General features: G+C 64.9%; 54 protein-coding genes, 1 tRNA gene and 1 pseudogene (2 of these 56 only partly in view). 29 read left to right on the top strand and 27 right to left on the bottom strand.

Annotation, left to right across the window (positions count from 1 at the left end; all coding sequences use genetic code 11):
- The 3 genes from BLT08_RS17100 to BLT08_RS17090 all read right to left on the bottom strand — a co-directional run.
- On the bottom strand, positions 1-884 hold the 5' portion of the coding sequence (locus BLT08_RS17100) for a (S)-8-amino-7-oxononanoate synthase BioU (protein ID WP_090310361.1). It extends 181 nt beyond the left edge of the window; 884 of the gene's 1,065 nt are visible here — the first part of the coding sequence; its start codon is at positions 882-884; its stop codon lies beyond the left edge, outside the window.
- Positions 885-911: 27 nt separating this feature from the next.
- The gene (bioB, locus tag BLT08_RS17095) at positions 912-2,018 is read right to left on the bottom strand and encodes a biotin synthase BioB (RefSeq protein WP_090310359.1); all 1,107 of its coding nucleotides are present in this window, start codon (positions 2,016-2,018) and stop codon (positions 912-914) included.
- A gap of 240 nt (positions 2,019-2,258) precedes the next feature.
- Complete coding sequence (locus tag BLT08_RS17090) at positions 2,259-3,776, bottom strand: hypothetical protein (protein WP_090310357.1); 1,518 nt, start codon at positions 3,774-3,776, stop codon at positions 2,259-2,261.
- A gap of 687 nt (positions 3,777-4,463) precedes the next feature.
- On the opposite strand from BLT08_RS17090, the gene BLT08_RS17080 reads away from it, so the two are divergent.
- On the top strand, positions 4,464-5,219 hold the full coding sequence (locus BLT08_RS17080; protein ID WP_090310355.1) for a hypothetical protein: 756 nt from the start codon (positions 4,464-4,466) through the stop codon (positions 5,217-5,219).
- 69 nt (positions 5,220-5,288) lie between these two features.
- Here BLT08_RS17080 and BLT08_RS17075 read toward each other — a convergent pair whose 3' ends face one another.
- The 4 genes from BLT08_RS17075 to sucC all read right to left on the bottom strand — a co-directional run bounded on the left by BLT08_RS17075 (position 5,289) and on the right by sucC (position 8,150).
- A complete protein-coding gene (locus tag BLT08_RS17075; protein ID WP_139171323.1) occupies positions 5,289-5,468 on the bottom strand; it encodes a hypothetical protein in 180 nt (59 codons plus the stop codon).
- 42 nt (positions 5,469-5,510) lie between these two features.
- On the bottom strand, positions 5,511-5,987 hold the full coding sequence (locus tag BLT08_RS17070) for a hypothetical protein (RefSeq protein ID WP_090310351.1): 477 nt from the start codon (positions 5,985-5,987) through the stop codon (positions 5,511-5,513).
- Between the two features lie 139 nt (positions 5,988-6,126).
- Positions 6,127-6,999, bottom strand: a complete 873-nt coding sequence (gene sucD, locus BLT08_RS17065; protein WP_090310349.1) for a succinate--CoA ligase subunit alpha — start codon at positions 6,997-6,999, stop codon at positions 6,127-6,129.
- Positions 6,996-8,150, bottom strand: a complete 1,155-nt coding sequence (sucC, locus tag BLT08_RS17060) for an ADP-forming succinate--CoA ligase subunit beta (protein WP_090310347.1) — start codon at positions 8,148-8,150, stop codon at positions 6,996-6,998. Before sucC ends, sucD begins: the two co-directional genes overlap by 4 nt.
- Before the next feature lie 418 nt (positions 8,151-8,568).
- Between sucC and BLT08_RS17055 the strand changes: the two genes are divergently transcribed.
- On the top strand, positions 8,569-9,444 hold the full coding sequence (locus tag BLT08_RS17055; RefSeq protein ID WP_090310345.1) for a UbiA family prenyltransferase: 876 nt from the start codon (positions 8,569-8,571) through the stop codon (positions 9,442-9,444).
- Positions 9,445-9,611: 167 nt separating this feature from the next.
- Here the strand turns inward: BLT08_RS17055 and BLT08_RS17050 are convergent, their stop codons facing one another.
- Both BLT08_RS17050 and BLT08_RS17045 read right to left on the bottom strand, forming a co-directional pair.
- Positions 9,612-9,956: a DUF6176 family protein gene (locus tag BLT08_RS17050; protein WP_090310343.1), complete on the bottom strand. Its 345-nt coding sequence runs from the start codon at positions 9,954-9,956 to the stop codon at positions 9,612-9,614.
- A 48-nt stretch (positions 9,957-10,004) separates the two neighbouring features.
- Complete coding sequence (locus BLT08_RS17045; protein WP_090310341.1) at positions 10,005-10,232, bottom strand: DUF5795 family protein; 228 nt, start codon at positions 10,230-10,232, stop codon at positions 10,005-10,007.
- 130 nt (positions 10,233-10,362) lie between these two features.
- Here BLT08_RS17045 and BLT08_RS17040 point away from each other — a divergent pair.
- Together BLT08_RS17040 and BLT08_RS17035 are read left to right on the top strand one after the other, a co-directional pair.
- Positions 10,363-10,445: transfer RNA gene (locus BLT08_RS17040), tRNA-Leu, on the top strand.
- A 350-nt stretch (positions 10,446-10,795) separates the two neighbouring features.
- Complete coding sequence (locus BLT08_RS17035) at positions 10,796-11,824, top strand: universal stress protein (protein WP_245724262.1); 1,029 nt, start codon at positions 10,796-10,798, stop codon at positions 11,822-11,824.
- 16 nt (positions 11,825-11,840) lie between these two features.
- On the opposite strand, the gene BLT08_RS17030 is transcribed toward BLT08_RS17035, so the two are convergent.
- Positions 11,841-13,196: an MFS transporter gene (locus tag BLT08_RS17030; protein ID WP_090310337.1), complete on the bottom strand. Its 1,356-nt coding sequence runs from the start codon at positions 13,194-13,196 to the stop codon at positions 11,841-11,843.
- Positions 13,197-13,372: 176 nt separating this feature from the next.
- Between BLT08_RS17030 and BLT08_RS17025 the strand changes: the two genes are divergently transcribed.
- From BLT08_RS17025 to BLT08_RS17010, 4 genes are all read left to right on the top strand, one after another.
- Positions 13,373-14,185 (top strand): inositol monophosphatase family protein, encoded by an 813-nt coding sequence (locus BLT08_RS17025; protein ID WP_090310335.1) that lies wholly within the window; start codon positions 13,373-13,375, stop codon positions 14,183-14,185.
- A gap of 75 nt (positions 14,186-14,260) precedes the next feature.
- Positions 14,261-15,382, top strand: a complete 1,122-nt coding sequence (locus BLT08_RS17020; protein WP_090310332.1) for a DUF63 family protein — start codon at positions 14,261-14,263, stop codon at positions 15,380-15,382.
- 279 nt (positions 15,383-15,661) lie between these two features.
- Positions 15,662-17,962 (top strand): amino acid permease, encoded by a 2,301-nt coding sequence (locus BLT08_RS17015; RefSeq protein ID WP_090310330.1) that lies wholly within the window; start codon positions 15,662-15,664, stop codon positions 17,960-17,962.
- A gap of 194 nt (positions 17,963-18,156) precedes the next feature.
- Positions 18,157-20,514 (top strand): amino acid permease, encoded by a 2,358-nt coding sequence (locus BLT08_RS17010; RefSeq protein ID WP_090310328.1) that lies wholly within the window; start codon positions 18,157-18,159, stop codon positions 20,512-20,514.
- Between the two features lie 98 nt (positions 20,515-20,612).
- Here the strand turns inward: BLT08_RS17010 and BLT08_RS17005 are convergent, their stop codons facing one another.
- Both BLT08_RS17005 and trkA read right to left on the bottom strand, forming a co-directional pair.
- On the bottom strand, positions 20,613-21,362 hold the full coding sequence (locus tag BLT08_RS17005; protein WP_090310326.1) for an Lrp/AsnC family transcriptional regulator: 750 nt from the start codon (positions 21,360-21,362) through the stop codon (positions 20,613-20,615).
- A gap of 112 nt (positions 21,363-21,474) precedes the next feature.
- On the bottom strand, positions 21,475-22,809 hold the full coding sequence (gene trkA / locus BLT08_RS17000; RefSeq protein WP_090310324.1) for a Trk system potassium transporter TrkA: 1,335 nt from the start codon (positions 22,807-22,809) through the stop codon (positions 21,475-21,477).
- Positions 22,810-23,278: 469 nt separating this feature from the next.
- Here trkA and BLT08_RS16990 point away from each other — a divergent pair, with 469 nt between their 5' ends.
- The 3 genes from BLT08_RS16990 (at position 23,279) to BLT08_RS16980 (ending at position 25,301) form a co-directional block, all read left to right on the top strand.
- Complete coding sequence (locus BLT08_RS16990; protein WP_090310320.1) at positions 23,279-23,881, top strand: metal-dependent hydrolase; 603 nt, start codon at positions 23,279-23,281, stop codon at positions 23,879-23,881.
- Between the two features lie 125 nt (positions 23,882-24,006).
- Positions 24,007-24,675 carry a hypothetical protein gene (locus BLT08_RS16985; RefSeq protein ID WP_090310318.1) on the top strand — a complete coding sequence of 223 codons (669 nt, stop codon included), beginning with the start codon at positions 24,007-24,009 and terminating at the stop codon, positions 24,673-24,675.
- Entirely contained in the window at positions 24,672-25,301 is a 630-nt protein-coding gene (locus BLT08_RS16980; protein ID WP_175529361.1) for a DUF2238 domain-containing protein, read from the top strand. Before BLT08_RS16985 ends, BLT08_RS16980 begins: the two co-directional genes overlap by 4 nt.
- Positions 25,302-25,348: 47 nt before the next feature.
- On the opposite strand, the pseudogene BLT08_RS16975 reads toward BLT08_RS16980, so the two are convergent.
- Positions 25,349-25,934 (bottom strand): annotated as a pseudogene (locus tag BLT08_RS16975) (zinc ribbon domain-containing protein); the annotation flags it as partial.
- Here BLT08_RS16975 and BLT08_RS16970 point away from each other — a divergent pair.
- From BLT08_RS16970 to BLT08_RS22630, 6 genes are all read left to right on the top strand, one after another.
- Positions 25,901-26,728: a mechanosensitive ion channel family protein gene (locus tag BLT08_RS16970; RefSeq protein ID WP_090310316.1), complete on the top strand. Its 828-nt coding sequence runs from the start codon at positions 25,901-25,903 to the stop codon at positions 26,726-26,728. The pseudogene BLT08_RS16975 and the gene BLT08_RS16970 sit on opposite strands and share 34 nt — an antisense overlap.
- Before the next feature lie 120 nt (positions 26,729-26,848).
- A complete protein-coding gene (locus tag BLT08_RS16965; RefSeq protein ID WP_090310769.1) occupies positions 26,849-27,715 on the top strand; it encodes an SDR family NAD(P)-dependent oxidoreductase in 867 nt (288 codons plus the stop codon).
- Positions 27,716-27,858: 143 nt separating this feature from the next.
- Positions 27,859-28,761, top strand: a complete 903-nt coding sequence (locus BLT08_RS16960; RefSeq protein ID WP_090310314.1) for an NOP5/NOP56 family protein — start codon at positions 27,859-27,861, stop codon at positions 28,759-28,761.
- The gene (locus BLT08_RS16955) at positions 28,754-29,386 is read left to right on the top strand and encodes a fibrillarin-like rRNA/tRNA 2'-O-methyltransferase (RefSeq protein ID WP_175529360.1); all 633 of its coding nucleotides are present in this window, start codon (positions 28,754-28,756) and stop codon (positions 29,384-29,386) included. Before BLT08_RS16960 ends, BLT08_RS16955 begins: the two co-directional genes overlap by 8 nt.
- A gap of 79 nt (positions 29,387-29,465) precedes the next feature.
- Positions 29,466-31,049 (top strand): long-chain-fatty-acid--CoA ligase, encoded by a 1,584-nt coding sequence (locus BLT08_RS16950; protein WP_090310311.1) that lies wholly within the window; start codon positions 29,466-29,468, stop codon positions 31,047-31,049.
- Positions 31,050-31,078: 29 nt separating this feature from the next.
- Complete coding sequence (locus BLT08_RS22630; RefSeq protein ID WP_394328201.1) at positions 31,079-31,246, top strand: hypothetical protein; 168 nt, start codon at positions 31,079-31,081, stop codon at positions 31,244-31,246.
- A gap of 20 nt (positions 31,247-31,266) precedes the next feature.
- Here BLT08_RS22630 and BLT08_RS16945 read toward each other — a convergent pair whose 3' ends face one another.
- On the bottom strand, positions 31,267-31,800 hold the full coding sequence (locus BLT08_RS16945) for a DUF8215 family protein (protein WP_090310309.1): 534 nt from the start codon (positions 31,798-31,800) through the stop codon (positions 31,267-31,269).
- A gap of 117 nt (positions 31,801-31,917) precedes the next feature.
- Between BLT08_RS16945 and hcp the strand changes: the two genes are divergently transcribed.
- From hcp to BLT08_RS16930, 3 genes are all read left to right on the top strand, one after another.
- A complete protein-coding gene (gene hcp, locus BLT08_RS16940) occupies positions 31,918-33,255 on the top strand; it encodes a hydroxylamine reductase (RefSeq protein ID WP_090310307.1) in 1,338 nt (445 codons plus the stop codon).
- A 192-nt stretch (positions 33,256-33,447) separates the two neighbouring features.
- The gene (locus BLT08_RS16935; protein ID WP_090310304.1) at positions 33,448-34,536 is read left to right on the top strand and encodes a glutamate--cysteine ligase; all 1,089 of its coding nucleotides are present in this window, start codon (positions 33,448-33,450) and stop codon (positions 34,534-34,536) included.
- Positions 34,537-34,600: 64 nt separating this feature from the next.
- Positions 34,601-35,275: a helix-turn-helix domain-containing protein gene (locus BLT08_RS16930; protein WP_090310302.1), complete on the top strand. Its 675-nt coding sequence runs from the start codon at positions 34,601-34,603 to the stop codon at positions 35,273-35,275.
- A gap of 104 nt (positions 35,276-35,379) precedes the next feature.
- Here the strand turns inward: BLT08_RS16930 and BLT08_RS16925 are convergent, their stop codons facing one another.
- Positions 35,380-36,480, bottom strand: coding sequence for a M24 family metallopeptidase (locus tag BLT08_RS16925; protein WP_090310300.1), 1,101 nt, complete (start codon positions 36,478-36,480; stop codon positions 35,380-35,382).
- Positions 36,481-36,661: 181 nt separating this feature from the next.
- Between BLT08_RS16925 and BLT08_RS16920 the strand changes: the two genes are divergently transcribed.
- Positions 36,662-37,537 (top strand): COX15/CtaA family protein, encoded by an 876-nt coding sequence (locus BLT08_RS16920; protein WP_090310298.1) that lies wholly within the window; start codon positions 36,662-36,664, stop codon positions 37,535-37,537.
- 48 nt (positions 37,538-37,585) lie between these two features.
- On the opposite strand, the gene BLT08_RS16915 is transcribed toward BLT08_RS16920, so the two are convergent.
- Positions 37,586-38,077, bottom strand: a complete 492-nt coding sequence (locus BLT08_RS16915) for a metal-dependent hydrolase (protein ID WP_090310296.1) — start codon at positions 38,075-38,077, stop codon at positions 37,586-37,588.
- 106 nt (positions 38,078-38,183) lie between these two features.
- Between BLT08_RS16915 and BLT08_RS16910 the strand changes: the two genes are divergently transcribed.
- The 3 genes from BLT08_RS16910 to BLT08_RS16900 all read left to right on the top strand — a co-directional run bounded on the left by BLT08_RS16910 (position 38,184) and on the right by BLT08_RS16900 (position 40,367).
- The gene (locus tag BLT08_RS16910) at positions 38,184-38,606 is read left to right on the top strand and encodes a CopG family ribbon-helix-helix protein (RefSeq protein WP_090310294.1); all 423 of its coding nucleotides are present in this window, start codon (positions 38,184-38,186) and stop codon (positions 38,604-38,606) included.
- Positions 38,607-38,920: 314 nt separating this feature from the next.
- Positions 38,921-39,637 (top strand): helix-turn-helix domain-containing protein, encoded by a 717-nt coding sequence (locus tag BLT08_RS16905; protein ID WP_090310292.1) that lies wholly within the window; start codon positions 38,921-38,923, stop codon positions 39,635-39,637.
- A 97-nt stretch (positions 39,638-39,734) separates the two neighbouring features.
- Complete coding sequence (locus BLT08_RS16900) at positions 39,735-40,367, top strand: uracil-DNA glycosylase family protein (RefSeq protein WP_090310767.1); 633 nt, start codon at positions 39,735-39,737, stop codon at positions 40,365-40,367.
- Position 40,368: 1 nt separating this feature from the next.
- On the opposite strand, the gene BLT08_RS16895 is transcribed toward BLT08_RS16900, so the two are convergent.
- The 3 genes from BLT08_RS16895 to BLT08_RS16885 all read right to left on the bottom strand — a co-directional run bounded on the left by BLT08_RS16895 (position 40,369) and on the right by BLT08_RS16885 (position 43,663).
- A complete protein-coding gene (locus BLT08_RS16895; RefSeq protein ID WP_090310289.1) occupies positions 40,369-41,682 on the bottom strand; it encodes a DnaJ domain-containing protein in 1,314 nt (437 codons plus the stop codon).
- 138 nt (positions 41,683-41,820) lie between these two features.
- Positions 41,821-43,233 (bottom strand): DNA polymerase Y family protein, encoded by a 1,413-nt coding sequence (locus BLT08_RS16890; protein WP_090310287.1) that lies wholly within the window; start codon positions 43,231-43,233, stop codon positions 41,821-41,823.
- A 166-nt stretch (positions 43,234-43,399) separates the two neighbouring features.
- Positions 43,400-43,663 carry a HalOD1 output domain-containing protein gene (locus tag BLT08_RS16885; protein ID WP_090310285.1) on the bottom strand — a complete coding sequence of 88 codons (264 nt, stop codon included), beginning with the start codon at positions 43,661-43,663 and terminating at the stop codon, positions 43,400-43,402.
- 276 nt (positions 43,664-43,939) lie between these two features.
- Between BLT08_RS16885 and BLT08_RS16880 the strand changes: the two genes are divergently transcribed.
- A complete protein-coding gene (locus tag BLT08_RS16880; RefSeq protein WP_090310283.1) occupies positions 43,940-44,356 on the top strand; it encodes a DUF5518 domain-containing protein in 417 nt (138 codons plus the stop codon).
- A gap of 130 nt (positions 44,357-44,486) precedes the next feature.
- Here BLT08_RS16880 and BLT08_RS16875 read toward each other — a convergent pair whose 3' ends face one another.
- The 6 genes from BLT08_RS16875 to BLT08_RS16850 all read right to left on the bottom strand — a co-directional run bounded on the left by BLT08_RS16875 (position 44,487) and on the right by BLT08_RS16850 (position 49,352).
- Entirely contained in the window at positions 44,487-45,359 is an 873-nt protein-coding gene (locus tag BLT08_RS16875) for an alpha/beta fold hydrolase (RefSeq protein WP_090310281.1), read from the bottom strand.
- A gap of 126 nt (positions 45,360-45,485) precedes the next feature.
- Positions 45,486-45,809 carry a transcription factor S gene (locus BLT08_RS16870; protein ID WP_090310279.1) on the bottom strand — a complete coding sequence of 108 codons (324 nt, stop codon included), beginning with the start codon at positions 45,807-45,809 and terminating at the stop codon, positions 45,486-45,488.
- Between the two features lie 47 nt (positions 45,810-45,856).
- Positions 45,857-46,330, bottom strand: a complete 474-nt coding sequence (locus BLT08_RS16865; protein ID WP_090310277.1) for a DUF8135 domain-containing protein — start codon at positions 46,328-46,330, stop codon at positions 45,857-45,859.
- Positions 46,327-47,193 carry a hypothetical protein gene (locus tag BLT08_RS16860; protein ID WP_090310274.1) on the bottom strand — a complete coding sequence of 289 codons (867 nt, stop codon included), beginning with the start codon at positions 47,191-47,193 and terminating at the stop codon, positions 46,327-46,329. The genes BLT08_RS16865 and BLT08_RS16860 overlap by 4 nt, the downstream gene beginning before the upstream one ends.
- A 141-nt stretch (positions 47,194-47,334) precedes the next feature.
- Positions 47,335-48,171, bottom strand: coding sequence for an RAD55 family ATPase (locus tag BLT08_RS16855; RefSeq protein WP_090310272.1), 837 nt, complete (start codon positions 48,169-48,171; stop codon positions 47,335-47,337).
- 200 nt (positions 48,172-48,371) lie between these two features.
- Positions 48,372-49,352, bottom strand: a complete 981-nt coding sequence (locus BLT08_RS16850; protein ID WP_090310270.1) for a beta-ribofuranosylaminobenzene 5'-phosphate synthase family protein — start codon at positions 49,350-49,352, stop codon at positions 48,372-48,374.
- Positions 49,353-49,528: 176 nt separating this feature from the next.
- Here BLT08_RS16850 and BLT08_RS16845 point away from each other — a divergent pair, with 176 nt between their 5' ends.
- Positions 49,529-50,233 (top strand): glycosyltransferase family 2 protein, encoded by a 705-nt coding sequence (locus BLT08_RS16845; protein ID WP_090310268.1) that lies wholly within the window; start codon positions 49,529-49,531, stop codon positions 50,231-50,233.
- A 144-nt stretch (positions 50,234-50,377) separates the two neighbouring features.
- Positions 50,378-51,007, top strand: a complete 630-nt coding sequence (gene mobA, locus BLT08_RS16840) for a molybdenum cofactor guanylyltransferase (RefSeq protein ID WP_175529359.1) — start codon at positions 50,378-50,380, stop codon at positions 51,005-51,007.
- 53 nt (positions 51,008-51,060) lie between these two features.
- Here the strand turns inward: mobA and ilvD are convergent, their stop codons facing one another.
- Positions 51,061-52,797, bottom strand: coding sequence for a dihydroxy-acid dehydratase (gene ilvD, locus BLT08_RS16835; protein WP_090310264.1), 1,737 nt, complete (start codon positions 52,795-52,797; stop codon positions 51,061-51,063).
- Positions 52,798-53,104: 307 nt separating this feature from the next.
- Between ilvD and BLT08_RS23125 the strand changes: the two genes are divergently transcribed.
- Complete coding sequence (locus tag BLT08_RS23125) at positions 53,105-53,260, top strand: hypothetical protein (protein WP_175529358.1); 156 nt, start codon at positions 53,105-53,107, stop codon at positions 53,258-53,260.
- Positions 53,261-53,529: 269 nt separating this feature from the next.
- Here BLT08_RS23125 and BLT08_RS16830 read toward each other — a convergent pair whose 3' ends face one another.
- Positions 53,530-54,735 carry a YncE family protein gene (locus BLT08_RS16830; RefSeq protein WP_090310262.1) on the bottom strand — a complete coding sequence of 402 codons (1,206 nt, stop codon included), beginning with the start codon at positions 54,733-54,735 and terminating at the stop codon, positions 53,530-53,532.
- A gap of 339 nt (positions 54,736-55,074) precedes the next feature.
- On the opposite strand from BLT08_RS16830, the gene BLT08_RS16825 reads away from it, so the two are divergent.
- Positions 55,075-55,360, top strand: the beginning of a protein-coding gene (locus BLT08_RS16825; protein WP_090310260.1) for a DUF7350 domain-containing protein. It continues 989 nt past the right edge of the window; only the first 286 of its 1,275 coding nucleotides appear in the window; it begins with the start codon at positions 55,075-55,077; its stop codon lies off the right edge, out of view.

Raw genomic sequence — 55,360 nt, 5'->3', positions numbered from 1 at the left:
CTGACGGTGGTCGTCGTCGGTTTCTCGTCGCTGCGGACGTCCAAAACGCCGCCGACGGCCACGTCCTCGGAGTCGCAGACGCCTGCGCGCTCGAGGAGCACGTCGTCGGCGTGTTCCATGTCCTCGAACTCGATGACGCCGTCGTGGTCGTCGATAATGTCCTCGATTTCCGCGTCCGAGAGGTCTCGAGCCGTCTCGATATTGTACTCGGGAAGATGGGCGATGTCCTCGCGGACGGTGCCGCGGTTATCTTGGTAGCCGGACTTGAGACCGACACCCCACCAGATCTCGACGTCGGTGACCTCGACGAACGATTGGGCAGCGAGCGCCGCAGCGCCCGTCAGGAGACCCGGTGTCGCGCCGGCGCCACAGATGAACGTGATACCCGCGTCTTCGAACTCGTCGCCGCGCTCGTCGAGCATGTCGATTACGCGCGAGCGCTTGAGCACGTCGATCATGACGCCTGAGTAGCCGCCCTCGAGGAACCGGTCGGCGACCCGCGGGATGAAGTCGTGTTCGTAGTTCGGCAGCGCCAGCAGGACAGCGTCGATCTCGTCGCCGTGATCGATCACGTCCTGAATCGGATCCTCGCTGGGACGGGCCTGACTCGAGGCGACGACGCCCCTGTCCTCGCCGTGTTGTTTGACGCCGCCCTCACCGTCGGCTGGTGTGGCGCCCGTTCCGCCGTCTGTCGCGACTTCATTATCGATGTTGCCCTCGGTTGCGGCCAACAGCTCGTCCACGTCCAGCCCATCGAAATCGATCGCGGTGCCGTGGCGGTCACAGGCTACGGCGGGCGTCAGGTGTTCCTTATGTTGGCTCACTTCGAGTGCTCGTCGGCCGATTCCTCCCGTTCCGAGTACTGCAAACGTGATGTCGTCCATTGTCGTGTTTCGAGTGTCCGTTAGTCGTCAGTCGTCGCTCGGTTCCGCGCCCGTACTCGCCGTCGTCTCGGTCGACGACTCCGCGGCCTCTGCGCCGCGAGCCTTGACCGCTTCCGGATCGAACTCGTTGGCCTCCATGTTTGGCTCGAGACCGGCTCGTTCGATGATTTCGAGATCCTCGCCGGGGGACTGGCCCTCGGTCGTGAGATAGTCGCCCGTGAGCAGGCCGTCGGCACCCGCCTCGAGCGGCAGATGTTGCTCGTCGGGCGAGAGGTTGACCTCACGACCGCCCGTCAGCCGAACGCGGGACTCGGGGTGGAGCAGTTTGTACACCGCGACCGTTTTGACGATCTCTTCGGTGGTGATCTCGACGCCCTGCTCGGCCAGTGGTGTCCCCGCGACGGGATTAAGGACGTTCACCGGGAGCGAGGAGATGCCGATCTCCTGTAAGGCGATGGCGGCGTCGACGCGGTCGGTCGGCGTCTCGCCCATTCCGAGGATGACGCCCGCACAGAGGTCCATACCGGCCTCCTTGGCGACTTCGAGCGTTTTCACCCGATCCTCGAAGCTGTGCGTGCCGACGATTTCGGGGAAGTACCGCGGCGAGGTTTCGATGTTGTGATTGTAGTGGTTGATCCCCTCGTCGGCGAGGATCGCGGCCTCCTCTTCGGTGAGAATGCCGAGAGAGGCGTCGACCTCGAGATCACACTCGTCTCGAACGAGTCGGATGGACTCGAGGACCTCTTTCCACTCTTCGGGCCGGTTTTCCTTGGAGACGCCTTTCTCCGCGACGACGATGCCGAAGCGCTGGGCCCCGTCGCGTTCGGCGCGTTTGGCCGCCTCGAGGATCTTCTCGGGTCCGAGGAAGCCGTAGGTGTCGATGCCGGTGTCGAAGTGGACCGACTGCGCACAGAAGCCACAGTCCTCCGCGCAGTTGCCCGCCTTCGCGTTGACGATCGAGCACGCGTCGACCGTGCCGTCGCCGTACTGATCGCGCACGGCAGCGCCGGCTTCGGCGAGCGCCTCGACCGGCTGGGCCAGCAGCGCGAGCCCGTCGGTTCGATCGAGTCGCTCGCCGGCCAGCACGCGCTCGAGTGCGTCGTCGACCGTCTGGTTGTCCGTCTCGTAAACCACGAATCGATCATAGGTTAACGAGAATAAAGTGTTTGGGAAACGTCCTGTTATTGCGACGAACGGGATACCGGATCGACTCGAGAGCCGAATCGCCCCTCCCGGCCGCCGTACCGGATCGAAACGACCCGAAAACAGGGGCGCTCGACGGCGAATTCGAGCGGTTCGGGTCGGTTCCGTTGGGCGTTGCGTCACGAAACGCCTGCGAGCCGGAGCGGTTCCGGCTCCGTTCCGGGTGGCGCTTCAGAATCTCGTTATCGGTGTATCGCCGCCGTTGGCACCGTTGTTGGTCGCATCGTTGCCAGCGTCGCCGTTACCTCCACCGTTGCCGTTTGCGGCACCGTTGCCCGTGTCGCCGTTGCCGTTCCCGCCGTCGCCAACGTCGGTACCGTTTTCACCGCTTTCGCCATCTCCCTCGCCGTTCGCGCCGTCACCTGCTTCACCGTTGCCGTTTGCACCGTCTTCATCGCCGTTCACGTCGTCTCCGTCGCCGTTTCCATCAGCTTCGTCGCCGTTCTCACCGTTGCCAGTTTCATCGTCACCATCTTCGTCGCCGTTCTCGTCGTCACCGTCTTCGCCGTCGCCAGCTTCGTCGCCGTTCTCGTCGTAGCCTTCCTCTTCGGCGGTCGTCGTCGCCTCGTCGGACGCAGCCTCCTCGATTTCGTCTTCGCTCTCGAGTCCCTCCGACTCGACTCGTTCCATCGTGTTGGCCGCGGACTCCTCCGCGTACTGTTGAATCTGCGTGATACTGACGAGAGTGATTTGGACGATCACGACGCTGATCGCGGCGACCGCCTGCCTCGCCACGAGGAGAATCTGTATGATCGTCACCTGCACGAACGTGACGACGATACCGCGCGCCGCGCCGATGGCGAGCGCCTGGATCTGCGTCACGCTCGTGACCTGCGTCTGTATCGCCGCCCCTTGGGCACAACCGTAGGCAGCCGCCATCATCTGGTCGGCAGCAACATCCTGTCGCTGGGCTGCCCCGCGAGCAGCGCCTTCTGCGGCACCCTGTGCAGCGGCTTGTAACTGGGTAATCGAGACGCTCTGGTGCTGGGTTACTCCGCTGAGCGCGCCCGAGGCCCCGCCCCAGGCGGCCGCCTGAATCTGTGTCACCGACACTGACTGCGCCTGCACGAGCGACCCCGTCGCGCCGCCGAACGCGGCGATCTGGAGCTGCTCGACGGTCACGACCTGCGCCTGATACGCCGCGCCGCGGCACGCTCCCCTCGCCGCGTGCTGGATCTGGGTTGCGGTGACGCGCTGGTACTGTGCGAGCGCACCACTCATCCCGCCTCCCACGAGCGCCTGGACCTGTGAGGCGTCGATCTGCTGGGTCTGTGACTGCTGGAGCGCCAGCAACTCGAGTTCGTCGTCGTCCTCGTCTGGTACCTCGAACTCCTCTGGCTCCGTCTCCGGCTCTTCCTCCGGTTCCTCCTCGAGTGCTCCGAACACCGCGCCGCTCGCGGCTCCGAAGATTTGGTCGTCGTCCGCGTCCGGATGCTCATCAGCGGCGTCATTCGCCGCATCGACCGCCGCCGCTCGCTGTTCGTCCGTGACTTCGATGCCCTCGTCCTCGAGGCGTTCGATCCCCTCGTCGATACCCGCTTCGGCGGCTCCGTCCTCCTGTGCGAACGCCGTCGCCGGTAGCACTGCGCCGGTAGCGAGGACTGCGCCCGTCCCCGCTAGAAGCGTGCGACGCGACAGACCGATGTCGTACGCTTGGTCCTCGTGCGTTCGCTGATTGTTGTCTCTCATGGTCTCCTCACTGCCTCCGAAAATCGTCTCCAATGCGACTGTCGGACTGCACCAACTAATGGGCGGATTCCCGCATAAACGAGGTGGATCGTTCTTGACCGCTGCGCGTATTTCCACCGAACGGACGAACCCAACCTCGAATTGGATTTTCAGCTAACTCGGTAACGGAACGCCGACTGAGACGTTCGATACCTGACGAGTCGGTACTCGTCCGAGACGACGACCGTCCGCGTACTGCACCGTCGACGACCGGTAATCAGTCGTTCGTCTAACGAACCAGCCCGCGGTTCCGGCTCGTCGTCCAGTCGGTCGACGATTCCGTGTTCGAGGGCCGAACACCGATACCGTCGGGGGACGGGCGCGGTAATGGCGTCGTGATCACTCACTGTGTGAGACTGCGGCCACGTCTCCCGTCGCAATACGGCGATCACCGCATCTCGGTAACGGAATCGGTGATCGCAGGTAATCATCGGTGAACGGCGTGCGGGCGACTGCTTCACCTCGATAGCGACGACAAATTACACAAACATTCCTCGACGCCGAGAAAACTACGACATTGTCAACTATCGATCGCGAGACCGATCGAAAACGGCCGACACACTAATACACTATCAGTTCTGGCCGCTGGTGGTGAAAAAATTCCAAAAGTTAAAGTCGTGCTATTATGTATGTTCTCGGAAGAGGTTCATGGTAGATAGTACGACAAACACGAACTCGGGTGACGACGCGTTCGACGTGGGGGCGAGCGCCGACGAACTGTTCGGGGAGTTCGCGGACGAGTCGCTCGAGGGGGCGGGCGACGAGTCGACAGCGGAATCAACGACGGGGGGCGGGAACGACACCGGCGCCGACGGCGTCGAAGATCAGACGGCTGCAGACGTCTTCGGTCAACTTCGAGCCAACGCCGAGAACGACGCCGACGAAGTGCTCGCCGACGAGAGTCCGGAAGACATCATCGCGAGCGCGGACGAACCTGACCCGGAGCCCGAGATCGACGACGACCTCCGCGTCGACGACGACGAACTCGCGGAGCTGTTGCTCACCGGGCGGACGAAAGAGAAGGAGTTCCTCTGGGTGGAGTCCGGAGCGTCTTCCGAGACCGACGCTGATGGCGAGGGCGAGTCGACTGAAAACGAGTCCAACGCTGTTGCCGAACCCGAAGAAGAGACCGACACTATCTTCGAGGACGACACGGCCGACTCCGCCGCGGAGACGGAACCAGCAACCGACGAAGAGGGTGATTTCGATTCCTCGGATCCGGGAGTCGGCGATCTCGACCTCGAGGACGCCGACACGTCCGACGAAACCGTCGACGCGCCCGAGTCGGAAGAAACGGCGCTCGTCGCCAAAGACGAGGGCGACGTGCCGGCAACGGTGGAAGACGACGGCGGATCCGGCGGCGTCCTCGGCTGGCTGCGGTCGAAACTCGGCGGCCTGTTCTAACCCTGGGACGGCGGTTGGACGCTCGCTTTGCAGTCCCGTTTTGATTAGTTCAGTACGTCTCCCGAGCACTCACGGCTCGGGATGCCACTCGAGTCCGTCCCGACGAACCGAGAACGGTTTTTGGCCGCAGTTCGGACATCGCGTGCCGCCGCCCGGATCGTCTTCGCGTTCCGGAATCGTGTGCTCGAACCCGCAGGACGCACACTCGATGTGGACCATGTCGAACCCGACGGCTCGAGCGATTATCACCACGGTGCGGGCAATGGCTGGCCGATGAGCCTATAGACGACGTCAGCGACCCGATTCGAGGACGGTGAGATAACAGAAGTACGCCAGCGCGGCGACGATCAACGACACCGCCAGCACGGTGACCCCGGCGAAGCCCTCGAGCGCCGCTTCGGGAGTGTTCCAGAGGTAGAGACCGCCTTCGATCGCGAACGCGGTGAGCCCGCCGTAGAACAGTGCCAGGGCGATCGCTCGAACCACCGCCATCGCCCCACGCTCGCGGCTCTGAAACAACTCGAGGACGAATAAGAGCGCGAAGACGAGCAGATAGAACGGCTCGGGAACGGCCTGTCCGAGCGTCTGCGGGCCGGTCACCGCGATGTAGCCGTAGTACGCCAGCGCGAGCAACACGCCGCCGACCAGCGTAAGCGACAGTCCGTACCCGCTGGCGTCCTCGACGGTCGCCGGGACGAGCCCGTCGTTCGAATCGACGCCGTCGGAGGCTTCGGCTGTCGAAGCATCGTCGTCGTCGGTTTCGGACATACTCGACTAGTATCCCTACCGCATAACAAACGTTCGCACGATCGTCACGAACCGATAGATCCCGTTTTACACCTGAATCTTCGCACCGAAACCGACTCGACCGCCAAAAATGGAGAGCTGCGGATGTCCCGACTCGAGGCTATCCGAGGAAGCCTTCGATGTGGTCGGCGACCTCTTCGGGGGTGTCGCCAACGGGGACGCCGGCGTCGTTGAGCGCGTTGATCTTGCTCTCTGCGGTACCGGTGCCGGAACCGGAGACGATCGCACCGGCGTGGCCCATTCGCTTGCCCGGCGGCGCGGTACGGCCGGCGATGAAGCCGGCGACCGGCGTATCGACGTAGTCGTCGATGAACGCGGCGGCCTCCTCCTCGTCCTCGCCACCGATTTCACCGCACATGACGATGGCCTCGGTCTCGGGATCGTCCTCGAACAGTTCGAGGGCGTCGACGAAGTCCGTGCCGATGATCGGGTCGCCACCGATACCGATGGCGGTCGTCTGACCGATGCCGCGGTTGGTCAGGCTGTCGACGACCTGGTAGGTCAGCGTTCCCGAGCGGGAGACGAGACCGACGTTCCCCTCCGAGAAGATGTTTCCGGGGAGAATGCCGAGTTTGGCCTCGCCGGGCGTGATGAGACCGGGACAGTTCGGCCCGATGAGACGAGTGTCCGTCTCGGAGAGCCGCTTGTTGACTCGAGCCATGTCCTGGGTCGGGATACCTTCGGTAATCGCGACCGCGAGGTCGAGATCCGAGTCGAGCGATTCGAAGACGGCGTCGCCGGCGAACGCCGGCGGAACGAAAATGACCGAGGTGTCGGCGTTCTCCTCTTCGACGGCCTCGTGGACCGTGTCGTAGACGGGGACGCCGGCGGCCTCCTGACCGCCTTTGCCGGGGACTGCGCCGGCGACGACGTTCGTGCCGTACTCCATCATCTGTTCGGCGTGGAACTTGCCCTCCCCGCCGGTGATGCCCTGTACCACGACGCGCGTGTCCTCGTCGACTAGTACACTCATTGGTCGTTCACCTCCCCAGCGTACTCGACAGCACGTTGGACCGCGGACTCGAGGGTCTGTTCGACCGTCACGAGGTCCTCGTTCAGAATCTCCATGCCTTCCTCCCAGTTCGTCCCCGCGAGGCGGACGACGACCGGCTTGGGAATCTCGTCGAACTGCTCGAGCGCTTCGTTGATCCCCTTGGCGACCTCGTCGCCGCGGGTGATCCCGCCGAAGATGTTGAAGACGACGCTGTCGACGTTGTCGTCGGAGAACACCATGTCGAGCGCGTTCGCGATTCGCTCGGCTTTCGCGCCGCCACCGACGTCCAGGAAGTTCGCCGGCTCGCCGCCGTAGTGGTCGACGAGGTCGAGCGTGGTCATGACGAGCCCGGCACCGTTACCGATGATCCCGACGTTGCCATCGAGACGGACGTAGTCGAAGCCGTACTCGTCGGCCTTCTGCTCGAGTTCGTCGCCGGTGCTTGCGGCCTCCGCTTCCATCTCCGCCAACTCGGGCTGGCGGAAGAGCGCGTCTTCGTCGATGTTCATCACGGCGTCGGCCGCGATGACTTCGTCGTCCGCGGTGACCATCAGCGGGTTGATCTCGGCGTCGGCGCCGTCGCGATCGTCCCAGAGCTGGTAGAGCGTGGTGAGGACGCTCGAGACGTCGCGGGCGATCGCCTGATCGACGCCGGCGTCGTACACTGCCTTGCGGGCCTGGTAGGGGTGCATCCCGAAGGCGGGGTCGATGTGTTCGCGCGCGATGGCGTCGGGGTCGTCCTCGGCGACCTGCTCGATATCGACGCCGCCCTTCGTCGAGACCATCGCGACGGGTTTGCCCTCGCCGCGGTCCATCGTGATCCCCACGTAGAGTTCGTTGGTGAAGTCGACCGCCTCCTCGACGAGGACGCTGCCGACGTGGTAGCCCTTGAGATCCATCCCCAGAATCTCGTCCGCTGCCTCGCGGGCTTCCTCCTCGTCGTCGACGAGTTTGATCCCGCCGGCCTTCCCGCGGCCACCGACCTGTACCTGTGCTTTGATCGCGACTGGATACCCGATCTCCTCGGCCGCGGCAACAGCGCCGTCGACGTCGGAGGCGAGTTGAGACGCTGGCGTCGGAATCCCAGCGTCGGCGAAGACCTGCTTCGCCTGATACTCGTGTAGTTTCATAGCCATTCGAACGGCCGTTCCGACCTTGCTTAAATCCTGTTAGTTTCCACTCGCGACCGGAATCTATCGACGCCCATCAACTTCATCGTGACACTGCGCTTGCATCGTTCTCTCATCTCCGAACGTTATGTGTTTTTTCAACTATGGTGGGGTGAAATACGTTCGCACGTTCGAACTCGAGCCGTTTTCGACGCTATCAGTGTGGGATTGTCAACCTTCCCCGCCATCCCTCGTCTCGGGACTCGGTCGCGACGACCGCACTCGAGGCGACCGAAGCGTTTGTCTCCGGCCGACCACAACTGAACCCTACACGGACCGGTCGGGACGACCAGCCGCAGACGCGAACTGGTCGCGACCGGGAGGCGTTCACTCGAACCTATGTTCGTCACCGTCACCGCACGCTGGAGGCCGAACTGACGTGACCACCCCGATTGCGTCCCGCGGCGGACGGCGGTGGGTCGCGTCGCTCCAGCGGACACTCCGGCTGTTGGTCCACAGCAACCTCTTCATCTCGTTGGCCACGATGAGCGTCGTCGTCACCACGGTGCTCCTCGCCGACCTCCCGCTCGAGGCGTTGCCCCTCTTTATCGTCTTCGCTGCCACGCTGTTCGTCTACACCGTCAACCGATTCACGGACCTCGAGGAGGACGAAGCGAACGTTCCGGACCGCGCCTCGTTTACGAAACGCTACGGAACGCTCCTGCTCGCGCTCGGCGTCGGCTGTTACGTCGTCGCCATCGCAATCGCCGTGCTGGAGGGGCTTCCGGGGGCGATCTACCTGCTGCTTCCCCTCGTCGTCGCCCTCCTTTACTCGGTCGGCGGGATCAAGCGAGTTTTCCTCGTGAAGAACGTCTTCGTCGGATTCGCCTGGGGGCTGATCCCGCTCGGCGTCGGCTACTACTACGAACAGCTCTGGACGCTCGAGATCCTCGTCGTCGCGGGCTACGTGATCGCGATGATCACCATCGCGGCGGTGATCTTCGACGTCAAGGACATCCCGGGCGACCGGGAGGAAGGGATCGCGACCGTTCCGAACACGCTCGGAACGGCGGCGACGCGGCGCTACTCCCAGGCCGCAAACGTCGTCGTGGCCGCAGTCGTCGTCGCCCTCGTCTTCGGGACGGATCTCTCGCTCGAGTTTCTCACACTGCTCGCGATGAACGGCTACGTCGCGGGCTACATCCCGTTCGCCACGACCGAGCGCGGCCCGCTGTACTACGGCTTCGTCGTCGACGGCGAGCACGTGTTTCTGGCGATGGTCGTCGTGCTCGTCGAGTGGCTTGGCGTGCTCTGAGCCAGGTGAGTATCGCTACGCCGTTCGGCCCCATCTCACCAGTACGATCAGCCCAACCGAGGTGATGATGACATAGCCGACGGCTACCACGAGTGCGAGAACTGGAGGGCCTACGCCTGACCTCCAATCCTGGAAAAGAAAGACGGCCCCGTGTCGGTGTCGAGAGACTACGGCCGCTCGGGATTTGTCATCTGGTACAGCAGTTCGATATTCTGCTCCGGCTGGTCGTCCGCAAGCACTTCGTCCAGCACCTCCCGATGCTCTCGATCGAGTTCGTGGGTGGACGATTCATACGCCTCGAACGCGTGGTCGATATCTTCAACCTCTAGAAACGTCAGAAGATACGTTCCGTCCGCCCTGGACTCGATAAAGGTCGCCTCTGTGTACATCCCCTCGTTCTGGAGGGTTTCGACGGCTTCGTCTCGACGCGATCGAATCTCCGCCATCCATTCGCGGAGTTGATCTGTTTTCGCCGGTTCGACACGCTGTTTGAGCAGCACGACGTCGGCCATATATCGATACAACCCAGTCAACGATATAACAACTTTCGGGCGCGAGAATCAGTCCCGATCCGTCTCGCTCCAGTCGCAGTCCTGGCACTTCCAGCCGGTGATAAACTCCGTGACCGAGGGCATGTAGCCGACTTTCAGGACGTCCCCGCCGCAGTCGGGACACTCTCGATCGGCGTCCTCGATCGGTTCGGCCTCCATCACCGACCCGTCCTCGATCAGTTCCGCGAGTTTCTTGCCCGTGACCATCCGTCCCTGAACGACGCGATTTTCGCTCACACTCGAGCGTTCGGGTGCGGCCCCCTAAGCGTTTACAGGTCGGCTCGGCCGGTTCGTCGACTCGAGCGAGCAGCGACCCGAGCACGAATCGGACGATTTAACCGCGTGAGGGCGAAACCTGATACTGCGTGCGAGGGTAGCCAAGCGGCCAACGGCGGCGGACTCAAGATCCGCTCCCGTAGGGGTTCGTGGGTTCGATTCCCTCCCCTCGCACTACAAAATAGTGCGGCAAGACGGAGCGTCTTGCCCTCGCAAACTTCTGTGAACGGTGTGGGTCTCGAGGAGCACCGTCGCTAATCAGTCGCAATCAATTCAAATGACCGTATGTATTCGATTATTCTAAATAAGAATTTGAGTATGGAGACTATTGGAGATCGATTCCCAGAGCGTTCTTTTCGAGAGTCGAGAGTTGTGTGTGAATATAGTTATAGTCTTCTAGCAGACAGTGTCGAACAGGTGTTATCGATCAGTGAGAGGCTCACGAGTCTCGGACGCGTCGGTCCACGGTGGCGTACAGCGACCCGATACTGCGACCCGCCGTCACCAGCGTCGGGTGTGGTGAGATGACGACCTTCGCCCTGACCGTCGTCTCGAGCGTGCTCGTGGCCGGACTACTCCTGGTGCTGGCTGGAGTCGGAATCAAGCGACGTCGGTCGACGACGTCGACGGACGAGACTCGAGAGGGGGGATTCAGCCCGCCGTCTCCCCAGTTACCGCTCTTCGATACCGAGGACGTCGATGACGCCAGAGCGATCGATCCCCGAATTCTCCTTCCGGTCATCGCCGATCAGGCGAACCCGGATCGACTGTTCGACCTCGCGTGTTCGATCAAACATCGGTACGGCGACGAGCCGATCCACCTCTTTACCGTTCGCTCCGATACGCGCGACGATCCGAACGGTGACACTGCTGCCGACGAGATCGCCGCGTTTCACGACGAACTCGCCGAAGTGGGTCGCGACAGAACGACCGCCGTGCAGACCGGGACGAGTCGAGACGACGACGTCGCCGAATCGATCGTTCGGATGGCCCGCGAAACCGACGCCGATCTGCTCGTAATGGGCTGGGACGGGACCCGTCCCGTCCTCGACGCGTCGGATGGACGGACGATCGATCGAGTTCTCTCCCGGACGCCCCTCCCGGTTTACCTGGCACGGATCGGCGATCCACTGTCCGCGATAGACCGATTGCACGTCGTGGTCCCGCGCCAGACGGACCATCACGAAGGGTTCTACGAGGCAATCTACAACGTGAAACAGCTGGCGGACGTTCTCGATGCGGGAATCTCCGTCTCCGTCTTCGAGCAGAACGTTCAGCAGTACCGGACGCTCTTCGACCTCGTCAAGATCGATATCCCCGCCGAGTTCGCCTCGGTCGCGTCGTGGCGAGACCTCCAGTCGTCGCTCGAAACCGAGACCGAACCCGAAGAGCTGATCGTGACGCTCGCGGTTCGAGAGGGCGAGATCGGCTGGGACGACGAACTTCGAACGGTTCCGGATCGGTTCGCCGACGCGCCGGCCCGATCGCTCGCGCTCTTTTTCCTCAGGGAGGACGAACCCGATCACGACGATCGGTTCCTCCGGACGGAGTAGTGCCTTCTCCGCGGTCTCACCACTCGAGCAGCGCCCGCCGGCCGTGGGCCCAGACGAGAATCACGAGGAACGTCGCGACGCCGGTCAGCGCGAACGCGCCGCCGACGTAGAACACGGACGCCATGCTCACCTCGTACATGAGCCAGCCGCCAAGGAGGGGCGCGATGACGCTGCCCGGCCGCCAGACGAGTTCTCGGATGCCGAAACTCGAGGCGACGCCGCCCTCGTCGGTGCCCTCGTCCGCGAACAACGCCATGCTCGCGGGTTCGCGGAAGCTGTCGGCGATGCCCAACAGACCGGCGATGGCGACCAGCGGCAGAAACGCCGCGGAAACGTCGCTGAACAGCGTGAGCTGAGCGGGGATCGTCTCGAGCGGCAGGAATGCGGGAAGCGTCGCGCCGGCGAGGATCGCCGGAACGCCGACGGCTATCTCGGAGGATAATCCGAGCGCCGAACCGATCGCCGGCGAGAAGGGGACGAGCAGCGCGACCAGCCCGTACGCCGCGCCGCCGGCGAAGACGAACATCGCTCGGCCGTAGCCGTCCGAGAGCCGTCCGGTAAAGGGCTGACAGCACATGTTGGTGAACTTCTCGGCGACGACGGTGAGCGAGACGGCGAGCCCGCCGTAGGCCAGCCCGCCCTGTGCGGCCGCGACGCCGGCGTAGATCGGAATCCACGTTCGAACGAGGGTGACCGAAAACGCGTACTGGACCCGGAACGTCGAGAGCGTGATGAGCTTCCGGTTGAGCGCGAGGTCGGTGAACGGAAAGCCGTGAACGCGGGTCTCGTCCGTCTCGAGGTACCGAAACGTGCCGAGCCACGCGACGAACATGATACAGACGATAATCGCGAAGATGGGTCCGAACCCGAACGCCTCGTAGAGCGCCCCCGCGCTGAGGCTGCCGACGATCGACGCGGCGAAACTCGCGGCGTTGGCCTTCCCGATGTAGTTCGCCCGGGTGCCGCCGTCCGCGAGTTGGCCGACGAGCGAGAGCGTCATCAGCCCGGCGCCGGTGACGGCGACTCCCTGTAGCGCCCGAATCGCGATGAACGACGCGCTCGAGTCGACGATCGGAAACAGGCCGTAGACGAAGATACCGATCCCGAGAACGACCAGCAGGACGAGGCGTTTGTCGAACCGGTCGCCGGCCCAGGCGAGGGGGACGATGGCGACCGTCTGGGCGAAGGTGAAGCCGGTCGTGTACAGTCCGACGATGAGCCCCGCGCTGATCGTTAGCCCGAGGACCGTCGTGCCGGACGGATCGAGCGCGTTGATATAGTACGGCAGCAGCGTGATCAGCGTAATGAAGCCGAACCCTTCCGAGAATCGGGTGAGGTAGAGCGACCAGAACTGTACGCGATCCTCGTTCACGGCGGACGTTTCGGAAGCCGTGAAAAGACTGTTTCGAAACGAAAGTGACGGAGCCTCCCACTCAGTTATCACCCCATTCCGCGGCGACAGACGCCTGATGTCTGCTGACACTGCTCGTCGGTACTCGGCGTGTCACATTGCGACCTCTTTTTACTCCGCTCGAGAGATAGGTTACAATGAGCGAACGCGAACAGGACGCTCGTCGAGCGAGCGTCGCACACCGCGCGGCTGCCGCCGGCGCAGACGTCGCCGCGGCGTCGTTTCGGACCGATCTCGAGATCGAACGCAAGGACGGGAAGACCGACGTCGTCACGCAGGTCGACCGAGACGCCCAGCAGCGGGTGATCGAGGTTCTCGAAGAGGAGTTTCCGACCGATCCAGTCGTCGGCGAGGAGGAAGACGCGCTGAAAGCGGTCCCCGAAGACGGCCCGGCCTGGATCGTCGACCCCATCGACGGGACGAACAACTACGTCAACGAGAACCGGGCGTTCGCGACGGCCGTCGCCGCCGTCCGCGACGGCGAACCGGTCGGTGCCGCAGTCGTCTGTCCCGCGCTGTCCGATACGTACCGGTCCGGTCCCGACGAGGCGGTTCGCAACGACGAGCCGCTCTCGGTCAGCGACGTGAGCGATCCCGAGGCGGCGACCGCTTGTCCGACCTTCTGGTGGGACTACGACCAACGCGACCAGTACGCTGCAGCGACACGCGCGATCGTCGAGCGATTCGGGGACATGCGCCGGTTCGGCTGCGCCCAGCTCGAGCTCGCGATGGTCGCCTCGGGGTCGCTCGATGGGACCGTGACCAACCTGCGAGCCAACTCGTGGGATACCGTCGCCGGGGTTCACCTGGTTCGCGAGGCCGGGGGAACCGTCACCGACCTCGAAGGCAATCGCTGGCGACACGACAGCCACGGGCTGGTGGCTTCGAACGGGGAGATTCACGACGAACTCCGCGCTTCGGCGCTCGAGATCGACGGTGAGACGACGTGACGGTCACCGAGGATCGACTGTCAGAACCTGCAGGAAATCGGAAGCGGTAAGCGCTCGCCCCCACGGGTATCGATTATGGACGAGTACATCGAACGGTACGGGGCCGAGAAAGTCTGGGCCGCGACCGTCGTCCTCCTCTTCGGCGGTATCGCCATCGCTGCCCTCCTCTTTCCCCAGCGGGTGTACGTCGATTTCATCTGGCAGTACTACTGGGGACCAGTGGTGGCCGACGCCTACGGCTGGGGCGAGGTCGCCTGGGCCGGCGGCGAACAGATCAACGCGAACGACGCCGGTCCCGACGACGGGCCGTTCGCCTCGCCCGGCTACACCGCCGTCTCCTACGCCGGCTACATTCCGACGCTGATCCTGATGGCGATCGGAATCCTGTTCGCGATTCGGCGTCTCGATATCGACCGTTACCGGGCGGGCTTTTTCGCGCTGTTCCCGTTCATGCTGTTCGGCGGCGCGCTGCGAACCGTCGAGGACGCGAACGTCGCCGCCTACCGCGATACGGGCGAACTCGCGATCCAACTTCCGTGGTCGGGCTTCCTGATCAGCCCGCTGATCTACTTCACGGTGGCCCTCATCGCGTTCATCGCCGTGGTCGCCTCCGTCTGGCTCGAGCGAAACGACTACGTCTCGGGCTACGAGTACCCGCTGTTCGGCGTCGGAGCGGTTGTGCTCGCCGTGACACTCGGTTGGCTCGGCTATCTCGCCGCAACGCAGCCGTACTCGACGTTCTACCCGTCGATCGCGGCGATCGTGCTCACGGCGGCGACCGTCTCGACTGCGCTCGTCTGGTGGGGAATTCAGCGCTTCGCACCCGGATTGAATGCGGGGACCGGAACGATGGGAATCGTGATCATCTGGGCCCACGCGGTCGACGGCTTCGCCAACCAGTTGATGCTCGACTGGTCGCACGTCTGGGGGCTCGGCTACAGCCCGAAACATCCGGTCAACGACGCGATCGTTACCTACACCGGATCGGTCGTCCCCGCGGGCATCACCGAAGTCATCGGTGAGGCCTGGCCGTTCGCACTCCTGAAACTCGCCGCGCCGGTCTTCATCATCTGGATCTTCAACGAGGAAATCTTCGAGGAGAGCCCGCGGTTTGCCATCCTGATGATGATCACCGTCGTCGCCGTCGGCCTCGGACCCGGCACCCGTGACATGCTCCGGGCGACGTTCGGGGTCTGATCGACGCCGTTGAGTTCTCCTGTGCGCTCGAGAGGGACGGAAAATCGACGACAGCCGATTTCGGCCGGCAAACGAACCTATTAAGGGCAAAGTCCTTCTTCGGTCACTATATCCGGGATGCTCTCCATTCAGACGGGGCTCTCGATTCGAGAGCGTCCCCACCGAACTCGAATATCGTCTCGGGGTGGCTATTCGGCGTACCGATTCCGGCGGTCGTAACCACAGCATGATACACCACACACTGTCGATTTCCGACGGACTGGCGACGAGGAGGAAACGATGAGCGGAGGCGACGAAGAACTCGCCAAAGACCTCGGTCCGCTCGCAGCGCTAACGATCGGCGTCGGGACCATGATCGGTGCGGGTATTTTCGTCCTTCCCGGACCGGCGGTCGCAGAACTCGGGCCGCTGGCGGCGCTGGCGTTCGTCATCGGCGGCGGAATCGCGTTGTTGACGGCACTCTCGGCGTCCGAACTCGGAACGGCGATGCCCGTTTCCGGCGGTGCGTACTACTACGTGAATCAGGGGCTCGGGCCACTGTTCGGCTCGATCGCCGGCTGGGGCAACTGGATGGGGCTCGCGTTCGCTTCGGCGTTCTACATGTACGGTTTCGGTGAGTACGTCCATCAGTTCGTGAGCATCTCGTCAGTGTCGCTCGGCCCCGTCGGTCTCGAGCCCGCCCAGTTGATCGGACTGGTCGGTGGGGCGTTCTTCATCGGGGTCAACTACGTCGGCGCGAAGGAGACGGGGAAGCTACAGAACGTCATTGTCATCACTCTCATGGGGATTCTGGCAGTGTTCACCCTGTTCGGGCTGCTCAACGCAAATCTGGAGACGCTTCGACCGATCGATCCCTTCGGCTGGGCGCCCCTGCTTCCGGTGACGGGGCTGGTGTTCGTCTCCTACCTCGGCTTCGTTCAGATTACGTCCGTCGCCGAAGAGATTCAGGAGCCGGGAAAGAACCTTCCCCGGGCCGTGATCGGCAGCGTCGTGATTGTCACCGTGATGTACGCGCTAATTCTCCTGGCGGTGCTCGCGGCCGTCGAAACCGACGTGGTCGCCAACAACGAAACCGCCGTCGTCGACGTCGCCGAGATGTTGATCGGTCCCGTCGGTGCAATAGCGCTGTTGCTCGGCGGACTGCTCGCGACCGCCTCGTCGGCGAATGCGTCGATCCTCGCATCCTCTCGGATCAACTTCGCGATGGGACGGGACAAACTGATCTCGCCGAAGATCAACGAGATCCATCCGCGTTATGCGACACCGTACCGGGCGATCGGGATTACCGGCGCGTTCATCCTCATCTTTATCGCGTTCGGAAACCTCGAGCTGCTCGCGAGCGCGGGAAGCGTTCTCCACCTCATCGTTTACGGACTGTTGAACCTCGCGTTGATCGTTTTCCGCGAGGCCGAACCGGAGGGGTATGATCCCGATTTTACCGTTCCACTTTATCCCATCACCCCGATCCTCGGTGCGGTATTCTCGTTCGCCCTGATCGCGTTCATCGAGCCGATCGTCATCCTGCTCTCGCTCGGATTCGTCATCTTCGGCGTCGTCTGGTATCTCGGCTACGCCCGTTCGGAGATCGAATCGCCGGGCGTTCTGGCCGACTACGTCCTCGAGCGCTCGGAAGAGCTTCCGAACGCGGCGATATCCGCAACCACGACCGTAAAGCCCGAGGGTGGTGACTACCGAGTGATGGTCCCGCTCGCGAACCCCGCTCACGAAAAGCATCTCATCACGCTCGGTTCGGCCATCGCCGCCCAGAACGACGGGACGGTCGTCGCTGTCAACATCGAGCAGGTGCCCGACCAGACGTCGCTACGTGCCGCCCGCAAACAGAAGGACCACGAAGCGGCCTCGCACCTGCTCGAGCAGGCGCGAGCCAACGCCGAGACGTACGGCGTCGACGTGGAAACACACGTAGTGCTCTCCCACCGGGGCATCGAGGAGGTGTTCGACGCCGCGAAACGGTACGGTGTCGACAGCTGCGTGATGGGCTGGGGGCCGGATTCACACGGTTCGCCGGGTCGCGTCGAAACCAGATTCGACGAACTCGCGCGGTCGCTGCCGTGTGACTTCCTCGTCTTCCGCGACCGCGGTTTCGATCCGTCCCGGATCCTGCTTCCGACCGCCGGCGGTCCCGACTCGGATCTCGCAGCCGCCATCGCGCGTGCACTGCAAGACCAGTTCGACGCGAGCGTCACGCTGTTGCACGTCGCCGACGACCGCGAACGAGGCCGTCAGTTCCTCGAAGAATGGGCCGCTGAGCGCGGGCTCGAAGACGCGAGGTGTACGGTCGAGACTGGGGATGTCCAGACGCGGATCGCCGAGGCTGCATCGGACGCATCCCTACTGATTATCGGTGCGACGGAGAAGGGCGTCCTCTCGCGACTCGCCCGTGGCTCGCTCATCCTCGACGTCCTCGAGGACGTCGACTGCTCGGTGTTGCTCGCCGAGAAACGTCACAAACGGACGACTCGAGAGCGAATTTTCGGCACCCGGCGCGACGAGACGACGGACGAAACCGGTGTCACGCCGGAGCCGGCGACGCCGGATCCCACCGACAGAACCGAGTGAGTGGGATCCGGATCCGATAATAGTAACGATCTATATTCGGGTTTCGCCACTATTTCACCTCTGGAATCCGGAAAGCGAAATACTAAGGGCCGACGATTCATCGGTCAGTATACCAGGAGTAGCGATCACGCTCCGAACCTACCTATGTCACTTGTACTGGTATTCGACAGTCGCTCGAGACGGAGGCACCGACGATGAGCGGTGGCGACGAGGAACTCGCGAAGGACCTCGGCCTGATCTCTGCGCTCGCGATCGGAATCGGAACGATGGTCGGTGCGGGAATCTTCGTCCTGCCCGGTATCGCCGCACAGGAAGCCGGCCCGGCGGTCGTCATCTCGTTTATTATCGGTGGGATGATCGCCATGATAAACGCGTTCTCGGTGAGCGAACTCGGGACCGCGATGCCGAAAGCCGGCGGCGCGTACTACTACATCAATCGGGCGCTCGGACCGCTGTTCGGCTCGATCTCGGGGATGGGTGACTGGATCGGTCTCGCCTTCGCGAGCGCGTTCTACTGTATCGGCTTCGGCGGCTATCTCGCCGATCTGCTCGATGGGGTCGTCGTCCCGATCCCCGGTGTCGGGGAACTCGCTCTCCTCCCGACAATTGTGCTCGGACCGCTCGTCCTCAGCGACATTCAGATCGGCGCGGTACTCGCCGGAATCGTGTTCGTCGGGGTCAACTACATGGGCGCAAAGGAGACCGGCGGCATCCAGACCGCCATCGTCACGCTCCTGCTCGGCCTGCTGACGATCTTCGCTATCGTCGGTTTCTTCTCGTTCGACTGGGGGACCGTCACCGCCGACGGGAGCTACACGCCCGAGGGAGCGGGAGCGATCCTCCCCGGTGCGGCGCTCGTGTTCGTTTCCTATCTGGGCTACGCGAAGATCGCGACGATCGGCGAGGAACTGAAGAACCCGGGGCGAAACCTCCCGATCGCGATCATCGGCAGCGTCGGGATCGTGATGGTCATCTACACGATCCTCGTCGGCCTTCTGATGGGACTGATTCCACACGAGGAGTTCTTCCTCGAGACCGTCGAGAACGCGCCGATGACCTACGCCGCCGAGATCGTCTTCGACTACCAGTTCGCGGTCGTCGGCTTCGACATTCCGATTCTCGGCGCCGGCGTGACGTCGATCACGCTCGCGGCGCTGCTCGCGACTGCCTCGAGTGCGAACGCCTCGATCCTCGCCTCGGCCCGAATCAACTTCGCGATGGGCCGGGACAAGATCGTCACCCCGAAGCTCAACGAGATCCACCCCAAATACGCGACGCCGTATCGGTCGATCGCCGTCACCGGCGGGATGATCATCGTCTTTATCGTCGCTCTCGGGGAGACCGTCGCGATCCTCTCGAGTGCGGCGAGCGTCCTCCATCTGGTCGTCTACGCGCTGATCAACGCCTCGCTGATCGTCTTCCGCGAGACGAATCCGCCGGAGTACGATCCCGACTTCGAGGTCCCGTTCTACCCGTTGACGCCGATCGCCGGCTTCGTCCTCTCGCTCGCGTTGATCTACTTCATGGATCCGCTCGCAACCGCGATCAGCGTGGTCTTCGTCGTCTTTGCGATCGCGTGGTACTTCACGTACGCCCGAACGAAGACCGACCGGGAAGGGATCCTGAGCGACTACGTTCTCTCGCGGTCCGACGAGATGCCGGACGCCGCCGTCACCGCTGTGGAAGCCGCCAAGCCGGCGAAGAACGACGACTACACCGTCGTCGTCCCGGTCTCGAACCCCCGTACTGAGTCCCAACTGCTCTCGCTGGCGAGCGTGGTTGCAAAGGCCAACGACGGACGGGTAAAGGCGGTTCACATCGTCGAAGTGCCCGACCAGACGCCGCTACGGGAAGGCTCCGAACACATTCGTCGTATCGACGAAGAATCCGAGCGGCTGATGACCCAGGTTCGCGAGAGTACGGAAACGCTCGACGTTCCCGTCGACATCCGGACGGTCGTCTCCCACCGCTCATTCGAAGAGGTGTTCAACGTGGCTCGCCGCGAGAACGCCGATACCGTCGTCATGGGCTGGGGTCCCGGTCGTCCGTGGACCGCCGGCCGCGCGGAACGGCCGCTCGACGAACTCACGCACAATCTGCCGTGTGACTTCCTCGTCCTGAACGACCGAGGGCTCGAGACCGACCGCGTGCTCGTGCCGACCGCCGGCGGTCCGGACTCCGATCTCAGCGCCGAGATGGCCCGCTACATGCGCGATCAGCTCGGCTCCGAGATCACGCTGTTGAACGTCGTCGACGAGGGCGAGAAGGACGACGGGGAAGCGTTCCTGACCGAGTGGGCGGCAGACCGCGGCCTCGAGGACGCGACGATCCGTATCGATACCAGCGGCGACGTCGAGGACGCGATCGCCACGGCGGCTCGCGATCACACGATGGTCATCATCGGCGCGACCGAGCGCGGACTGCTCTCGCGGCTCATCGGCGGTTCGCTGGCGTACAGCGTCGTCAACGAGGTCGAGTGTTCGGTCCTGCTGGCCGAGCGTCCGACGAAACGGTCGCTGTGGGACCGACTGTTCGGTCGACGGGACAACTGAGATCCACCCGCACTCCCACTCGGCGCGCGTTCGAACGGCTGGCGGCTCAGCCGTGTAATTTTAACCTGACGACGCTCGAGTCGGTCGCTCTCTGCGAGCTACCGCTCGTTCGATCCGGCTTCGAAAATTTCGAACATACGCTCGGTAAAGCCGCCTCGAGAGAGGACCGTCAGGATGTCGCCGGCTCGAATCTTGCTGTCACCCCGCGGCGTCAGGACGGCGTCGTCGCGTTCGATGGAGACGACGAGCACGCCGTCCTCGAGAACCCCCTCGCGCGCGGCGCGCTCTAAGGTCATGCCGGCGATCGGTGCGTCGTCGTCGACGGTGAGTTCGACGACTTTGTTCCCTCCCGCGAGACTGATGTAGTCGGAGAACTGCTGGTGTGTTTCGGCCGGCCCGAAGGGGTGATAGGCCTGAAACTGCTCCGTCCGCACGACCTTTTCGTCCTCGATGGCGATCCCGAGGGAAGTGAGTTCTCGAGCGACGTCGTTCATCGCCTCGACGTCGTCCCCGACGGCGAGCACGTGCAGGTTCTCCTGTCCGGCGACGAACTCCCGGACGTTGACGACGCCCGTGATCGTTCGGGCCTGCTGGGCGATTCGCGCCCGCTCCTCGATGGGGGCCGTCCCCACGTAGAGCGTGCGCAACATTTCGGCGGCGGCGTCGAAATCGACGTTCGCGTGATAGCCGCGGATGATCCCGGCGTCCTCGAGTTGGGCGATCCGGTTCCGGATCGTCGCCGGGGAGACGCCGACTTCGTCGGCGATCGTCGGCGCGGACGTGTTTCGCGCGTCCCCCATCAACGCGTGGATGATCCGTCTGTTCACTTCGTCGAGACGAATACTCATAGCGACCCGTACGGCAGCGGGATTGAAGGATGCTCCCTTTTGATCGCGTCTCGCTGGCCATCGAATCGAGACGATCCTCGTCGGTGGCGACGGGTTTCGGCGATCGACGCCATCACAACACCGCCGAAACCTCGTCGAGTACCGTCGCGTCGACGAACAGCACGACGTGGTCGCCCGCCTCCGGAACCGTCGTCCCGCGCGGGGTAATGAGTTCGCCGCCGCGTGAGATCGCCCCGATAACGACGCACTCGGGAAGTTCGGCCATCGAATCCGCGATCTGACGACCGATCAACGCGCTCCCCGATCCGAGTTCGACCTCGATGACCTCGGCGCGGTCGTGCTCGAGCATGGCGATCTTCTCGGTCTGATCGGTGCGAGTGAAGCGGACGATCTCCTCGGCCGTCTCCTCGCGGGGATTGATCGCGACGTCGATCCCGACGGTCTCGAAGAGGTCGCCGTACTCGGTGTTCTCGATGACAGCGACGGTTCGATCGACGCCGACCCGGCGAGCGAGGAGGGAGACGAGCAGGTTCTTCTCGTCGCTGTCGAGGGCGGCGATCACGATATCGGCCTCGTCGATGTGCTCGCGGGCGAGAAACTCCGTATCGGTTGCGTCGCTCTCCATAACGAACGTCTTGGGGAGGGCTTCGGCGATTTCGCGAGCGCGATCGTGATCCCGTTCGACCAGTCGCGGCTCGAACCCGTGGGCCTCGAACTCGCGGGCGGTCTGAAAGCCGATCTCGCTGCCGCCGACGATGACCACGTCGTCCGTACTCGAGGTCGTGTCGGTGACGGTCGCCATCGCGAACTCCTTGACCGAATTGGGGCTGCCGATAACGACGATCCGGTCGCCCGCACTGAAGACGGTCTCACCGCGGGCGACGATCATCTCGTCGTCCCGGAAGACGCCGGCGAACGTCATCGAATCGTACTGATCCGCCTCCTCGACGCGTTGGCCGACGAGCGGGCTGTCCGAGCCGATATCGAACTCGGCCATCCTGACGAGCCCGCCGGCGAACATCTCGACGTCCTGGGCCTGCGGGAAGCCGGAGATCCGGAAGATCGTCTGGGCGACCAGCAGGTCGGTACAGACCATGAAGTCGACACCGAACGCGCCCGCCGATCCCTCCCAGGTGTTCAACAGCGTGCGACGGCGAACGCGAGCGATCGTGAACGTCTCGCTCACGCTCTTGGCCGTGCCGCAGACGACGATGTTCGTCTCGTCGCTGTCGGTACACGCGACGATCAGATCCGCTCGCTCGAGACCGGCTTCCCGAAGGGTCTCGAGTTCGGTCCCGTCGCCCTGCACCGAGAGCACGTCGTAGGAGTAGCTGATCTCCTCGGCGATCTCCGAGTCACGTTCGACGACGGCGACGTCGTGTGAGTCTTGGAGGTTCGAGGCGATCATCTTCCCGACCTGACCTGCGCCGACGATTAGTACATACATTGGTAGACCCTCCTCCGCAGGGACATCTTCTCTGCATGTTTTGGCGGTGAGACGAAAGGCGTTACGACGGACCGCTCGTAACACTGCTCTTCGATCGGGACCCGAGAGCCCACGTGGACGTCTGCGAACGCCCTCGAGTTGGGCCGGTGAAGTCGGCGTCCCGGTGCGTAGCTCCTCGAACGGACGTTGGTGGCGACCGCCACGCGCCAGATCGTCTCGAGGAACGACCTGGCCTCTCGCTCGCCGTCGCGGACCAGTCGATCGATACACTCGGGATCGCGGTCGAGGTTGGTTCGCCACGGGAGCGAAAACGGAGCGGGCGAGCAACGAATCGATGCGATACGCACGTCGAACTGGGCCGTTTTGGACCCCTGCACCTCACTGTACGGACAGATCCGCAGATTATCGGGTGTCGAAGAACTCATCTGCAGCCGTTACGTCGTTCCGCCCAGAGAGGCTCACCGAACCGATGATGTTACCAACCCACGCGGTGATCGGACTGGCGATAGCGGCGCCACTCCTGGTCCTGTCGCCCGATATTGCGCCAGCCGCGCTCACGGGGGCCCTCGTCGGGAGTCTCGTTCCGGACTTGGATCTGTACGCCGGCCATCGCCGGACGCTCCACTATCCGACGATCTACACACTCCTCGCACTTCCGCTGGCGCTCGTCGCAGTGGTCGCTCCAACGACCGGGAGTGTCGGCGTGGCATTCATCGTCGTCGGAGCAGCCGTTCACTGCCACGCAGACCGGTTCGGCGGCGGCCTCGAGCTCCGCCCGTGGGAGGGAACCTCCGAACGCGCGGTCTACGATCACGTTCGCGGACGCTGGCGGCGACCGAAGCGGTGGGTTCGATACGACGGTGCGCCGGAGGATCTGTCGTTGCTGGTGACCCTCGCCGTTCCACTACTCGTCGTCCTCGAGGGACCGTTTCGCGCTGTTGTCGCCGTCGCGCTGGTGGTCGGTGCCGTCTACGCCGGCCTTCGCCGGCGGTTAGCGACCCTCGCACCGGTCGTGTTCGGGTACGTTCCTGAACGGCTGGAGGGGTACGTCCCGGAACGATACCGGACGTAGAACTGCGTCGTGAACGACAGCGAATGGGACTTGGCCGTTCGCTGATACGTGAACGGTTCAGCTCGCCGAGACGATCGCAAAGACGTCTGTGGGGTTTATGAGGCGTGAGTAACACTGACCACGCTATGCAACGTGAGGGTACTGAAAATGCAACTCCCGTGACGGACGAGCCGGAGGACGTTCTCGCGCGGCTGTTCCGAAGCGGACGGACGAACGCACTCATTTCGTGGGTGCTCGTCGGCATCCTCTGTCTGGTCTTCCTCGAAAGCGTGCTCGATCTTGACAGATTGTGGATACTATTCGTCGCGGCGACGGCGATCATCGTTCTCGCCCCGCCCGTCGCCTACTGGGACTGGCGGATGATGTTGCCGTGGGAACTGCTCGTGGTGGCACTGCTCCCGATTCTCATTCGTGGACTGTTCGGTGGTGAACTCGGGACGTTCGGGTACTATCTCTCGGTCGCAGGGCTGGCATTGCTTCTCATCGTCGAACTCCATATGTTCGCTTTCAGCGACCTTCGACTGACACACTGGGCGACGGTCGTGCTGGTCGTCATGACGACGATGGCGTCAGGTGCGGCGTGGGCGATCGTTCGATGGAACATGGATCGACAGCTGGGCACCTCGTTCCTGACCGAACCGGGGATGTCACAGGACACCGCAAACGCGACGCTGATGGGTGAGTTCGTCTGGGTTACCCTCGCCGGAGTGGTTGCCGGAATCCTCTTCGACGCGTACTTCAAACGCCGTGGCCGGTATCTTCGCCGCCGACTTCGGCAGGTGGTGCGCCGATGACGCTCCTTCCGCGCCCCTCCCTGCGAACCCAGCGGCAACTCACTCGCGGAATGCAGGTGTTACTGGTCGGGATCGTCGCCTACGGCTTCCTCTTCTCGCAGCCGAAGGCGATCGTGAACGGCGCTATCGCGTTACTCATCACGTTCGCCCCGGCACTGCTGGAGAAAAACTACGATATCCCGCTGGATCCGTGGCTGGGCCTCTGGATCACGCTCGCCGTCTTCTTGCACACGATGGGTTCCGCCGGGCTCTACGCCAGAATCGGCTGGTGGGACCACCTCACCCACGCGATGTCGGCATCACTCGTCGCCGGGATCGGCTACACGGCCGTCCGCGCCGTCGACCTCCACAGCGACGAGATTCACATTCCCCACCGATTCGCGTTCGTCTTCATCTTGATCGTCGTGATGGCCTTCGGCGTGATCTGGGAGCTGTTCGAGTTCGGACTCGACCTCGCCGCCGAGTCGACCGGTATCGCGATGCCGCTGTCCCAGCACGGGCTGGACGATACCGTCCGCGATATGATGTTCAACACGCTCGGCGCGATCCTCGTCGCGACTTTCGGACAGGTTCACCTCTCCGGGGTCGCCGAAACCGTCCGAGAGAGTCTGTTGGGGACCGAATGACATCCTCCCCGGCATGAACGCCGGGGTTTCCTCCGTGGGAGTCTCGGCTATGCCGATTCCCCGGAGGCAACATTCCCGTCACGGTGGACGGTACTCGGGTCTGTGCGCTGTTCTTTGGGACTTTCGTGAGGGTATGGTATCCCCGACCAATCATGGTCGTCCCACTCGAACCGTGCTCGAAAACGCTGCGCGTTTTCGGCATCCCGGAAATCTTCGGTTTCCGAGGACACGGGCCGTGCCATCGGCCTGACTGCCTGCTCTGCGTGCCGTCTCAAGAACGTTTCCGACGCGGTGAGGTCCGGCGTGTCCCTCGAACCCGCACGGGCAGGTGAGCGTGTCCTGATGGCGTGTGGTGCGGTCTGTGCCGCCGCACTGCGGGCACTCTTGGCTGGTCCACGCTTCCGACCGCACCTCGACCGTGATACCGTATTCTTCGGCGGTACACGCCAGCCGTTTTGTGAATTTCTTGAACGCCCAGAAGTTGTGGGTCTTGGCGTTGGTTTCGACCGACCAGTGCGTGTCCAGCACGTCAGTCAAGCCACCGATATACACCGTGTCCACACCCTCCTTGTACAGACGTTCCAGCAGGTCACGACACAGTGCTTCTTGCGCGTGGTCGCGGCGGCGGGTTCGCGGCGTTCGGCGGCTACGTGCTGGTCGTCGGCTTTCTGCTCACGCAGACGGCAAACAAACGGCGGCGACACGACCTCAAGAACATCATCCGTCTGGCGTTCATGGTGCTCGGCATCGTCGGCGTCCTCGGCGTGCTTACCCAACAGTACGTCGGCGTCTTCTTCTCGCTCGGCATCGTCGGATTCGCCGTTACGTTCGCCCTCCAACAGCCGCTCTTCTCGCTGATCGGCTGGCTCTACATCATGATCAAGCGGCCCTACGGCGTCGGCGACCGCGTCGCCATCGAGGGCTCGAAAGGCGACGTCGTCGAGGTCGACTTCCTCGTGACGACGCTGTGGGAGATCAACGGGGAACTCGTCAGTTCCCACCAGCCCTCGGGACGCGTGATCACCCTCCCCAACAGCGTCGTCCTCTCCTCGCACGTCCACAACTACTCCTACCAGGAGTTCCCGCACGTCTGGAACGAGCTTTCGGTTCAGGTGGCCTACGAAACCGATCTCGAGTTCGCACGCGCGCTGATGATCGAGGAGGCGACCGACTATCTGGGGGAGGAGATGCAACGGGCGATCACGCTCTACCGAGAACGCCTCGCGAAGACGCCGGTCGAACTCGAGGTCCGCGACGGACCGTCGGTCAACGTCGCCCAAGGGGAGTCCTGGATCGATCTCCGACTCCGCTACCTCGTTCACCCCCGGGAAGGCCAGCGCGTCCGCAACGACCTTTACGAACGCATTCTCGAGCGGATGAACGAACATCCGGATCGGGTCGGCTTTCCGGTCAGTCGAAGCCGATGAGCCGCGAGTGCTAGTCGCCACTCGAAGTCAGTGCGCTGTTTTGTAATCGTCATCACCCCCGTACCGCGTGATGGTCGATAGGCCTTTATTGGCAGTCGCTCGCATGGGAGTATGGCCGACATGACTGTGGACGAGGCGATGGAACGGTACGGCCCGACGGAGCCCACTGCAGATGACTTTCTCGTGCTCGACGACCCCCACTACGCGCCCGAAAACGTCGCTCTCGTGACTGGTGCCGGATCGGGCATCGGTCGGGCGACGGCACTCGCGTTCGCCGCGAACGGGCTCACCGTCGCCGGCACGGACCTGAACGAATCTGATCTGGAGGCCGTCCGGTCGACGGCCGAGGAGCTCTCGCTACCGGGTGAGATCGTCCCGATCGTTGGCGATCTGACCGTCGACGAGGACCTCGAGCGGATCGTCGACGAGGCTGCCGACCACGGTTCGATTCGGTACCTCGCGAACATCGCCGGCCTTCAACACATCGCCCCGATCGAGTCGTTCCCCCTCGAGAAGTACGACACGATGCAAGCGGTGATGCAGCGAGCGCCGTTCGTCCTCTCGAAGGCGTGTCTGCCACACTTCCGGGACAACGAGGACGGCGGCGGTGTCGTCGCGAACATGTGTTCGGTCCACGGCCACATCGTCACCCGCGACAAAGTCGCCTACAACACGACGAAGTTCGGCCTCCGGGGGCTGACGCAGTCGATCGCCGCCGAGGGCGACGGACGTGTCCGCGCGTTCTCCGTCAGTACGGCCTACGTCAAGACCGCGCTCGTCGCCAGACAGCTTCCGGCGACTGCGGACCGCCGCGGGATGACCGTCGACGAAGTCGTCGAGAACGTGATGCTCGAGCGAACCCGCGTCAAAGAGCTGATGGAGCCGTACGAGGTCGCCAACCTCTTCGTGACCGGCTGTTCGACCCACAGTACGCACCTCAACGGCGGCGACATGACGCACGAAGGCGGAATGTCGCTAACGTATTAGGACGGCGTCGTACCCACTCGCGAAGACTCGGTACTATCCGGGGCATCGGTCCGTACTGACTGACACGCCGCTGCTCGGAGACGGCGATCGGTCGCTCGTCGTTTCGGGAACGCATTTACAACCACGGTGTCTATCGAGCGATAATGACTGACGAAGCCGACACCGCAACCGCGGGCTGGTTTTCGGATCTGGACCCGGGGGATATCGAGGGTGCCAGTAGCGCGATTCTCGAGGGAACTGCCGAACAGTCCAACGACTGGCCACAACTCGCCGTCGAAATCGGCTACGCCGATACGGCGGACGAGTACTACGACCAGCTTCACGCGGCGACGACGGCGGCGACCCGCGCGGAAGTAACCGAACGGGAGGCGGCCGACGACCGCCAGCTGGTCCACGCCATCCGCGCGATGGACGACTGCACCCGAACGGCGAACGAACTCGCCGAACGGCTCGCCGAGTGGGCCGGCACCGTCGATCAGGACGCCGGAACGGGAATCGACTACGCCCGCGAACTCGCGACTCGAGAGCGTGACCCGGAACCCGGGCAGGAGCCACTCGTCTCGCTCGCCGAGCGCGTCGCGGCGCTCGCCGACGAGGCCGACGACCTGCGAGAGTACGTCGAACAGCAGGCACCGACCGTCGCGCCGAATCTTTCGGCGCTCGCCGGTCCCGTCCTGGGGGCGCGGCTGATCTCGCTGGCCGGCGGGCTCGAGGCCCTCGCGAAGAAACCCAGCGGCACGGTGCAGATCCTCGGCGCCGAGGACGCCCTGTTCGCCCACCTTCGCGGACACGCGCCGTCGCCCAAACACGGTATCATCTACACCCACGACGCGATTCGCGGGACCCACCCCGACGAGCGCGGCTCCGCCGCGCGTGCGGTCGCCGGCAAACTCGCCATCGCCGCCCGCGTCGATCACTACTCCGGCGACGTGAAACCCGAACTCGAGGCCGAACTCGCAGAACGGATCGAGACGATTCAGGCCCGGAGCGAGGACGGGAGCGGTACCGATGCCGACGGGAGCGACGGGGGCGAGTCCGATGAGTGAGCTCCCCGACGGCGTCGAACGCCGCCAGTTCGACGGCACCGAACGGCTCGGGACCCGCGGCGAACCCGTCTACGGCGAGCCAACCGATGGAGCGTGGCGCGCCTGGAACCCGAACCGCTCGAAGCTCGGTGCGATGCTCGAACTGGGGATGGAGACCGGCCTCGTGGGGGGCGAAACAGTGCTCTACCTCGGTGCGGCCAGCGGGACGACCGTGAGCCACGTCGCGGACTTCGCCGGGCCGACCTACGCCGTCGAGTTCGCCGCGCGGCCGGCCAGGGATCTGCTCGAGGCCGCCGAGTCGAGACCGCGGCTGTTTCCCCTGCTCAAAGACGCCCGGAAGCCCGAGAGCTACGCCCACGTCGTCGAATCGGACGTCGACGTGATCGTTCAGGACGTCGCGACGAGGGGGCAGGCCCGCGTCGCCCTCGAGAACGCGCCGTTTCTCGCCGACGACGGCCGACTCCTGCTGGCGGTCAAGTCTCGGAGCGAGAACGTCACCCGCGACCCCAACGACGTCTTCGAGGACGTTCGAGACGAACTCGAGTCGGGGTACGAGGTGCTCGAGTCGCGGCGACTCGAGGAGTACCACGCGGATCACCTCGGAATCGTCGCGCGGCCGAAGTAGACGGCCGAAAACGACTGGATGGTCGGTCACCCAGCCGTCGCTAACAAATATAAGGACGTTTGTGGGATAGTAGCACGACATGTCGGAGCATCCCACGATCGGTGACACGCTCGAACAGACGGTCGACCGCTATCCCGACCGGGACGCAATCGTCTATCCGCGAAAGGACCAGCAGTGGAGCTACGCCGAGTTCGACGAACGGGTGAATCGGCTGGCGAACGCGCTTCTCGACGCGGGAATCGAAAAGGGTGACCGCGTCGCGACGGTGCTGTACAACGGCTCGGAGATGGCGCTGACGGTCTACGCCTGCGCGAAGATCGGGGCCGTCTTCACCCCGCTGAACTTCCGACTTCCGGCGGGCGAGATCGAGTACATCGTCAACGACGCGTCGGCCGAACTCCTCCTGTTCGAATCGGCGACCAGGGAGTCGGTGGAGGGCGCGCGGCCGGCCCTCGAGACCGTCGCGGAGTACGTCTACATCGACGACGACGTGCCCGAGTACGCGACGGATTTCTACGAGCTACTCGAGTCGGGTTCGGCCGACCGTCCCACCGTTCGCGTCGCGGAGGACGACGTCTACGCCTTCATCTACACCTCGGGGACGACGGGCCGTCCGAAAGGCGTGGTCCACGAGCACCGAAGCATGGTCGAGCACAACCTCATCTGTATCGCCGAGGGGCGGATGACTCGCGACGACGTCGGACTGTCGATCATGCCGTTGTACCACTGCGCTGAACTCCACTGCAACCTGTTCCCGCGGGTCCATCGCGGCGCGACGAGCGTCATCCACCACGAGTTCGAGCCGCAGGCGGCCCTCGAGGCGATCGACGAACACGACGTGAGCCTCCTGTTCTGTGCGCCGACGGCGTGGAACGCGCTGTCGCTGACCGCGGCCGAATCGGACGTCGACGTCTCCTCGCTCCGACTCGGACTCTACGGCGCGGCACCGATGCCCGAGCAGGTGCTCGAGAACTGCCGGGAACACCTCTGTGAGGACTACCTCCAGGCGTACGGGATGACCGAGATCGGGCCCGCCGGCGTCTTCCAGCCGCCGGAGGACCAGCTCTCGAAGCAGGGCTCCGCCGGAGTCGCCGCGCTCAACCACGAACTGCGCGTGATCGAACCCGACGGAGACCCCGACCAGACGGTCGCCGACGGCGAGATCGGTGAGATCCTGATCGCCAGCCCGTGTACGATGCGCGAGTACTGGAACCGGCCCGAAGCGACCGAGCGATCGTTGCGCGAACACGACGGGACGACGTGGTACTACACCGGCGATCTGGGCCGGTTCGACGACGACGGCTACCTCTACGTCGTCGACCGGAAGGACGACATGATCGTCTCCGGCGGCGAGAACATCTACCCGGCCGAAGTCGAGGACGTCCTCTTCTCCCACGAGGCGGTCGAGGAGGCCGCCGTCCTCGGCGAACCCGACGACGAGTGGGGCCAACTGGTCGTCGCGTACGTCGTCGCCGACGACGTTTCGGCCGAGGAGTTGGACGCCTTCGCCCTCGAGAGCGACCACCTCGCGGACTTTAAGCGACCGCGGGCGTACTACTTCGTCGACGACCTGCCGAAGAACCCGAGCGGGAAGATCCAGAAGTTCAAGCTTCGGGAGGACGAGGCCGACGTCGATCCCGAAGCTGAGACCATCGCGTCCTAACCGTCGCCGACGACGTTTCGGCCGAGGAGTTGGACGCCTTCGCCCTCGAGAGCGACCACCTCGCGGACTTTAAGCGACCGCGGGCGTACTACTTCGTCGACGACCTGCCGAAGAACCCGAGCGGGAAGATCCAGAAGTTCAAGCTTCGGGAGGACGAGGCCGACGTCGATCCCGAAGCTGAGACCATCGCGTCCTAACCGTCGCCGACAGCGGCTTCTTACCGCTCTCGGACCGTCGCGTAGACCGACTCCGCGACGCGCGGAAACGCCAGCATCGAGACGATCGCGACGACCAGCGCTGCGACGAGTGAGAGCGGTGGAACGCCGACGGCGCCGGCGAGCCACACGCTGCCGAAGACGGCGACGGTGAGCGCGAGGTTGTAGTAAACGAACCGCAGGACCACCAGCAACGGCGAGAGCGCCACCCAGCCGAGCGTCTCGGTTGCCGGCGGCCTGATCCAGCCGCCGCGGATCAGCGTCCCGACGAAGACCATCGCCATCCACGCGAGCAGTCCGGCGGCGGTCGCGTCGTAGATCCCCGGCCCGGGTGCGGCCACGATCGCGAACAGCGTCGGGAGGGCCAGAATCGAGATGTCGCCGAAAATGTGGCTGCAGTCGTGCAGAAACCGGCCGAACCCGCTCTTTTCGGCACGCGAGAGTTTGCCGAGGCCGTACCAGGTCCGGCGCGTGGCGCTGGTGGCCGGCCGCGTCTGACGGACTGGATTGCGGTGTTCGCGCCGATCTCGAGCCATGCAGGCAGGTAGCACGACACCGCGTATAAATACTGCCGTCCGAACGTCTTCCCGCGTATTGCGAGGCGGTGGGAATCGCTGTGGCCCTTAATCGTTCCGCGAGCGAGCCACCGTAGTATGAACTGCAACCAATGCGAGCAGACCCCGGAGGGCGGTTGTACGACGGTCGGCATCTGTGGCAAGGAGCCGGATCTCAACGGACTGCAGGAGCTCGTCATCTACGGGCTGAAGGGAATTTCGGCGTACGCGACCCACGCTCGAGACATGGGCTATCGCGACGACGGCGTCGACGGCTTCGTCCACGAGGCGCTGTACTCGACGCTGACGAACGTCAACTTCGATATGGACGATCACGTCGACCTCGCGATGCGCGCCGGCGACGCCGCCGTCGACGTGATGGAACTCCTCGACGAGGCCCACACGCAGGAACTCGGCGTTCCGGAACCGACGGAGGTGGCCCAGAACGACGTCGAGGGGAAGTCGATTCTCGTCACCGGACACGACCTCTACGGCCTGAAACAACTGCTCGAGCAACTCGAGGCCGACGACGAGGAGATCAGCGTCTACACGCACTCCGAAATGCTCCCCGCCCACGGCTACCCCGAACTCGCCGCGTACGACAGCCTGAAAGGTAACCTCGGCGGCGCGTGGCACGACCAGCGGATCCTCTTTGCGGATTTCCCCGGTGCGATCGTCGGAACCACGAACTGCGTCCAGCCGCCGCGCGAGGAGTACCGCGATCGCTTTTTCACGACCGGGCTGGCGGGTCTCGAGGGCGTCGAGTCGATCGACGGCTACGACTTCGGCCCGGTGATCGAGAAAGCGAAGTCGCTCCCCGAGGCGGATTGGGAGCAAGACGGCACCGTCACGACGGGCTACCACCACGAACCGGTGCTCGACCAGGTAGACGAGATCGTCGACGCCGTCGAGTCCGGACACCTCCGCCAGTTCTTCGTCGTCGCGGGCTGTGACGGCCCGACGCCCGGCCGGGACTACTACCGCGAACTCGTCCGACAAATTCCGGAGGACTGCGTCGTCCTCACCACCTCCTGCGGCAAGTTCCGATTCAACGATCTCGAGATGGGGACGGTCCCCGGAACCGACATCCCGAGATACATCGACCTCGGCCAGTGTAACAACTCGATCTCGACGGTGAAGATCGCGGCCGAACTCGCCGAGGCCTTCGACTGCGAGGTCAACGATCTTCCGCTTTCGGTCGTCCTCTCGTGGTTCGAACAGAAGGCGATCGCCGTCCTGTTGGGGCTGCTCAGTCTCGGCGTCGAAGACATCCGGCTCGGTCCGACGGTCCCCGACTTCCTCACGCCCGAGATCGTCGAATTGCTGAACGACGAGTTCGGCCTCCAGCCGATCGACGAACCCGAGACCGATCTGGCGGCGATGCTCGGCGAACCCGTCCCGACGGCGGCGGCCGAGCCGCGACCGGCCGACGACTGAGCCGGGACTGACCGATGGTCGAGCGGGGGCGGCCGACGACCGAGGCGCGATCGAGCGGCGACCGAAGGGGGACCGACGACCGGGGCGACCCCCGGCTCGAGTCAGCCCTCCGTTATCACGGCCCGCACTCCCAGGGAACCCACGCTGCCGAGTCCAAACGGTATTTACCACCGCGGGCGAAAACGGGAGACGATGGAACGCGGGTCCCGGGATTCGTTTACGCGCATGGGCACGCTGGGGATCGAAGAGGAGTGCTTCGTCGTCGACGAGACTGGCCGTCCCACCAGCGGCACCGACGAACTCGTCTACGAACACGATCCGCCCGAGATCCTCGAGGGCCGACTCGACCACGAGCTGTTCAAGTTCGTCATCGAGACGCAGACGCCGCTGATCGAGGAGCCGAGCGACGCCCGCGAGTCGCTGCTCGAGATCCGGCGGGCGCTAGTCGACCACGCCGCCGACCACGGCTACCAGATCGCCGCTGCGGGGTTGCACCCGTTGGCGAAGTGGCGCGAGCTCGAGCACGCCGAGAAGCCCCGATATCGCTCCCAACTCGACCGCATTCAGTACCCACAACACCGGAACACGACCGCGGGCGTCCACGTCCACGTCGGCGTCGACGACGCGGACAAGGCGGTCTGGATCGCCAACGAACTGCGCTGGTACGTGCCGATCATGCTCGCGCTCTCCGCGAACTCGCCGTACTGGAACGGCTTCGACACGGGGCTACAGTCTGCGCGCGCGAAGATATTCGAGGCACTGCCGAACACCGGGATGCCGACCTACTTCGAGGACTACGAGGCGTTCGACCGGTTCGAACGCCGGATGCTCGAGACCGACTCGATCGAGGATCGGGGCGAACTCTGGTACGACGTTCGCCCGCACACGGCCCACGGGACGGTCGAACTGCGCACGCCGGACGGCCAGGCCGATCCCGACGTCGTCCTCGCGTTCGTCGAGTACGCCCGCGCGCTCGTCGAGGATCTCGCGGCCGCCTACGAGGACGGCGCGTCGGGCTACGCCCGCGAGCACCGTCGCGAACTGTTAGACGAGAACAAGTGGCGGGCGATCCGTCACGGCCACGAAGCCTCGCTTATCAGCCGCGACCTCGAGGGGACGGTCGACCTCGGCGAACTCGTCGACCGTGAGTGCGAACGGCTGGGAATCGACGGTATCGGGCGCGTGTACGACCGCGAGAGCGGCGCCCAGCGACAGCGACGAATACGCGAGGAGTCGGGAGCTGACGCCCTCTGCGAGTCGATTCTACTCGGTACCGAGTAACGCGGGTTCGATCCCCCGCAAAGGTTTACTTCCGTGCGAAGCGTTGTCTTCGACGAGACAACAGATGGCTTCAGACGACACTGACGAGCACCGGGTAGACGACGGGAGCGACGAACAGCATCGAGACGAGACTGGCGAGGCGTACGACCTGACCGACGTGGACGTCTTCGTGAACGACGAGAGCGACGGCGACGGCGTTCGAACGGCGGCCGTCGAGGAGGTCGACCAGCGAATAGTCGACCTGCTTTCGTGGATCCTCGACACGGAGACGCGAGCGAAAATCTACGTCCACCTGCTGGCGACCCCCGGCAGCACCTCCGAGGAGGTCGCACAGGGGACCGGTCTCTACCCGAGCACGGTCCGGGAAGCGCTGGCTGAACTCCACGACGAAGACCGCGTGACGCGGGAAAAACGCGCGAGCGAGGGGGCGGGGAACAACCCCTACGAGTACACGGCGATCCAGCCGAGCGAACTCGTCGGCGGCGTCGTCGATCAGGTCCAGCAGGAACTGAACACCATCTTCACCCTCGATCGCGTCCTCGATCGGCACGAGGCGTCGGACTCGGATCTCGAGCGTGACGCCGAACCGGTAACGATCACCGTCGACGACACCGAGTCGCCCGAAGTCGGCTCGCTGGGCGATACCCGGGACAAAGAGGACGACGACGAACCGTCGGCGGCGGAGGAGGCGGACGTCGAACTCCTCGAGGACGACGACGAGTCGAGTGCGGACGACTAGCCGGACGGCAACACCGCAGTCGAGACGCGGTCGCTTCGCGTCACCCCAATGTGCTCTCTGTCGTCTCCCAGCCTCCACCCCCGTTTTGAGCACCGATCAGCCGCTCAGTCCTCGAGCCCCAGCACCGCCGGCCGTTCGAGTTCCAGCTCGTCGTCGACGGCCCGTGCGGTCGTCGTCGGCCAGCGCTCCGTCGACGTCAGCGGCTCGATTTCGTCCTCGGTGACGAGGACGGTTCCCTCGCTCTTTGCGCCCTGTACGGTCGGGTTCCACGCGTAGGCCATCGGTGCCGTGACCGACGCCTCGTGGTCGGGCGTCGCGATCCACTCTCGGCCCGCGAATCCCGCCGCACCGCCCTGGTGGTGGTGCTCCCACTCGCCGTCGTAGTCGAGCGTGTCGTACGCGTGCTGGATCGCTTCGAAGACGTCCCCGGCCGTTCCGCCCTCGACTGCTGCTTCCTGAGTCGCCGCAAGTGCTGTCGTTTCGACGCGGGTCGCGATGGCGTGTCGGTCCTCGAGCCACGACGGCGGGTCGAAGGCGACGGTGCGGGTACAGCTCGCGTGGAGGCCGGCGCGTTGTGTCGTCACCGAGACCAGCGCGTAGTCGCCCAACTCGGCCTCGGTGGGCGTGTAGTGGCGGTACTGCTGGACGCGCTCGCTTCCGCCGACGAGGACGACGGGCGCTTCGATGTCGCGCGCCGAGAGGGCGACCCGTAGCGCCGACGCGACCTCGTGTTCGCTGTCGTCGGCGCGGAGCTCCCGACAGACCGATTCGACGGCCGACGCCGTCTGCCCGCTCAGCTCTCGGTACCGCTCGATATCGCGCTCCGTCAGCGGCTGACGAAGCGCGGTCGGATCGACGCGCTCGAGACCGGGTACGTCGATGTCGGCGGCCGCACGCTCGTCGTCCGTGCGGGCCGCGATGGCCTCGCCGAGCGAGGAGGCGTGCCAGGGGAACTGCTCGACGGAGACGTCTTCGGCCTCGAGATCAGGAATCTCCTCCGCCCGAATCCGGTCCGCTTCGATGTTGTTCGTCACGATTCGGACGTCCGATCCGTCGTAGCCGACGGCGGCGACGCCGGCGTCCGTCTCGCGGTCGACGACGTTGTTCCCGCCCGTCAGCCAGGCGAAGGCGTTCGGTCGGGCGAACCAGACCGAGTCGAGATCCGCCGAGTCGAGGTAGCGCTCGAGTCGCGCTCGCTTGTTCATACCGGGTGCTGGTGCGGGCGACGTTTGAATGCGACGAACGCGAAGCCGTCGGTCCCGGCGAGTGTTCGAAACGAAGCTGAGGAAATCGCCGACGTGATCGGTCTAGACGGCCGATTCCAGCGAACTAAGAACGACTCGGGCAACCTAAGTATAGCTGGTCCTAACCCCCGTCTGAACGCCCGTGTCGACCGATAGCCACACGTCCCGTCCGGTAGTTCGCCCGCTGATCGAACGGTTCGGCTTTCCCCAGCTACTCGCGACGACGCTCGTGCTGGTCGCCGCGACGATCCTGCTCGGCGTCGCCGCGAAGGCGACCGGCTCGGGGCTGGCCTGTGAGCAAAACTGGCCGCTCTGTGACGCCGGGCCGTACAACGCGTTCCCGGCGAACCTGCCGAGTTTCTACGAGTGGTTCCACCGGTTCGTCGCCATGTTCGCCGGGATTGCGATCATCGGAACCGCGGCCGCGGCCTGGCGACTCCCCGACGTCGACCGCCGCGTCGCCGTGCTCGTGGTTATGGGCGCAATCTTGACGCCGATTCAGGTCGTCCTCGGCCGCGAAACCGTCACGCAGTACACGATGGACATCCTCCAGTTGCACTTCTGGACCGCCGTTCTCATCTTCGTCCTCTTCGTCGTGGCGACGGTGCTCGTCTGGGCGCCGCGACTGACGGCGAACCACGTCACCAGTGCGCTCGCGCTCGGCGCCCTGTCGCTTCCGTTCCACGTCGCCCTCAGCCCGTTCGCTCTCGGCGACATCACGTCCTACGGCCCGTCGCTGCAGATGGCACAGTACGCCGTCACGCTCGCGCTGCTGGCGACCGTTATCGTCGCCCTCATGGTCGGCCGCCGCCGGTTGCGGAGCGGACGACTGACCGCGGTGCTGGGCGCCACGACGGTCCTCGCGTTCGTCGTCGCCTTCCTCGCCCGCGAGGCCGTCAACCCGGCGTTCGACTCCCTCTATCTCACCGGCGTTGCGGTGCTGTTCGCCGCGTTCGTCCTCGGCATCTATCTGAGCCGGACTGCGGCAGCCGAGGCTCGCGACGGCCACACGCAGTAGTCTCTCGCCGACTCGTGTTCGGACCGGTACGGAAAACCAGCCTCCCGCTCAGCCGAGCGTGGCGACGATGATCGTCGCGACGACACCCACGCCGGCACCGATCCCCAACAGGACGTAGTTCGCGATCGGGTTCGCCGCTTTCGTCACGGAGAGGGTGTAGTGTCGCTTCGAGACGGGCCAGAACGGGCGGATCCCCATCGGCGTGAGCGCGTCGGCGAGGAGGTGTGAGACGATCGAGAGGCTGCCGACGACGAACGCGAAGGCGACGAAGCCGACCTCGGCGAGCGGCGAGGGGGCGCCGACGAGCACTGCGGTAACGGCGGCGAGTCCGACCCCGACGAACAGCGCGAACCCCACCGAGTGGGTCGGACCGCGGTGTTCGATCCCCGGAATCCGGTGGTCGCAGTCGGGCAGCGTCGAGAGGGCAACGCAGGCGAGCGCGCCGACGATCGCGGCCGTCTCGTACCCCGCGAGACCGACGACGGTCCCGAGGGGTGCGTAGACGAGCAACGCGGCCCCGTAGTGGCCGAGCTGATACATTGTTCAACGGGAGTCGCTTCTGGCCAATAAACACACCGTGATCGTCCGGTCCAGTTGGACATCGGCGACCGCTGAACCTTTTTCGCCGCCGCGCGTACGACCGGGTATGCGAACCAGCCTCAACGTTCCCGAGGAGATGCTGGCCGAGTTCGACCGGACCTGGCAGGCGGAAGGTCTGGACTCCCGCTCGCGTGCGCTTCGTGAGGCGATCCAGGAGTACGTCGAGTCCCACCACCAGCTAGAACAGGCCCGCGGAACGGTCGCCGCAACGGTCGTCTTCGACTACGTCCACGAAGCGATCATCGAGGACCTCCACGAGATTCAACACGATTTCCAGTCCGAGATCGATACGACCTGTCACGTCCACCACGGCGAGTGGTGTCTCGAGGCCGTCTTCTGTCACGGCTCGGCCGAACGCATCCGCTCGCTCGTCTACCATCTGAAGGACTTCGACGCCGTCGGGCGCGTCTCGGTGACGCTGTTGCGAGCGGATTCGACGGCTACGAGCGAGGATGCCGACGGTCGATGACGTCTGAGCGGTTCCCGTCCTCGGACTGAGTCGGAACCTCGTCGCCGAACGACGGGCCCTGACAACTCTCGAATCCGCTCCCGCCCGACGGAATCGGCGTCAGGTCCCGACCCGAGATACGGACCCGTATTTAAACTACTTCGATATCCAACCGGCCAATTCTTGTAAGCACCTGTGGATGTTTCACCGAACGACTCCTCCATGTCCTGTGACAGTCGGCAATTACCAACGATTCGTTCGCCGCAGTCGAACCGACGTTTGCGTCTGAATTGCCACGGTCCCCGCGACCCATCGCTCGAGAGGGCACGGGTGGAATGAGCATCATCGCGACAGTCGCCGTTCCGGCGGCGGAGTTCCCACTCGGCGCACTCGCAGATATCGACGAGGACGTGACGCTGACCGTGGAGACGACGGTACCCACGAGCGAATCGGTCGTCCCGTACTTCTGGGCGCCCGCGTCCGCCGGGGACGCAATCGTCGACTCGATTGAGGACGAACCGGCCGTTGCGACCGCCGGGATCGTCGACGAGACCGACGACCACGTCCTCGTCAAGGTGACGTGGAACGGGCGCGTCAACGGCGTTCTCGAGTCGATTCGCGAGCGCGACGCGATCGTCACGAGCGCCGTCGGAACCGACACGCAGTGGACGTTTCGACTTCGGTTTCCGTCCTACGAGGATCTCTCCGCGTTCTACACGAACTGCGTCGAGCAGGGGATCTCGATGGAACTCGTCCAACTCCACGAGACGGTCAGTCCCGGCTCCACACGTCAGTTCGGGCTGACGACGGCCCAGCGGGAGTTGATCGCCGCCGCCTACCGTGCGGGTTACTTCGACGTTCCGCGCCAGACGACGCTCGTCGAACTGGGCGAACAGCTCGAGGTCTCGGACTCGGCCGTCTCACAGCGACTCCGGCGCGGACTCGCGACGTTGATCGATTCGACGGTCCTCGCAGAGCAGTCGGAAGGCGGGGACGGGTCGTCGACCGGCCTCGAGTACGGGTTCGACACCGAGCCCGAGCCGGATCAGTAGCGCGCGCGTCTCGGTCGCCCGCTCCGCTGCAGTTCCGACTCCGGCGAGCAATTCGGTGATCGAGGTGATTATGCTCCTCGACGGCCTTTCCAGTCCCGTGAAGAACGTTACAGAGCGGACGAGCAACCCGTTCGGACTGCGACCGCCGTTCGACCGCACGGATCCTGACGAGCGGACCGCCGTCTTCGGCTACGGCGACGCTAACGCCGACTTCTACCTGATCGGCGACCATCCCGGCGTCCACGGCGGAACGTCGACCGGCGTGCCGTTCACCGGCACCGCGTCCGGCGACGCGATTCAGAACGTCGCTCGCGAGGTCGGCTTCGCCAGCGGACCCGAGGAGCGTCCCGACCTCGAGAACCTGTTTTGCAGCTACATCCACATGTGCTGTCTCCCCGCCGGCGAGACGCCGAGCGAGGAGGACTACGCCGACCTCGAGCGCTACTTCGACGCCGAACTCCGGGCGATCAACGCGCACATCCTCCTACCGGTAGGCGAGCGCGCGACCGACCACGTCCTCCGGGAGTACACGACCCAGCGAGACCGTCTCGACCTCGACATGCCCCGACTCCACGCCCGCGAGATCCGCGGCCGCGGCTTCCTGGTCGTGCCGATCAGGGAGCCGACGGCGTGGGAGGATACTGACCGGGAAGCGATCGTGGCGCGACTCGAGGAGATCCTCGGACGCGATTACCGGCAGACGAAAGGCGTCGCGACGACGGTCGGGTAATTTACCAGCCGAAGCGTTTCCGGATCGTCGCCCGTAGCGGCAGTCCGAGCCCGCCGACGATCGGCAAGAGCACGAACGCGAGGAGATCGATCGCGAGCGTCGCCTCGCCGGCGGCCCCGATTGCGAGCCCCGCGAGCGGAGCCAGCACGGGCAGGACGTAGAGATACGACGGCTTCCAGCCCGGCCCGCGACGGGTGTGGCGGACGATGACGGTAAACAGCACCGGCATGAGGACTGCTCCGGCCAGCAGCGGCCCGCCGACGAGGACGGTCGACGCGGCCACCGCGAGCGCGAGCACGATCGTCTCGTCGATCGAAATCGGTCCCCACGTCTCGGCGTCTCGGGCCGCTCGAGCGCCGAGCAGGGCGACCAGCGTCAGGGCAACGACGCCGGCTAACGCAACCTCCCAGAGCGGTCCCTCGAGCGGCGGCGCGACGAGTTCGAACGCCGCGAGATAGCCGACGGACGACTCGACGCCGTGACGACCGCTCGAGAGGACGTCCCAGAGCGCACCGGGATCGGCGCCGACGGCGCTCAGTTCGGCCGAAAGTCCCTCGAGCGCGGAGTCGTTCGCGAGCGCGAAGTCGGCGACGCCCGCGAGGTAGACGAACAGGGAAGTCCAGATCAGCGGCAGCGAGAAGTTTTGGCGACGCCACCAACGGACGGCGGCGTTGTCGCCGAACCGAGCCGATTCGGTCCCGGAGCGGCTCCCCGTTCGGCCACCCGCGGTCGCGTGACTCGTTCCGCCGTCGGTCGAACTGGCACTCCGGTTCGTCCCGCCCGAACTGCTGGTACCGGCCCCCGTTCCGGTTGCCCCGCCGGTCGCGGTTCCCGTCGCCGCTGTACTCGAGGACGCCGACGTCGACGAAGTCGATGAGGACGTTCCCGCCGCTGACCCCGACGCCGTTCCGCCGGCGGCGGACGACGCCGTCGCCTTCGTCTTCGACGTCGATTTCGAGGACCCGGCGTTGCTCGAGGCGCTCGCGTCGTCGGAGTAGGTGAACGTCTTCCCCGACTCCTCGTCCGTCGAACTGCTCGAGCTGTCGTCGGTGCTCTTCCAGACGTCCGGCGAGGGGAGTCCGCTGGTTCGCTTCGCGACGTAGTCCTCGTGGCCGAGGCGGTCGTAGGCCTGTCGCTCGACGGAGTCGCCGAGGATGTCGTAGGCCTTCTTGACCGCCGTAAACTGGGCACGGGCTCGCTCGTCGTCGTTGTGGTCGGGATGGTAGACGCGGACCTGCTCGCGATAGGCGTCTTTGATCTCGTCCTGGGAGGCGTCGGACGGGATCTCGAGAAGGTCGTAGAAATCCTCAGTCATGTGAAAGTAAGCGTGTCTGCTATGAGTTGTGAGTGGAGGGATATAATTACGCCGTTCTGTACAGTAGCTTCGACTCGTCGCTCGAGTGAGTTTACTATTGTGGCCGTTGACGGGTTCGATACGGGAGGCCGAACGACCTCACGAGAAGTCGCCGAGCGAAGCCTGCCCCTCAGCGTGGGCCGTCGTATCACGGTCCTCCGTCGCTGACGCCGTTTCGTCGGCCGTCGAATCGCTCGCTTCGTCGCTCGAATTCGTCTCATCGCCGATCGAACCCGTCTCGTTGTCGACTCCGGCGTCGCTGCCGGCTGCCAGTTCGTCGTCTGCGGCGTCCGTCTCTGCCGTGGCGTCACCGTCAGCCCGTTTCCCGTTCGCCCGCCCCTCCCAGCCGTCGAGGCTGGCCTGGTCGGCCGCGGCGAACTCGAGGTTGGCGACGCGAACGCCGACCTTGCGGACGGCCTCGCTCTCGAACTCGGTGAACAGGTCGCGGGCGATACGGTCGACGAGCTCCGGATCGTCGATCGGTCCCGGCAGGGACCGCTCGCGCGTGTTGACGTCGTACGGCGGGGTGACGGCCTTGACGCCGACGGTTCGGTAGAGCGCGCCCTCTCGCTGGGCACGGTCGGCGACGGCCGCGGCGAGCGTCTCGATCTGGTCGTACTTCGGCTCCGACGTTTCGACCGGCTCTGCGAACGCGGACTCCCGGGAGAAACTCTTCGGCTCACCTTTCGGTTCGACCCGGCGGTCGTCGTCCCCGCGTGCGCGATCATACAATTCTCGACCGCGCTCGCCGAAGCGTTCGACCAGCGGCTCCGGGTCGGTCGCGGCGACGTCGCCCGCGGTCTCGAGCCCCATCTCCCGAAGCGCCCGCGCAGTCACGGGGCCGACGCCGTGGAGCAGGTCGACCTCGAGCGGGGCGAGGAACTCTCGCACCTCGCCGGGTCGAACGACGGTCAGGCCGTCGGGCTTGTCGAAGTCGCTGGCGATTTTGGCCGCGCTCATCGTGGGTGCCACGCCGACGCTGACGGTGACGCCGACCTCCCGGCGGATGCGGTCCGTGATATGGCGGGCGAAACCGTCCGCGACCTCCCAGGCGGTTCGGTCGGTGACGTCGAGGTAGGCTTCGTCGATGCTCACCTCTCGGACGGTGTCGGAACAGTCGTGCAGGATCTCTCGTACTTCCCCGGCGATCGACTCGTAGTAGTCCATGTCGACGGGCCGGTAGTGGCCGATTTCCTCGGGTTCGAGGTCGGGGTCGTAATCCTCGGCGTCGGGATCGAGGGCTGCGCGTCGAGGGAGTCGCTCGAGCGCGCTCGAGATCGCTTGGGCGCTCTCGACGCCGAACTCGCGGGCCTCGTAGCTCGCGGTGGCGACGGCGCCGATGGTGTCACCGGGTTCATACCCCATGCCGACGACGACGGGTTCGCCCCGCAGTTCGGGCTCGCGAAGTCGCTCGCAGGAGGCGTAGAAGCAGTCGGCATCGACGTGACAGACGATTCGGTCCTCCTCGTCGTCGTCCGTTTCGATGCCCGGTAGTCGCGGCCCGTCGGTCATTCGTCTACCCGTCGATTCGCGCGAATCGTTGTGAACGTTGTGTCCGACGGCGGCGCGACCGACGCGGCGGATCGCTACTCGAACGATTCGGATGTCCCGGTCACGAACAAGCCGATGCCGCGGTCCCGCCTCGAGGCCTCGGATCCGAAACGCGGAGCGGCCCCCGTTACTCGACCTCCACCAGCCCCGACTGGTAGACCGTGATGCGATAGCCCTGGTACGTAAACGTGATCTCAACGTCCGCCTGCGGGGCCGGTGGATTCGAGGCGACCCCGTCGAGGAGGTCGTTCATCGTCGAGTACAACGGCGGCAACTCGAGCGTATCGACGTCCTCGAGATCGGCGATAACTTCCACGACGGCTCGAGTCGGGGTGGTGGTTTCGGGATCGAACTCGCGTACGTCCGCACAGTCGTCTGGGTCGCCCACCATACCCTGACAGCCGAGGCTCAAGTATAACAAATTATGTCAGACACACTCCATAAATCGTGAACTTCACCGGAGCGGGTTACTAACAGCGCGAGACATACCGCCGGCTCCGTCTCACTTCGGTACCGACGGGAGTGGCCGTCACGCGTGCAGTCGTTTCAGCAGCACACGTTACGTTCGCGGGCACCGGTCCATCCCTCTCGCCGAGAGCGCGCGTGACGAACCCGTTCTCGTCTCGATAAAGACAACTATTTTACTGGTTGGTCGAGAGTTCGTGCCATGGACTCCGACGCCGCCGACACGCCGCCGCCCGTCGACACCTACGGTACCGATTCGGACGAGACCGAACTCGCGTCCGGGTTCGGTACCCCGCTCAACGCGCTAATCGGCGGCGCCGCCGGCATCGTGCTCTCGTTCGTCCCGGGTTCGACGCTGCTCGGCGGCGGCGTCGCCGGCTACCTCGAGGGCGGCCAGCCGGCCGACGGGCTGCGGGTCGGCGCGCTCGCCGGACTCGTCATGCTCGTTCCGTTCGTCTTCTTCGGCTTTCTCGCCTCGATTTTCTTTCTCGGTGCGGGGGGTTCGGCACCAGGGTTGGGCGTGTTCTTCGTCATCGTCCTGGTGTTCGGCGCGCTCTACACCGTCGGGTTGAGCATCGTCGGTGCGGTGCTCGGCATCTACGTGAAAAACGAGCTCTGACGGGGGACGTAACGGAGTTCGTCCTGACCGACCGAAGCGGAGCGGGTAATCGAATCGATACTCTCGGGGCGAGGTCCGCACTCGGCCGCCCCACCCCGTCGTGTCGAGTTGGTTCCGCGTCTCGAGTCCGTTACGACCGAGCCGGTTCCGTCGTCGCGGCCAAGAATCGCACGACTTCGTCGGCGACGGCTTCGGGGTCGTGGATGGGACCCATGTGACCGGTGCCGTCGACCTCGTGCACCTGCGGGTCGGCCACGTGCTCGGCGACGTGGTTCACGCCGTCGGTAAACCAGGGATCCGGAATCGATCGAGTTCCGCACAGGAGTAGGGACGGAACCGTAATCTCGGCGAGCGTCGACGGATCGGTCGGGGTGGTCCCTTCGCCCTCCCCCAGCTCCTGTACCTCCTGCAGGAAAACCGGAACGTTCGGCGCACAGCCCTCCATGAAGTCCACCCGCTCTGCGGCGGCCATCTCGTCTTCGGTCGCGACCCACTCGAGGAACGTTCGGGCCGCATCGACCGGACGGTCCTCGGCGATCAACTCGCCCATGTGCGTAACCCGCTCCGTGAGGCGTCCGAACTCGTCTTCGCTCAGCACCTCCAACACGGGCGGCTCGTAGGTGACGAGCGCGGAGACCGCGTCGGTGCGCGCCGCTGCACCGAGCGCCATCCGGCCGCCCTGAGACCACCCGAGCAGGCCCACGGGCTCACCGATGCTCTCGACGAACGCCGTTACGTCCTGTATCCGACGCTCGGTCGAGACGTCGGCGCTGTGGTCGCTCAACCCCCTGCTTCGCACGCTCATGGCGTAGCACGTGAACTGATCGGTGAGAAACGGTAACAGCGGGTCCCAGACGAACTCGCCGTCGCCCATTGCGCCCGGGACGAGGACCACGGGCGGTCCCCGCCCGTGCACGCGTCCGGCTATCTCGGTACCGTCTTCCGAGACGGTTCGGTGAATGGTCGCTACCTCGTCCGCATCCGGTGGTGTTTCGTCGTCCATGGAATTGCTCACCCGCGCTCTGCTATGCGAAACTGTAGCATAGAGTCATCCGATGACGAGTTCCCACAAACTGACCGGCGTGCACCGTCTGCCGATGGCGACGAAACGCCGCGCGGACGACCGTATTCAGTTGTAGCCGCGCCAGCGCTTCCCGCACTCGGTGCACTTGAAGAATCGCGTCGGCGGCTCGTCGGCAGAGGCCGTCTGCTTGAGGGTGTACCACGCCTCCTGATTGCCGCAGTCGTCACAGATCACGTCCGTCGCCTTCGGCTTCCCCTCGAAGTTGGCGTTCTCGTCCGACTCGATCACCTCGTCGTCCGTCTGGGACTCCGTCGAGACGAACTCGCTCTCGAGGTCGCGTTCGCTCGAGGCGCCACAGTCGTCGTTCGTACAGACCATGTGGTCGCCGTCGGCTTTCATCATCGAACCGCAGTCGTCGCAGAACTGCATAGCCGCCCGTAACGGGCCGAGGCGCAAAAGGATACTGACCGCTGCCGTCAATAGCCGCGCTCGAGTCGCTCGTCCTCGAGCACCACGGGACAGTCGGCGACCCGGAACGTTTCGAAGGCGGTCATCTCGAGGATATCGGTCCCTTCGCGAGTGCACGCGACGGCCGGCGGCGCCGAGAAGTGTTCGCACTGGTGGCAATAACTTCCGCTATCGAGGTCGCGGATCTCCCGGTCGTCGGAGCGGGTGGTGGGTTCGTCGGGATCGCTCTCGAGTTCGGTCCAGAGCCGATCGGCGTCGATCTCGGTGACGTCCTCGCGATCGAACAGGTCGTCGAAGTCGGGATCGGACGTCGACGGAGACTCCGCATCGCCGTCTCGCTCTCGGCCGCGCGCCGCCGATTGTCGCTCGTCGGCCGCCGTCGCAAGGTCACTAAGTGGGCCGGTTCGCTCGAGCGTGTCCGATTCGGCGTCAGTTTCGGTGGTATCGGTGGTTCGCTCTCCGGATTCGCCGCGGTCGCTCATCGAATCGTCCCCTCCGGTTTCGCGTCGGCGACGCCGTTCTGACTCGAGCCGTCGCGCTCGCCATCGTCCGTCGCAACGTCCGCTTCGACGGCTTCGAAGACGGCCGACGACGAGGTGGTCGGCGGTTCGATCTGCCCCTCGAGCGCCGGCGGATCGCCCGTCTCGAGCGCGTGCGAGCCGAAAAACGAGGTGTTCTCGACGACGTCCGTGATCCCGCGTGTACAGTGCGGGCACGCGGCTTCGGTCAGGAGCGCGAGGTCGACTCGCTCGTCGCAGGCGTCACAGACGGCCGTTCGAATTCCCAGCTGGTTCGCCGCACGCTTGAGTCGGTCGGCTTCCGCTCGCCGTCGTGCGCGCTGTGCGGCGGCGTCGCGTTGCTCCCGGAGGTCGACGACGGCGGTCGCCAGCAGCGTCGCGTGCTCCTCGAGCGTCTCGGTCTCCGCGAACAGCTGCTCGAGGACGGTTTCGAAGTTCGCGAAGCCGTCGTCGACGGTCGACTCGAGTTCCTCGAGCGCCGAGCGAATGGTCGCGAGATCGTCGTCGGTCGCGTAGTTGGCGTGGGCGTGGTCGGCCGGCGCTTTCGCGTCGGTCTCGTGTTTGACCTGGACGACGCGACTACGGACGTCCTCGAGGAGTTCACGGAACTCCTCGCGTTGGGTCTCGAGTTCGGAGTGAAGATCCGTGACGTCCTCGAGATCGGTTTGACTGAACTCGTCGTCGGATGCGATGGCGTGGGACACGGCCACCAGCTGACGGCAGACGTCGTCGGGCGTCTGTCCGCGCCGGTCGGCCGCTCGAGCGAGCCAGTCGTTCACCTCGCCGGGGACCCCGAATGAGACGCGGCTGTCGTTCTCGCTCGACATGATATCTGATACTGGGTCGAGACGGGCATAAGGGTTGGTTCGGACTCACCGCTCGATACGCGGCGGAGCGGGCGTCTCGGACGGGTTCTCGAGATCGATACGCCGCGAAACGGAGTCGACGCCCTGTCGCTGGCGGTCGGCCTACCGGATCTTTCGGACGTTACTGATGTCGAACCCGTTGTCGCGGATCTCGGTTTCGAAGCGGACGATGTCCTCGTCCTCGAGTCGCGAGAGGACCCCGCGAAACTGCTCGACGACGAGCGTACGGGCCCGTTCGGACCCGCCGCTCTCCCACTCGAAGGAGAGCGTGCCGTCGGTCGCTTCCTTCAGCCGGCCGTACTCGGTGGGCTCGAGGACGTCCGTGTTGACTACCAGTAAGATGACGCCGCCCCAGCGGTGGGCCGCGCGCTTGAGCCCCTTGAGGAGGACGGTCAGGTCCGCCCAGCCGAACTGCTCGTCCGCGGCCGCGACGAGGTCGGAGACGGAGTCGATCACGACGAGGTTGTCCGCCGCGTGTTCGGTCAGATAATCCCCGAACGTCTCGAGGACGTCGCGTCGATCGGTCCGATCGCCGAGATCGGTGATGTCGCTCGTCCGATCGGCGTACCACGCCGTCGGGACGGGCGTCACCTGAAAGTACGCCTCGCCGAGGTCGACGACCGAGACGTCGGCCATCCCGGCGTCGACGAGGTCGTCGTCCAGGACGTACCGCATCTCGTCGACGATCGCGCCGCGTTCGTCGGTGAACGAGACGTAGTGGACGGCGTCGGGCAACACAGCTTCGGCCTCGAGGTCGCCGTAGTAGCGCTCGAACTGGTCGGGATCGGCTCCGGCGAGGCCGTTCATCGCCGTCGCCGTGTAACAGAACTCGCGTGCGCCGGCTCCGGCTTCGCCCGCGAGCAAGACGACGCTGCCGGCGGGAGCACCGCCGCCGATCATCCGATCGAGCCGCGAGACGCCGAACGGAAGCCGTTTCATAGGATTTGATTTGCTCGAGTCCGCTTACCTGTTGTGGCAGCTACGGTAGTCGTGAGTCGCAGCTACCGATTCGGTGAACACGCTGCTCACACTGGCGCCAATGATTTTCACGCCCTCCCCAGCCGATTCACTCGCACAATTACGGGCTCCGGCTCGCTTTCGCTCACCACAGCCCAGCGCACGCCACCGCTGTGGGAGTATCAACCGTCGTCAATCCGGACTCGAGCCCCGCTCGAGGCCGCTTCCGTTACGACGACTCGTCCCTCGAGTCCGTTATCCGCCAGCGCGTCTCGAGCCGCCGATTCGGCCTCGTCGGCGTGTGTGCGGTCCGTCACGCCGTAGACGACGGGCCCCCACGACGACTGGCCGACGCCCGTACAGACCGGACACTCCTCGAGGGTTTCGACGAGCGTCCCGGCGGGCGGCCGGAAGACGCCGCCTTGGGCGTCGGCGTACCACGCGCCGTTCTTGCGCCCGATTTCGGCGATGGCTTCGCCGAAGGGCTCGAGACGGCCCTCGGCGGCGGCGGGAAGCAGTTTCCGGGTGACGACGCCGGCGATCTCGTCGGCGACGGCGGGATCGGCACGCTCGACGACGGAGCGCATGCTCGCGTCCTCGTCGTTGCCGCTGCGGCCGGGCTCGGCCTCGGGGACGACGACGAGAAATCGCCACTCGTCGGGAATTTCGTGTCTGGCGACGACCGGCGGAACCGTCCAGTCTCCCTCGGCCGGCGGCTCGGTCGTAAACCGGTTCGTCGGGTGTCCGGCGTCGACGACGAAGCCGCCGCCCTCGAACGTCCCGACGCCGACGCCGCTGCGACCGCCGCGTCCCATCGCGGGGGCCCGTTCGCGCACCTCCGGTTCGAGACCGTGTGCGCGCGCGGTGGCAGCGAGCACCGACAGCGCGAGTTGGGTCCCGCTTCCGAGCCCGACGTGCCGCGGGAGCCGCTCCTCGAGCGTGACCGCGATACCGGGCACGTCGAGGACGTCGACGGCTCGAGCGGCGTACTCGGAGACCAGCGGATCGTCGCTCTCGACGCCGGAGGCGGGTTCGGCCGCGACCGTCACACGGGGCTCTTCGAGGCCGACGCCGATGCCGCCGTAGAGTCGTCGCCGCGCGAGCGAGAGGTTCTGAAAGCCGACGTGGAGTCGCGCGCCTGCGGTGACGGTCGCGGTCGTCATACGCTGCGGTAGGGAGGCCCCCGGGAAGGGGATTTCGACGCTGGCAACGACTGTGAACGTCTCGAACACGACTGACCGACAGATGGCCGAGCCGCCGGACCGATGGATCGCCCTGCCGCCTGACGGAAACCGCGGAGCCGCAGCGATTATTTCGCCCGCGCCGACAGTTCCCATCGATGAACTCCGCGTCGGTCGTCGTCCCCGCCCGCGAGGAAACCGAGCGCCTCGAGCGAACGCTCGACTCGCTCGCGGGACAGGTCTTCGACGGCGAACTCGAGGTCGTTGTGGTCGCCAGCGGCTCTGCGACGCTGGCCGCCGCTCGCGAGCATCCAGTTACCGATCGCGTGCTCGTCGACGAGCGGGAAAACGGGCCGGCAACGGCTCGAAACCAGGGTGTTGAGGCGGCCACCGGCGAGCTGCTCCTCTTTACCGACGCCGACACGGTCGTTCCCCCGGCGTGGGTTCGACGCCACCGACGACACTACGCGACGCCGTCCGTTGTCGGCGTCGGCGGGCCGCTCAGACCGATCACGGACGCGATTCGACACCGACTGCTGTTTCGGCTCCTCTCGGACTGGTGGTACCGCCTCAGCTGGCCCGTCGGCTTCGTCCAGCAACCCGGCTGTAACTGCAGCGTCCGTCGCTCGGCGTTCGAGGCGGTCGGCGGCTTCGACGAGTCGCTGCCCTTTCTCGAGGACACCGACCTCTCCCTGCGATTGTGCGAGGAGGGCACTGTCGTCTACGATCGGACCTGCCCGGTCGCAACCTCGGCCCGTCGCCAGCGAGAAGAGGGGTATATCTCCCTCTTTCTCGCGTATTTCAGGGGGTATCTCGAGTACGCGATTCCCGGCCGCTCGCCGACTCGAGCGCACTTTCGGTAACCCGTCGCGGACTCGATCCACCGCTCGCGACGATTGACGGCCGTCTGGTTCCATCGCGGTGTTTTCTCGACGGCGCGCGTAGACTTCCAATCGCCCGGGAGCGTCGCTGTGACTTTATACGATCGTGATCCGTACCGACCGGACGTGACGCGCAACGGCTCACTCGGCGGCGTCGTCCTCGCGGGCGGCTACTCCACGCGCTTCGGCGAGACCGACAAGGCCGTCGCCGACCTCGCCGGAACGCCGATGATCCGTCGCGTCGTCGACCGGCTCGCGACGGTGACCGACGACTGCGTGGTCAACTGCCGATCGGACCAGCTCGACCCGATCCGAGACGCGCTCTCGGGAAGCGGCGTCGACCTTTGCTATGCGACGGACCCGGTCCCCGACCGCGGCCCGCTTTCGGGGATGCAGGTCGGTCTCGAGGCGCTCGACTGTGAGTACGCTGCCGTCGTCGCCTGTGACATGCCGTTCGTCGACCCGACGCTGCTCGAGGTTCTTCACGACCGCGCCTACGGACGCGACGGCGCCGTCGCCCGACTCGCGGACGGCTGGCTGCAACCCATGCAGGCCGTCTACCGCGCCGAAACGATGGCTCGCGTCTGCGAGCAGCGACTGGCGGCCGGGGACGGCCGAGTGATGGCCGCACTCGAGGAACTCGACGTCGCGACGGTGGCCGAAGCCGACCTCGAGTGCGTCTCCGACCGAACGTTCGACAGCATCGACACGCAGGCGGCGCTACGGGACGCAGTGGGGCGGCTCGAGCAGTCCTAGCCAGTGCGGGCGGAGCGGCACGGAAATCGTTTCACTCGAAAAGCGACGCTGACTCAGTCCTGCTTCGCGCCGGGGTTCGTCACCGCACCGTTGGCTGCCGAATCGAACGTCTGGCCGTACTTCGCCAGCACGCCGCTCGTGTAGTTCGGCTCAGGCGGGTCGCGGGCCTCGAGTCGCCGCTCGATCTCCTCGTCGGAGAGGTCCACGGAGAGTTCGAGTTCGTCGATGTCGATGGTGATGGTGTCGCCGTCCTCGAGCGCCGCGATCGGACCGCCCGCGGCGGCCTCGGGTGCGACGTGGCCGATGGAGAAGCCTCGAGTGGCGCCGGAGAACCGGCCGTCGGTAAAGAGCGCGACGTCCTCCGCGTGGCCCTGCCCGGCGACGGCCGAGGTGACGCCGAGCATCTCGCGCATGCCGGGGCCGCCCTGCGGACCCTCGTTGCGGATGCCGATAACGTCGCCAGTCTCGACGTTGCCCTCCTGGACGTACGCCATCGCCGTCTCCTCCTGCTCGAAGATGCGGACGGGTCCCTCGTGACGGAGGTGGTCCTCGCCGGTGATCTTGATGACGGCACCGTCGGGCGCGAGGTTGCCCGTGAGGATGCGGATGGCTCCGCGCTCGTTGATCGGGTCGTCGACGGTGTAGAGGAAGTCGGTGTCGAACTCCTCGATCCGTGGCGGATCGACGCGCTCGAGCGCCTCGGCCATCGTCTCGCCGGTGACCGTCAGCGCGTCGCCGTGGAGCAGGTCGGCTTCCAGCAGCTCCCGCAAGACGACCGGGACGCCGCCGACCTCGTGGAGGTCGTTCATGACCCGCGCGCCGCTGGGCTGGAGTTTGGCGATCTTCGGCGTGCGGGCGCTGACCTCGTTGAAGTCCTCGATATCGAGGCCGACGCCGGCCTCGGCGGCCATCGCCAGCAGGTGGAGCACGGCGTTGGTCGAGCCACCGATAGCCACCTGGAGCGCGATGGCGTTCTCGAAGGACTTTCGCGAGAGGAAGTCGGAGGGCTTTCGCTGCTCGTGGACGGCTTCGACGGCGAGTTCGCCGCTCTCGCGGGCGACCTCGTAGCGCTGCTCGTCTTCTGCCGGCGGCGACGAGGAACCGAGCGGCGCGAAGCCGATCGTTTCGGAGATCGACGCCATCGTGTTCGCGGTGAACATCCCACCACAGGAACCGGCGCCGGGACAGGCGTTGTGCTCCATCTCGTCGAGTTCCTCCTCGGTCATCTCGCCGTCGGCCACGGAGCCGACGCCCTCGAAAACGTTCTGAACGGTGATTTCGCGGCCTTCGTGCTCGCCGGGCATGATCGAACCGCCGTAGAGGAAGACGCTCGGCAGATCGGTTCGGATGGCGGCCATCATCATCCCGGGCATGTTCTTGTCGCAGCCGCCGATGGTGACGAGTCCGTCCATGCGCTCGCCGAAGGCGACCAGTTCGACGGAGTCGGCGATCACTTCTCGAGAGATCAGGGAGGCCTTCATCCCCTCGGTTCCCATCGAGATGGCGTCGGAGATGGTGATCGTCCCGAACTCGATCGGCATCCCGTCGGCTTCATCGACGGCGTCGTAGGCGGACTGGGCCACGTCGTCTAAGTGGACGTTACAGGGTGTGATGTCGGCGGCCGGGTTCGCGACGCCGATCATCGGCGAGGCGAGGTCGTCGTCGTCGTACCCCATCGCGCGGAACATCGCCCGGTGGGGTGCCCGTTCGGTCCCCTCCGTGACCTCCTTGCTCGGTAACTCGTCGGGTTTGCCCTCCGCGGGCGATCGCTGTTCGGGCTGTTGGCTCATACCGTGAGATTGCCTCCTCGGCGCTTAAAGGCCCCGGATACGGACACCAGCCCCGTCGAAACTCGATCGAACGGGTTCGGGCAGTGGTCGTCGCGGGAGGGTCTCAACCGGGTATCGGCGATCGGTACGTGCCGAGAACCGGACTATCCGTGAGTGCCCTACTCGCCCCGTCCGTCACCCAAACGTTCCTCACAGATTGTGACTCGTTTCCACCCGTGACTTTCTTTCGCAGGCGAGTGCATGGACCGTCGCTTTCCTGCACGACGCTTTCAACCCTCTATCGCCGACTGGTATGTAAGAGCGACAGATGCACAAATACTGTCTCGAGTGTGACTGGCACGCGAGTACGGAGGATGGGTGTACGCCCGAGGAGGTCTCGAAACGCGCGATCGATCATTTCGTCGAAACGGGTCACGCCGTCGACTCGATCAGGCTCCCCCCGCCGGTCGTTATCGAGAACTGAGTCGCTCGTCTCGTTTCTGGCGGTGGTACGGTTGCTTTCGCGTCGACTACACACTCTCTGATAGCTCTCGACGAATTATCGTAGACACTGAACGTCAATGCACACCCGATTGCAGGACGACGTTGCGATCGGCGTGTAAATCGTTTCAGTGTCTACTATACTGTAAACCGCCTCGGCCTGCTCCGCCTGTAGAGTCCACTCGAGGAGCTAACCCTGCAAGTTCGACCCAAAGAAATCGGCAGCGATCGCGTCCGTCGGCGACTGGTTCGTTACTCGCCGCCGGGGAACTGCTCGAGGTCCGAGAGCACGAGCTCCTGACTGATCTCGAACTCCTCGTCCTCGAAGTCGGCGTCGATCTCGACGAACTTCTCGTCGCCGATCACGTCGACGAGGATCGTCTCGTCGCCGGGGTTGACGCCCGCGAAGTGCGATCCGGCGCCGGTGTCGAGCTCCTCGACGATCTCGTAGTCGTCGACGCGCACGATCTGGGTGATCCCGCCGCTCGTGCTCGGAATCGCAGCGTAGCGGTACTCGGAGTCGAAGTCGACCATGTGCGGGGTCTCCTCGTCGCCCTCGCCGAGGTCGACTTCCTCGGCGATCTCGAGGTCGCCGTCGCCGGCCGGCTCGAGGACGTACAGCGTCGCGGTACCCTGGTCGACGGCCCACAGTTCGTAGTCGTCGTCGCTGTCGCCGGGGACGAGACCGATCCCGTGGAAGTCGCTGGCGTCGTTGTCGCCGTCGGGCTGGAACGTGTGGAGGTGTTCGCGGCTCTCGACATCGATCACGGAGACGCCCGGCTCGTCACCCTGAATGGCGTGCGGGCCGGACTGCGGGTCCGGACCACGCGTCGTGACGTAGGCGTACTGTCCGTCCGGGGAGATGGTAAGAATGTCCGGCGACGTGCCGACGTAGTCGATCTCCTCGATGATCTCGTCGGTTTCGGGATCGACGATGAAGCCGTCGTCGGTGTCGCGGTTGACCATCCACAGCTCGTCGCCGTCCGGGGTGAACCAGACGCCGTGGGTGTCGTAGCCGTTACTGTCCTCGTTGTGGAGTTCCTCGTGGTTCTCGGTGTCGAAGACCCACCACTCGCCGGCTGGGTCGGTCTCGTCGGTGTCCGCGACGCCGCCGTTGAGGTACATCTTGTTCTCTTCGGGGTGAGCGATGGTTCCGCAGTTAGCCGGAACGTCCGGGAACTCCTCGGCGATCTCGAAGTTCTCGACGTCGAAGACCAGTAGACCGGCGTCGCCGTAGCCGGGGCCGAGCGTCACGTAGGCGTACTGCCCGTCCTGCGTGTAGTCGTGGCAGACCGGACTGGCGCTCGCGAACGCCGCCTCGGTTCCGTTGCCATCGTCGTCGCCGTTCTCGTCGTCGTCACCGTTGTCGTCGTCGCCTCCCAGACAGCCTGCGAGTGCGACCCCACCAACGACAGTACTCGTCTGCAGAAATCTGCGTCGAGTTTTCCGTGCTGTCATGTTCAGTACCTAGCCACTACCAAGTATAATACCTTCGTTCTGAGGGCGTGAAAGTGCCGAATATGGCCATCTCACAGATAGGGGCAACAGTTTCCTCTTGCCAGTATAGTGGTCAATACTGGCCGCTACCGGTGACGGTTATCGGATTCGGATTCACGATCGCTGCTCGAGGACTGGTATCGATTGCGTCGTCGACGCCGCCTCGAGACCGTCGGTTGTCCCTCTCGAGCGAGTGCCGACGACCCGCCGATGGCGGTCGAGAATTCACGACCGGGATCGCGGTGGTATCGGCAACGATCACGGGATATAAATCCGTTCTCTCCCCACTCTTCGACTAAGATGAAACGTCGACGGGTGCTGTACACTGGTGTCGCAGCCGGCGCGCTGGCCGTCGGGGCCGGTTGTCTCGGCGGCGACGACGGCGAGGGGGGCGATGACGACGAGAACGGGGACGATGGGTTCGATGCGTTACCCCGGGTCGAGGATCCGCCGAACGCGACGTATCTGCCCTCCCACCGCGACGGAATGATCATGCTCGACACCGTGACCGCCGGCGACTTCGCGCTGTCGCCGATGCTGTCGATCCCGCACTTCTTCTGGACGATGCCGGGACCGACGGAAGTCG

Source organism: Natronorubrum texcoconense, assembly GCF_900100335.1.
Classification (GTDB): Archaea; Halobacteriota; Halobacteria; order Halobacteriales; family Natrialbaceae; genus Natronorubrum; species Natronorubrum texcoconense.
This window is presented reverse-complemented; position numbering and strand designations above follow the sequence as displayed.

What these genes read in the sequence shown, in the direction of transcription:
- BLT08_RS17005 (WP_090310326.1), bottom strand. Translation starts at nt 21,362, where the DNA reads ATGAGTATTCGTCTCGACGAAGTGAACAGACGGATCATCCACGCGTTG.
- BLT08_RS16950 (WP_090310311.1), top strand. Translation starts at nt 29,466, where the DNA reads ATGTCGGAGCATCCCACGATCGGTGACACGCTCGAACAGACGGTCGAC.
- BLT08_RS16870 (WP_090310279.1), bottom strand. Translation starts at nt 45,809, where the DNA reads ATGCAGTTCTGCGACGACTGCGGTTCGATGATGAAAGCCGACGGCGAC.
- BLT08_RS17070 (WP_090310351.1), bottom strand. Translation starts at nt 5,987, where the DNA reads ATGTCCGAAACCGACGACGACGATGCTTCGACAGCCGAAGCCTCCGAC.
- BLT08_RS16875 (WP_090310281.1), bottom strand. Translation starts at nt 45,359, where the DNA reads ATGGACGACGAAACACCACCGGATGCGGACGAGGTAGCGACCATTCAC.
- BLT08_RS17035 (WP_245724262.1), top strand. Translation starts at nt 10,796, where the DNA reads ATGACGACCTTCGCCCTGACCGTCGTCTCGAGCGTGCTCGTGGCCGGA.
- BLT08_RS16895 (WP_090310289.1), bottom strand. Translation starts at nt 41,682, where the DNA reads ATGACTGAGGATTTCTACGACCTTCTCGAGATCCCGTCCGACGCCTCC.
- BLT08_RS16830 (WP_090310262.1), bottom strand. Translation starts at nt 54,735, where the DNA reads ATGACAGCACGGAAAACTCGACGCAGATTTCTGCAGACGAGTACTGTC.
- sucD (WP_090310349.1), bottom strand. Translation starts at nt 6,999, where the DNA reads ATGAGTGTACTAGTCGACGAGGACACGCGCGTCGTGGTACAGGGCATC.
- trkA (WP_090310324.1), bottom strand. Translation starts at nt 22,809, where the DNA reads ATGTATGTACTAATCGTCGGCGCAGGTCAGGTCGGGAAGATGATCGCC.
- BLT08_RS16890 (WP_090310287.1), bottom strand. Translation starts at nt 43,233, where the DNA reads ATGACCGACGGGCCGCGACTACCGGGCATCGAAACGGACGACGACGAG.
- BLT08_RS16880 (WP_090310283.1), top strand. Translation starts at nt 43,940, where the DNA reads ATGGACTCCGACGCCGCCGACACGCCGCCGCCCGTCGACACCTACGGT.
- BLT08_RS16925 (WP_090310300.1), bottom strand. Translation starts at nt 36,480, where the DNA reads ATGAACAAGCGAGCGCGACTCGAGCGCTACCTCGACTCGGCGGATCTC.
- BLT08_RS16845 (WP_090310268.1), top strand. Translation starts at nt 49,529, where the DNA reads ATGAACTCCGCGTCGGTCGTCGTCCCCGCCCGCGAGGAAACCGAGCGC.
- BLT08_RS16865 (WP_090310277.1), bottom strand. Translation starts at nt 46,330, where the DNA reads ATGAGCGACCGCGGCGAATCCGGAGAGCGAACCACCGATACCACCGAA.
- BLT08_RS16945 (WP_090310309.1), bottom strand. Translation starts at nt 31,800, where the DNA reads ATGGCTCGAGATCGGCGCGAACACCGCAATCCAGTCCGTCAGACGCGG.
- BLT08_RS17050 (WP_090310343.1), bottom strand. Translation starts at nt 9,956, where the DNA reads ATGGCCGACGTCGTGCTGCTCAAACAGCGTGTCGAACCGGCGAAAACA.
- BLT08_RS16930 (WP_090310302.1), top strand. Translation starts at nt 34,601, where the DNA reads ATGGCTTCAGACGACACTGACGAGCACCGGGTAGACGACGGGAGCGAC.
- BLT08_RS17010 (WP_090310328.1), top strand. Translation starts at nt 18,157, where the DNA reads ATGAGCGGTGGCGACGAGGAACTCGCGAAGGACCTCGGCCTGATCTCT.
- BLT08_RS16885 (WP_090310285.1), bottom strand. Translation starts at nt 43,663, where the DNA reads ATGGTGGGCGACCCAGACGACTGTGCGGACGTACGCGAGTTCGATCCC.
- BLT08_RS16990 (WP_090310320.1), top strand. Translation starts at nt 23,279, where the DNA reads ATGATGTTACCAACCCACGCGGTGATCGGACTGGCGATAGCGGCGCCA.
- BLT08_RS17025 (WP_090310335.1), top strand. Translation starts at nt 13,373, where the DNA reads ATGAGCGAACGCGAACAGGACGCTCGTCGAGCGAGCGTCGCACACCGC.
- BLT08_RS16915 (WP_090310296.1), bottom strand. Translation starts at nt 38,077, where the DNA reads ATGTATCAGCTCGGCCACTACGGGGCCGCGTTGCTCGTCTACGCACCC.
- BLT08_RS16965 (WP_090310769.1), top strand. Translation starts at nt 26,849, where the DNA reads ATGACTGTGGACGAGGCGATGGAACGGTACGGCCCGACGGAGCCCACT.
- BLT08_RS16855 (WP_090310272.1), bottom strand. Translation starts at nt 48,171, where the DNA reads ATGAAACGGCTTCCGTTCGGCGTCTCGCGGCTCGATCGGATGATCGGC.
- BLT08_RS17090 (WP_090310357.1), bottom strand. Translation starts at nt 3,776, where the DNA reads ATGAGAGACAACAATCAGCGAACGCACGAGGACCAAGCGTACGACATC.
- BLT08_RS16960 (WP_090310314.1), top strand. Translation starts at nt 27,859, where the DNA reads ATGACTGACGAAGCCGACACCGCAACCGCGGGCTGGTTTTCGGATCTG.
- BLT08_RS23125 (WP_175529358.1), top strand. Translation starts at nt 53,105, where the DNA reads ATGCACAAATACTGTCTCGAGTGTGACTGGCACGCGAGTACGGAGGAT.
- BLT08_RS16860 (WP_090310274.1), bottom strand. Translation starts at nt 47,193, where the DNA reads ATGTCGAGCGAGAACGACAGCCGCGTCTCATTCGGGGTCCCCGGCGAG.
- BLT08_RS16955 (WP_175529360.1), top strand. Translation starts at nt 28,754, where the DNA reads ATGAGTGAGCTCCCCGACGGCGTCGAACGCCGCCAGTTCGACGGCACC.
- sucC (WP_090310347.1), bottom strand. Translation starts at nt 8,150, where the DNA reads ATGAAACTACACGAGTATCAGGCGAAGCAGGTCTTCGCCGACGCTGGG.
- BLT08_RS16850 (WP_090310270.1), bottom strand. Translation starts at nt 49,352, where the DNA reads ATGACGACCGCGACCGTCACCGCAGGCGCGCGACTCCACGTCGGCTTT.
- BLT08_RS16980 (WP_175529361.1), top strand. Translation starts at nt 24,672, where the DNA reads ATGACGCTCCTTCCGCGCCCCTCCCTGCGAACCCAGCGGCAACTCACT.
- BLT08_RS16905 (WP_090310292.1), top strand. Translation starts at nt 38,921, where the DNA reads ATGAGCATCATCGCGACAGTCGCCGTTCCGGCGGCGGAGTTCCCACTC.
- BLT08_RS16910 (WP_090310294.1), top strand. Translation starts at nt 38,184, where the DNA reads ATGCGAACCAGCCTCAACGTTCCCGAGGAGATGCTGGCCGAGTTCGAC.
- BLT08_RS17015 (WP_090310330.1), top strand. Translation starts at nt 15,662, where the DNA reads ATGAGCGGAGGCGACGAAGAACTCGCCAAAGACCTCGGTCCGCTCGCA.
- BLT08_RS16935 (WP_090310304.1), top strand. Translation starts at nt 33,448, where the DNA reads ATGGAACGCGGGTCCCGGGATTCGTTTACGCGCATGGGCACGCTGGGG.
- hcp (WP_090310307.1), top strand. Translation starts at nt 31,918, where the DNA reads ATGAACTGCAACCAATGCGAGCAGACCCCGGAGGGCGGTTGTACGACG.
- BLT08_RS17080 (WP_090310355.1), top strand. Translation starts at nt 4,464, where the DNA reads ATGGTAGATAGTACGACAAACACGAACTCGGGTGACGACGCGTTCGAC.
- ilvD (WP_090310264.1), bottom strand. Translation starts at nt 52,797, where the DNA reads ATGAGCCAACAGCCCGAACAGCGATCGCCCGCGGAGGGCAAACCCGAC.
- BLT08_RS16985 (WP_090310318.1), top strand. Translation starts at nt 24,007, where the DNA reads ATGCAACGTGAGGGTACTGAAAATGCAACTCCCGTGACGGACGAGCCG.
- BLT08_RS17020 (WP_090310332.1), top strand. Translation starts at nt 14,261, where the DNA reads ATGGACGAGTACATCGAACGGTACGGGGCCGAGAAAGTCTGGGCCGCG.